Annotated in this window: 31 protein-coding genes, 1 other RNA gene and 3 pseudogenes; 8 read left to right on the top strand and 27 right to left on the bottom strand. The window is 66.5% G+C overall.

Going from position 1 to position 42,471, the window contains the following annotated elements; all coding sequences use genetic code 11:
- Window positions 1-84, top strand: a pseudogene (locus XarbCFBP7408_RS18780) (IS5/IS1182 family transposase); the annotation flags it as partial.
- A 7-nt stretch (window positions 85-91) separates the two neighbouring features.
- Here the strand turns inward: XarbCFBP7408_RS18780 and XarbCFBP7408_RS18775 are convergent.
- The 7 genes and pseudogenes from XarbCFBP7408_RS18775 to XarbCFBP7408_RS18745 all read right to left on the bottom strand — a co-directional run.
- Window positions 92-1,228: pseudogene (locus XarbCFBP7408_RS18775) on the bottom strand (type IV secretory system conjugative DNA transfer family protein); the annotation flags it as partial.
- A 300-nt stretch (window positions 1,229-1,528) separates the two neighbouring features.
- Window positions 1,529-2,647 (bottom strand): rod shape-determining protein RodA, encoded by a 1,119-nt coding sequence (gene rodA, locus XarbCFBP7408_RS18770; protein WP_104564247.1) that lies wholly within the window; start codon window positions 2,645-2,647, stop codon window positions 1,529-1,531.
- Window positions 2,644-4,704, bottom strand: coding sequence for a penicillin-binding protein 2 (gene mrdA, locus XarbCFBP7408_RS18765; protein WP_104564246.1), 2,061 nt, complete (start codon window positions 4,702-4,704; stop codon window positions 2,644-2,646). The genes rodA and mrdA overlap by 4 nt, the downstream gene beginning before the upstream one ends.
- 3 nt (window positions 4,705-4,707) lie before the next feature.
- Window positions 4,708-5,193 carry a rod shape-determining protein MreD gene (gene mreD, locus XarbCFBP7408_RS18760; RefSeq protein ID WP_104564245.1) on the bottom strand — a complete coding sequence of 162 codons (486 nt, stop codon included), beginning with the start codon at window positions 5,191-5,193 and terminating at the stop codon, window positions 4,708-4,710.
- Window positions 5,190-6,638, bottom strand: a complete 1,449-nt coding sequence (gene mreC, locus XarbCFBP7408_RS18755; protein WP_104564244.1) for a rod shape-determining protein MreC — start codon at window positions 6,636-6,638, stop codon at window positions 5,190-5,192. Before mreC ends, mreD begins: the two co-directional genes overlap by 4 nt.
- 80 nt (window positions 6,639-6,718) lie before the next feature.
- Window positions 6,719-6,794: non-coding RNA, sX9 sRNA (locus XarbCFBP7408_RS18750), on the bottom strand.
- 160 nt (window positions 6,795-6,954) lie between these two features.
- Window positions 6,955-8,001 carry a rod shape-determining protein gene (locus tag XarbCFBP7408_RS18745; protein ID WP_006452025.1) on the bottom strand — a complete coding sequence of 349 codons (1,047 nt, stop codon included), beginning with the start codon at window positions 7,999-8,001 and terminating at the stop codon, window positions 6,955-6,957.
- 276 nt (window positions 8,002-8,277) lie between these two features.
- Between XarbCFBP7408_RS18745 and XarbCFBP7408_RS18740 the strand changes: the two genes are divergently transcribed.
- Both XarbCFBP7408_RS18740 and XarbCFBP7408_RS18730 read left to right on the top strand, forming a co-directional pair.
- A complete protein-coding gene (locus XarbCFBP7408_RS18740) occupies window positions 8,278-9,210 on the top strand; it encodes a carbohydrate kinase family protein (RefSeq protein WP_003482735.1) in 933 nt (310 codons plus the stop codon).
- A 272-nt stretch (window positions 9,211-9,482) separates the two neighbouring features.
- Window positions 9,483-11,456, top strand: a complete 1,974-nt coding sequence (locus tag XarbCFBP7408_RS18730; protein WP_104564243.1) for a sigma-54-dependent Fis family transcriptional regulator — start codon at window positions 9,483-9,485, stop codon at window positions 11,454-11,456.
- 798 nt (window positions 11,457-12,254) lie between these two features.
- Here XarbCFBP7408_RS18730 and XarbCFBP7408_RS18715 read toward each other — a convergent pair.
- The 11 genes from XarbCFBP7408_RS18715 to ubiE form a co-directional block, all read right to left on the bottom strand.
- On the bottom strand, window positions 12,255-14,639 hold the full coding sequence (locus XarbCFBP7408_RS18715) for a TonB-dependent receptor (protein ID WP_104564241.1): 2,385 nt from the start codon (window positions 14,637-14,639) through the stop codon (window positions 12,255-12,257).
- An 11-nt stretch (window positions 14,640-14,650) separates the two neighbouring features.
- Complete coding sequence (locus XarbCFBP7408_RS18710; RefSeq protein ID WP_104564240.1) at window positions 14,651-15,757, bottom strand: S-(hydroxymethyl)glutathione dehydrogenase/class III alcohol dehydrogenase; 1,107 nt, start codon at window positions 15,755-15,757, stop codon at window positions 14,651-14,653.
- A 35-nt stretch (window positions 15,758-15,792) separates the two neighbouring features.
- Entirely contained in the window at window positions 15,793-16,854 is a 1,062-nt protein-coding gene (locus tag XarbCFBP7408_RS18705; RefSeq protein WP_104564239.1) for a beta-propeller fold lactonase family protein, read from the bottom strand.
- Window positions 16,851-17,540 (bottom strand): c-type cytochrome, encoded by a 690-nt coding sequence (locus XarbCFBP7408_RS18700; RefSeq protein WP_181106906.1) that lies wholly within the window; start codon window positions 17,538-17,540, stop codon window positions 16,851-16,853. The genes XarbCFBP7408_RS18705 and XarbCFBP7408_RS18700 overlap by 4 nt, the downstream gene beginning before the upstream one ends.
- Before the next feature lie 25 nt (window positions 17,541-17,565).
- Entirely contained in the window at window positions 17,566-19,341 is a 1,776-nt protein-coding gene (locus XarbCFBP7408_RS18695) for a quinoprotein dehydrogenase-associated putative ABC transporter substrate-binding protein (RefSeq protein WP_104564237.1), read from the bottom strand.
- Window positions 19,338-21,356 (bottom strand): methanol/ethanol family PQQ-dependent dehydrogenase, encoded by a 2,019-nt coding sequence (locus tag XarbCFBP7408_RS18690; protein WP_343125364.1) that lies wholly within the window; start codon window positions 21,354-21,356, stop codon window positions 19,338-19,340. Before XarbCFBP7408_RS18690 ends, XarbCFBP7408_RS18695 begins: the two co-directional genes overlap by 4 nt.
- Before the next feature lie 621 nt (window positions 21,357-21,977).
- Complete coding sequence (locus tag XarbCFBP7408_RS18685) at window positions 21,978-22,601, bottom strand: HAD family hydrolase (protein ID WP_181106910.1); 624 nt, start codon at window positions 22,599-22,601, stop codon at window positions 21,978-21,980.
- A 142-nt stretch (window positions 22,602-22,743) separates the two neighbouring features.
- Entirely contained in the window at window positions 22,744-23,463 is a 720-nt protein-coding gene (locus XarbCFBP7408_RS18680; RefSeq protein ID WP_104564235.1) for a hypothetical protein, read from the bottom strand.
- Between the two features lie 803 nt (window positions 23,464-24,266).
- A complete protein-coding gene (locus XarbCFBP7408_RS18675) occupies window positions 24,267-26,222 on the bottom strand; it encodes a M1 family metallopeptidase (RefSeq protein ID WP_181106912.1) in 1,956 nt (651 codons plus the stop codon).
- A gap of 236 nt (window positions 26,223-26,458) precedes the next feature.
- Window positions 26,459-27,349: a GGDEF domain-containing protein gene (locus XarbCFBP7408_RS18670; protein ID WP_181106914.1), complete on the bottom strand. Its 891-nt coding sequence runs from the start codon at window positions 27,347-27,349 to the stop codon at window positions 26,459-26,461.
- A 217-nt stretch (window positions 27,350-27,566) separates the two neighbouring features.
- On the bottom strand, window positions 27,567-28,328 hold the full coding sequence (gene ubiE, locus XarbCFBP7408_RS18665; RefSeq protein ID WP_104564232.1) for a bifunctional demethylmenaquinone methyltransferase/2-methoxy-6-polyprenyl-1,4-benzoquinol methylase UbiE: 762 nt from the start codon (window positions 28,326-28,328) through the stop codon (window positions 27,567-27,569).
- An 87-nt stretch (window positions 28,329-28,415) separates the two neighbouring features.
- Here ubiE and XarbCFBP7408_RS18660 point away from each other — a divergent pair, with 87 nt between their 5' ends.
- The 4 genes from XarbCFBP7408_RS18660 to XarbCFBP7408_RS18645 are packed head-to-tail and all read left to right on the top strand — an operon-like array spanning window position 28,416 to window position 32,129.
- The gene (locus tag XarbCFBP7408_RS18660; RefSeq protein ID WP_104564231.1) at window positions 28,416-30,065 is read left to right on the top strand and encodes an MFS transporter; all 1,650 of its coding nucleotides are present in this window, start codon (window positions 28,416-28,418) and stop codon (window positions 30,063-30,065) included.
- A complete protein-coding gene (locus tag XarbCFBP7408_RS18655; protein ID WP_104564230.1) occupies window positions 30,062-31,150 on the top strand; it encodes an HlyD family secretion protein in 1,089 nt (362 codons plus the stop codon). The genes XarbCFBP7408_RS18660 and XarbCFBP7408_RS18655 overlap by 4 nt, the downstream gene beginning before the upstream one ends.
- 26 nt (window positions 31,151-31,176) lie before the next feature.
- Complete coding sequence (locus XarbCFBP7408_RS18650; RefSeq protein WP_104564229.1) at window positions 31,177-31,677, top strand: GNAT family N-acetyltransferase; 501 nt, start codon at window positions 31,177-31,179, stop codon at window positions 31,675-31,677.
- Complete coding sequence (locus XarbCFBP7408_RS18645) at window positions 31,674-32,129, top strand: nucleoside deaminase (RefSeq protein WP_016903626.1); 456 nt, start codon at window positions 31,674-31,676, stop codon at window positions 32,127-32,129. The genes XarbCFBP7408_RS18650 and XarbCFBP7408_RS18645 overlap by 4 nt, the downstream gene beginning before the upstream one ends.
- Window positions 32,130-32,433: 304 nt before the next feature.
- Here the strand turns inward: XarbCFBP7408_RS18645 and hslU are convergent, their stop codons facing one another.
- From hslU to XarbCFBP7408_RS18605, 8 genes and pseudogenes are all read right to left on the bottom strand, one after another.
- The gene (gene hslU, locus XarbCFBP7408_RS18640; protein ID WP_104564228.1) at window positions 32,434-33,801 is read right to left on the bottom strand and encodes an ATP-dependent protease ATPase subunit HslU; all 1,368 of its coding nucleotides are present in this window, start codon (window positions 33,799-33,801) and stop codon (window positions 32,434-32,436) included.
- Between the two features lie 109 nt (window positions 33,802-33,910).
- The gene (gene hslV, locus XarbCFBP7408_RS18635; RefSeq protein WP_005997221.1) at window positions 33,911-34,462 is read right to left on the bottom strand and encodes an ATP-dependent protease subunit HslV; all 552 of its coding nucleotides are present in this window, start codon (window positions 34,460-34,462) and stop codon (window positions 33,911-33,913) included.
- A gap of 446 nt (window positions 34,463-34,908) precedes the next feature.
- A complete protein-coding gene (gene xerC, locus XarbCFBP7408_RS18630; RefSeq protein ID WP_104564227.1) occupies window positions 34,909-35,796 on the bottom strand; it encodes a tyrosine recombinase XerC in 888 nt (295 codons plus the stop codon).
- 78 nt (window positions 35,797-35,874) lie between these two features.
- On the bottom strand, window positions 35,875-36,546 hold the full coding sequence (locus XarbCFBP7408_RS18625) for a DUF484 family protein (RefSeq protein WP_181106916.1): 672 nt from the start codon (window positions 36,544-36,546) through the stop codon (window positions 35,875-35,877).
- Complete coding sequence (gene dapF, locus XarbCFBP7408_RS18620; RefSeq protein WP_104564225.1) at window positions 36,546-37,397, bottom strand: diaminopimelate epimerase; 852 nt, start codon at window positions 37,395-37,397, stop codon at window positions 36,546-36,548. The genes XarbCFBP7408_RS18625 and dapF overlap by 1 nt, the downstream gene beginning before the upstream one ends.
- Entirely contained in the window at window positions 37,387-37,641 is a 255-nt protein-coding gene (gene lptM, locus XarbCFBP7408_RS18615; RefSeq protein ID WP_104564224.1) for an LPS translocon maturation chaperone LptM, read from the bottom strand. The genes dapF and lptM overlap by 11 nt, the downstream gene beginning before the upstream one ends.
- A 47-nt stretch (window positions 37,642-37,688) precedes the next feature.
- Entirely contained in the window at window positions 37,689-38,087 is a 399-nt protein-coding gene (locus tag XarbCFBP7408_RS18610) for a YbaN family protein (protein ID WP_104564223.1), read from the bottom strand.
- A 163-nt stretch (window positions 38,088-38,250) separates the two neighbouring features.
- A pseudogene (locus XarbCFBP7408_RS18605) lies at window positions 38,251-40,393 on the bottom strand (S9 family peptidase).
- Between the two features lie 109 nt (window positions 40,394-40,502).
- Between XarbCFBP7408_RS18605 and XarbCFBP7408_RS18595 the strand changes: the two are divergent.
- Window positions 40,503-41,687, top strand: a complete 1,185-nt coding sequence (locus tag XarbCFBP7408_RS18595) for a pyridoxal phosphate-dependent aminotransferase (RefSeq protein ID WP_104564222.1) — start codon at window positions 40,503-40,505, stop codon at window positions 41,685-41,687.
- Window positions 41,688-41,882: 195 nt separating this feature from the next.
- On the opposite strand, the gene XarbCFBP7408_RS23255 is transcribed toward XarbCFBP7408_RS18595, so the two are convergent.
- Entirely contained in the window at window positions 41,883-42,365 is a 483-nt protein-coding gene (locus XarbCFBP7408_RS23255; protein WP_258072210.1) for a hypothetical protein, read from the bottom strand.
- Window positions 42,366-42,471 lie beyond the last annotated feature (106 nt).

The following is a 42,471-nucleotide window of genomic DNA, read 5'->3' as shown; positions in this document are numbered from 1 at the left end:
GAACGTCGCATCGATCTCCACTTGGCGTTGCTTTCGCTCGCATCCTCCATCATCTGCTTACGCCTTCTTCCTGGGTTTTGTTAGCCGCTCTAAACAGCAAGTTGATCAACAAGCGGCTTTCGGCAAGCTTGTTCGGCTGGATGCCGATGTAGATGCTCATCTTCTTCTTGCGCACATCGGTCAGCAAAAAGTCGTTGTCGCTGGTCGATGCATCCAGGATCGGATTGATGAACTGGTTGAGCGGCTCTTTGAACGTGCCCATGATCGAGGCGAAGGTCTCTTCGGCTTGCGAGAGCAAATTGTCAAACGCCATCTTGGCATCGCGACCCAGGAAGTCGCGCTGCGAAAGCTTCTTGAGGTAGCCCTTCAAGTCGCTCCCGTCGCCAGAGGACACGCGATAGAGCATCCCAAGCGTTGGGAACATCCACATCTCTTTTGGATGCTTGCGCTTGATCTGGTCGTCCAGGCTATCGAACAGATAGAGCGTAAATGCCATGAAGGCATTGCGGGCCTGGCTCACCCAGAACTTCTGGGCGTCCGAGCCATCCGGATAGAGCATGGCCGCGACACTCATCAAGTCCGACACGCGAAACGCCGGATCTGGTGAGATGTAGCTCAGTGGATTCCAGCGATGCGTGCGCCCGTCTTCAGCAAACGGGTTGAATAAAAAGACCTCTTGGCCTTGGCTCTTGCGCCAACCGGAAGTCAGGTCGAAGTTTTCTTGCTTGATGTCCAGGACCACCACCGAGCCTTGGTAGTCGAGCAGGTTGGGAATGACGATGCCCACCCCCTTGCCCGAGCGCGTGGGCGCGGCCAGGATCACAAACTGCTGGCCGGGCAAGCGCACCAACTTGCCACCGTGTTTGCCAACCACGATGCCGGTTGGCGACGGTTTGAGCATGTCCTTCTTGGCCAGATCACTGCCGGAGGCAAAGCGTGCGTCGCCATGCAAGGCGGCGGCCTTTGGCTTGAACAGCGGAATCAGCAGTGCGAACCAGGCCACAAGCGGCACGCCGAAGCCCATTGCGCCGGCCAGCTTGATCTTGCTGGCATAGGGAGCGAACTGCGGAAGATCGAGCGCCTTGACGTAAGACCAGTAGGTGCCGGCGTTCAGCGGCCCTGCCACCTTCAAGAGCATCAAGATCAACTGACCGGAGAAAAAAAGCCCTCCCACCAACGCGAACAGCAATAGTCCGATGGCGACGCCGATTTTGATCTTTCCGCTCATAACGCGATGCCTTCCATGCTCGGATCCTTGGCTTGTTTTCAGAATATCTCCGCCTGCCAGATTACAGGATCAAGCCATGACGTCGAATTGACCGGTATCGCCGCGAATGCAGATTTGTTTGATCTGCTCCCTATCGAATAACACGCATACCAAGGCGGTAAATTAGACAAGGAGTTACAACGCTCGACGATCCGTCCAAATTGGCTCGCTCGCCCTTGGCTCCCCAAATTAGAGCGGGCAACCAGTTCTAGTTGCTCATCTCCGTACGGCCTTGTGTCTTGCCCCATGCAATCGGCCGCGTCAGTACCCGTGCACCGGGCGGTGCGCCTTGACCGCCATCACCAGGCCCAGGCCGGCCAGCAGCGAGACCGCCGAGGTGCCGCCGTAACTCATCAGCGGCATCGGCACGCCCACCACCGGCAGCAGGCCGGAAATCATGCCGCCGTTGACCAGCACGTAGACGAAGAACGCCAGGCCGGTAGCGCCGGCGACCAGGCGCGAATAGGTGTCGCGCGCCTGCGCGGCGATCCACAGGCAGCGCGCGATCACGATCAGGTACAGGCTGAGTACGGTCGCCACGCCGATCCAGCCGAACTCCTCGCTGAGCACCGAGAACGCAAAATCGGTGGTCTGTTCGGGAATGAAGTTCAGATGCGACTGCGAACCCAGTCCCCAGCCCTTGCCGTCGAAACCACCCGAGCCGATCGCGATCTTGGACTGGATGATGTTCCAGCCGGCACCGAGCGCGTCGTTTTCGGGGTTGAGGAACATCATGATGCGGTCCTTCTGGTATGGCCGCAGCAGCCAGAACCAGGCCACCGGCGCGGCCGCCGAGACGCCGCCCACGCCCACCGCCACCCACCACCAGGGCAAGCCCGCCAGCAGCAGCACGAATACGCCGCTGGCAGCGATCAACACGCCGGTGCCGAAGTCCGGCTGCAGCATGATCAGCGCGGTCGGCACGCCGATGATCATGCAGGTGACCAGTACGGTGGAAATGCGTGGCGGCAACGGCATGCGATGCAGATACCAGGCCGCCATCATCGGCAGGCTGATCTTGAGCAGTTCGGCCGGCTGCAGGTAGAACAGTTTCAGGTCCAGCCACTGGCGGCCGTATTTACCGGTGCCCAGCGCGAACACCGCCAGCAACGGCAGCATCGACAGGCCGTACACCCACGGCGTCCAGGCGCGCAGGCGCAGCACCGACATGCGCGAAATGCCCCACATCGCGGCCAGGCCGATGACGAAGCGCACGGCCTGCGCCATCACCAGGTGATCGCCGTTGGCGGCGCCGCCCGCACTCTTGAGCACCGACAGGCCGATCACCATCAGCGCACCCAGCGCCAGGCACAGCACCCAGTCCAGGCTGCGCGTGAAACGCGCCACCATGTCCACCAGCCAGCGCAGGATGTCACTCAATGGTCGGTCTCCTGGACCGTATCGGGCACATCCGGCACCACCGGCTGCGCCGGCGTGTTGGGGTCCAACGCCACCGCGGTCTGGCCGATCACCACCGGCAGCTCGTCCAGCGTGGCCGCGGCCGCATCGCCGGCCTGGCGCGCATCGGTGGCGCCGGCTTCGAACTGGTTGACGCCCACCGCGGTCATGCCGAGCTCGCTGTCCAGCGGCTCCAGGCCGGCGGGCAGCTTGCCGAGCAACCAGGCATCGAAGATCTTGCGTGCGATCGGCGCCGCCGAGCTGGTACCGAAGCCACCGCCTTCCACTGCCACCGCCACCGCGATGACCGGATTGTCGGCCGGCGCAAAACCGACGAACAGGCCGCGGTGACGCAGATGCATCGGCAGGCTGCGCGGGTCCACCGCCGCCACGCCCTTGCGGCTGACCACCTGCGCGGTACCGGTCTTGCCGGCCATCTGATACGGCGCGCCCGGCGTGATCGCATAGCCGGTGCCGCCCGGGCGCATGGTGTCCATCATGCCTTCGCGCACTACCTGCAGGTGCGCCGCGCTCGGGCTGATCGGCTTGCCCGGCGGCTGGATCATCGGCTGCCAGGGGTGATCGAAGCCGGTGCGCTGCTCCAGCACCAGGTGCGGGCGCAGCAGCAGCCCGCTGGCGATCGCCGACACCCCGCGCACCAGCTGCAGCGGGGTCACCTTCCAGTCGCCCTGGCCGATGGCGATGTTGACGGTGTCGCCGGGATACCAGCGCTCCTTGCGGGTTTTGTACTTGTAGGCCGGCGACGGCAGGATGCCGCCGATCTCGCCGAGCAGGTCCACCCCGGTCGGCTGGCCGAAGCCGTACTCGCCCAGGTAGTGGTCGAAGCGCTCGATGCCCATGTCCACCGCCAGCCGGTAGTAATAGGTATTGACCGACTGGGCGATGGACTTGCGCAGATCGGTCCAGCCATGCCCGCCGCGGTGCGAGTCGCCCCAGCCGCGGCTGACCCCGGGCAGGTAGAACATGCCGGTGGACAGCACCCGGTCTTCCGGCCGGCGCAGGCCGCTGTCCAGGCCGGCCAGCGCGATCAGCGGCTTGAGCGTGGAGCCCGGCGCCACCCCACCGAGCACCAGCCGGTTGAACTGCGGCCGCGACGGGTTGTCGTTGAGCATCTTGAAATCGGTATGCGAGATGCCGTTGACGAACAGATTGGGGTCGTAGCTGGGCAGGCTGACCATGCCCAGGATCTCGCCGGTACGCGGGTCCATCGCAATGGCCGCGCCTTCATGCTCGCCGAACGCGGCCACCATCGCGCGCTGCAGGTCGGCATCCACCGACAGCCGCAGGTCCGCGCCCGACTGCGGCGCGACCCGGCCGACGGTGCGGATCGCCCGCCCCTGCACGTTGGTTTCGACCTGCTCGTAACCGACCTGGCCGCGCAGGTCCTGCTCGTAATAGCGCTCCAGCCCGGACTTGCCCATGTGGGTGAGCGCGGCATTGCCCTCGCCCAGCACCGCCAGGTCCTTCTCGTCGATGCGGCCGACGTAGCCGATGATGTGCGCGAACAGCGGCCCGTACGGGTAGCGCCGGGTCAGGTACGGCTCCAGCTCCACGCCGGGGAAGCGCCAGCGCTCCACCGCAAAGCGCGCCATTTCCTCATCGCTCATGCGCAACTTGAGGGTGACCGGCAGGAAGCTGCGGCGCGCGCGGCGCTCGCGGTTGAAGCGCTCCAGATCCTCCGGCGCGATCGGGATCACCTTGCCCAGCGCGGCCAGCATGGCGTCCATGTCGGCGACCTTGTCCGGGGTCACGTCCAGCCGGAAGGCCGGCACGTTCTCGGCCAGCAGCCGGCCGGTGCGGTCGTAGATCATGCCGCGCCCGGGCACCACCGGCCTGGGCTTGATGCGGTTGGCTTCCGAGCGCGTGGCATAGACCTCGTGGTCGAGCACCTGCAGCTTGAAATACCAGCCGCCCAGCCCGACCAGGCAGATCACCACCATCACAAAGCCCAGCACCGCACGCCGGCGGAACTGCTCGGCCTCCGCATGCGGGTTCTTGGGATGACGACGCCCGTGCATGGCCTACTTCTTGCTCCGCTTGCCCAGCCGCACCGCATCCAGTACCACGAACAGCGGCGGCCACAGCGCCATGCCCAGCAGCGGCGCCCACCAGTAGCTCCACGGCAGGGTCGGCTCGCCCACCGCCAGATGCACCGCCGAGGAGACGATGCGGTCGTTGAGCAGCAGCCCGCCGATCGCCAGCGCCTGCTGCGACACCGGGAAGAAGCGCATCCGCGCGCGAAAGCGCTGCAGGATGAAGGTCATGATCACCAGCCGCAGCGCCTGCTCGCCGAGCAGCCCGCCATACAGCAGGTCGGCCAGCACGCCGGCCACGAAGGCGATGCCCAGCCCGACCCGGTCCGGCTCCTCGATCACCCAGTACGCCAGCACCAGCGCCAGCCAGTACGGACGCAGCGGCTGCACCACCACCGGCAGCGGCAGCAGGCCCAGCACCAGCGCGATGACGATGCTCGCCGGCAGGATCCAGGTGTTGCGCATGCGGGTCATTGGTCCGTCTCCTGCGGAGCCGGACGGGAATTGGGAGTCGGGAATGGGGAATCGGTAGGAGCGGCGCTCTGCGTTGGCGAGGTGTTGCGGTTGCTTGCTCCCGATTGTCCAGTCGCTGCCGCCCGCGTGCCCTGCGGTGAAGCCGGGCGGGCATCGGGATTCTGGTTTTCGTTCACGTCCGATATGGATGGACGGGCGGACACGTTGGCCTGGCGGATGGATGCCGCCGCGCCAGACGGCTGCACACCGCCGGGCGTGGCAGATGCCGGCGCGGGCTGCGCGCGCGGTGCGGCGCCGGCTGCGGTAGCGGCGCCCGATGACGCAGCCGGCGGGGGGGCCGCATCGATCGCAGTACTGGAAGCACCGCCCGTCGGAGTGCCCGGCGTTCTGCTCACCGGCGCGTTCGCCGGCGCAGCAGCAGGCGCGGCATTGCCGTTGCTGTTGCTGTTGCTGTTGCTGTTGCTGTTGCTGTTGCTGTTGCTGTTGCCGTTGCCGTTGCTGTTGCTGTTGCTGTTGCTGTTGCCGTTGCCGTTGCCGTTGCCGTTGCCGTTGCCGTTGCCATTCCCGATTCCCAACTCCCCATTCCCCATTCCCGGCACTACGCGCAACGGCTTGCCCGCGCGCAGCAGCAGCACATCGCGGCCGCGATCGAGCTTGGCGGCCGGGGTGAGTTCGCCGACCAGGAAGGCGTGGGTGTCGTCCGGATGCAATTCGGACACCTTGCCGACCGGGAAGCCGGCCGGGAAGCGGCCACCGAGGCCGGAGGTGACGATTTCGTCGCCCACCTGCACGCCGGCACTGAGCGGGATGTCGCGCAGTTCCAGTCGGTCGCCGCGGCCGTAGACGATCAGGCGCACGCCGTTGCGCGCCACGCTGACCGGCACCGCGTGGTCGGGGTCGGTCAGCAACAGCACGGTCGAATGCAGTGGGGTCACTTCGATCACCTGGCCCATCAGCCCGCCGGCGTCGATCACCGCCTGACCCATCAGCACGCCATCGCGGCTGCCGGCGTCCAGCAGCAGGCGCTGCCGGGTCGGGTCCAGGTCGATATCCAGGATCGGCGCCAGCTGCACGTCCAGCCCGCGGCGCTCGGCCACGTTGAGCAGTTCGCGCAGCTGCGCGTTGTCCAGCGCAGCGGTCTGCAGCCGGGTCAGCCGCGCATTGGCCACCAGCAGCTGATTGCGCAGGTCGCGGGTTTCTTCCACCAGCTGCGCATGGGTGGCGGCGTTGTCGCGCACCTGCGAGCCGATCCGCCCCGGCAGCCCGGCCACCGCCCAGATCGGCTGGATCAGCAGGTTGGCCTGCAGACGCACCTGGCTCAGCCAGCCACCCCGGCTATCGAGCGCGATCAGCACGATCGCCAGCACCAGATAGACCAGCAGCCGCAGCGTGGAGGTGACTTCGCCCGGACGGGAGGCGACGGGAGGACCGGCGTAGGAGGGCACTGTCAGGGCCGGGAATAGGGAATCGGGAATGGGGAATCGGAGAGCGCTGTGCTGCCCTTGGTGCGGCTCAGGCTAGGAGCGGCTAACAAAACGTAGCGAGCAATCGTCAGGTGGGTGCGGGCAGCGCGCAGGAACCGGAGTGTACGGGCGGTGCATGAGGATTCCGAGCACCTGCCACGCCCGCCAGGCGGCTGCGCAGTAGTTTCGATGGCTGCCCTGGAACTCAAATCGGCGGGACCGCGTCGTAACCGCAAAGGGCCGCAGGCAGGGAATGTTTTTACGATTCCCCAATCCCGATTCCCGATTCCCGAACCCATCACTCCGGCGCGAAGAACTCGTTGCCGTGCATGTCCACCAGCTCCAGCGCACGCCCGCCGCCGCGGGCCACGCAGGTGAGCGGGTCGTCGGCGACCTGCACGTGCAGGCCGGTTTCTTCGGAGATCAGGCGGTCCAGGTCGCGCAGCAGTGCGCCGCCGCCGGTGAGCACGATGCCGCGCTCGGCCACGTCGGCACACAGTTCCGGCGGGGTCTGTTCCAGCGCCAGCTTGACCGCCGAGATGATGCCCGACAGCGGCTCGTGCAATGCCTCCAGCACTTCGTTGGAGTTGATCTTGATCATCTTCGGCACGCCTTCGGCAAGATTGCGGCCGGAGATTTCCATCTCCTGCACCTCGTCCTGCGGGTAGGCGCAGCCGATCTGCAGCTTGATGCGCTCGGCGGTGGCTTCGCCGATCAGCATGCCGTGGTTGCGGCGCACGTAGTTGGTGATCGACTCGTCGAAGCGGTCGCCGCCCACGCGCACCGACTGCGAGTAGACGATGCCGTTGAGCGAGATCACCGCCACTTCGGTGGTGCCGCCGCCGATGTCGATGACCATCGAACCGCGCGCCTCGGTCACCGGCATGCCGGCACCGATCGCCGCGGCCATCGGTTCCTCGATCAGATACACATCGCGCGCACCGGCTTCTTCGGCCGATTCCTTGATGGCGCGGCGCTCGACCTGGGTGGAACCGGCCGGCACGCACACCAGCACGCGCGGGCTCGGGCGCAGGAAGCGCGACTTGTGCACCTTCTTGATGAAGTGCTTCAGCATTGCCTCGGTGTAGGTGAAGTCGGCGATGACGCCGTCCTTCATCGGGCGGATCGTGGTGATGTGGCCCGGGGTGCGGCCGAGCATCTGCTTGGCCTCGGCGCCGACCGCGGCCACCGAGCGCGTGCCGCCGATTGCGCGGTCCTGACGCACCGCCACCACCGACGGTTCGTTCAGTACGATGCCCTGCCCGCGTACGTAGATCAGCGTATTGGCCGTGCCCAGGTCGATGGACAGGTCGTTGGAGAACATGCCGCGGAGTTTCTTGAACATCGAGGGAGTTGTTCCTGGGTAAGTCGCGTGCCCGCCGCCAGACTGGCGAAATTTTGGGCAGAAAACGAAGTCCACTAGCCTAGCAATCCCCCCCGGTGCGGGCAAGGAAAAATCGGCCGTTGCGGCGTCGTTTTCATGTGCCGGTCACGCCGGGCATGGCATGCGGTTGTGGCCCTGATCGGTCGCAGCCGTTACCCTTTGCGCCGCGGCGCGCGCGCCGTCCCGCTGCCATGCCCGGCAACTGGCGGGTATTTCCCAACGCAAAGGCCTGACTCGATGTCCGCACTGATCTGTGGTTCCCTCGCCTACGACACCATCATGGTGTTTCCGGACCAGTTCAAGAACCACATCCTGCCGGACAAGGTGCACATCCTGAATGTGTCGTTCCTGGTCCCGCGCATGCGCCGCGAGTTCGGCGGTTGCGCCGGCAACATCGCCTACAACCTGCATCTGCTCGGCGGCGCGCCGATCCCGATGGGCACCGTGGGCCAGGACTTCGGCCCGTATCGCGAACATTTCGAAACGCTGGGGATCGACCTGTCGCGGGTGAAGATCATCGACGACCTGTTCACCCCGCAGGCCTTCATCACCACCGACCACGACAACAACCAGATCACCGCCTTCCATCCGGGCGCGATGATGCGCAGCTACGAGAACCATGTGAAGGATGTGCCGGGCGTGACCCTGGGCCTGGTCGGCCCGGACGGGCGCGAGGGCATGATCCAGAATGCGGAAGAGTTCGCTGCCGCCGGCATCCCCTTCATCTTCGACCCCGGCCAGGCGATGCCCTTGTTCAACGGCCCGGAGCTGCGCCAGTTCATCGAGCAGGCCCAGTACGTGGTGGTCAACGACTACGAATCCAACCTGCTGCAGGAACGCACCGGCTGGGACGAGAAGGACATCGTCTCGCGCGTGCAGGCCTACATCACCACGCAGGGCCCCAAGGGCGCGCTGGTGCATACGCCGGAAAAGACCTACGACATCCCGCCGGCGCACGAGCGCCGCGTGGTCGACCCGACCGGCTGCGGCGACGCCTTCCGCGCCGGCCTGATCTACGGCATCCAGGGCGGCTACGACTGGCTGACGATCGGGCGGATGGGCAACCTGATGGGCGCGCTGAAGGTGGAGCACCCCGGCACGCAGAACCAGCGGTTCGACTTTGCCGAGTTCAACGACCAGTTCAAGCAGCAATTCGGCTACGCGCTCTGACGCGGCATAGCCACTGATCAGCGCTGTGCCCTTCTCCCCTCGGGACATTGTCCCCCTTCATGGGGGAGAAGGTGCCCCGCAGGGGCGGATGAGGGGACGGGCGAAGCCTGGTGCAGCTTGAACAGCACCGGGCTTCGCACCGTCCCCTCATCCCACCCCCTCTCCCGCAGGAAAGCGGCGCGTCTGCAACGCACTTTGCTGCAATGCAGTTTGAGCATCAGCCCGATCTGTGCCTCTACTGACACCTCGCGCCCACTGAGGAACGCTGGCCCATGTCCGAGCCAAGCGTTGTCGCCGCCACGTCCATCGCCCTGCCGGACATCGAACCGGATGCGCTCCGGCAGATCCGCCGGCTGCGCGACATTGCGCCGCTTGCCGCACCGCTGTCGCGCTCGTGGCGGCGCTGCCTGGACGATTACGCATTGCTGCCGGAGGCAGTCCCCGAGCCGCTGGTGCATGATGCGCTGCACGTGCGCGAGCGCCAGCAACGTCTCGGCGATGTGCTGCGCATTGCCAAGGTGGAAATGGAAAACCTCTACGAGCAGATCGCCGGCAGCGGCTACGCGGTGATCTTTGCCGATGCCGAGGCGACCGTGCTGCACAGCGTGCACGACCCCACCCTGCTGCGCGAATTCCGCCAGGCCGGTCTGTTCAGCGGTGCCAGCTGGGCCGAATGTCATCAGGGCACCAACGGCCTGGGCACCTGCGCGGCCGAGCGCACCGCAGTGAGCGTGCACCGCGGCGAACATTACCTGACCCGCCATCTGCCGCTGTCGTGCAGCGGCGCGCCGATCCTGGACCCGCATGGCGGGCTGCTGGCGGTGCTGGATGCGTCCACTCCCAATGCGCAGGACGGCAAGCAGATCCAGCGCCACACCGTGGCCCTGGTGAGCATGTCGGCGGCGCAGATCTCGCGCTCGCATTTCCTCAACCAGTTCGGCCATGCGTTCATCCTGCGCTTCCATAGCCGGCCCGAGTTCGCCGGCCTGCTGCACGAGGCGCTGATCGCGATCGATACCGATGGCCGCGTGCTGGCAGTCAACGAGGCGGTACTGGAGCAACTGGGCAAGATCGATCGCAGCCAGCTGGTGGGCCGCAACATCGCGCAGGTGATGCAGCTGGATTTCGACACCCTCGAGCACCGCGCCGGCAGCGATGCCGGCACCTTGTGGTCGATCCGCTGCGCCTGCCATGGGCGGCGGTTCTACGCACTGGTGCGCCCGCCGCGCGCACGCGCTGCGCTGCCGGCGGTGGGTGGGCCGGCGCAGCTGGCACCGGATACCGAGCTGCAACCCGGCGAGCATGTCGGCTCGGATTCGCGCATGCGCCACAACCTGGCCAATGCCTTGAAGCTGGCCGCGCATCGCGTGTCGATTCTGCTGCGCGGCGACACCGGTACCGGCAAGGAGGAATTTGCCAAGGCGGTGCACCGCGGCTCGCCGTGGGCCGGCGGCGCGTTCGTGGCGATCAACTGCGCGGCGATTCCCGAGGCATTGATCGAGAGCGAATTGTTCGGGTATGCGCGCGGCGCATTCACCGATGCCGCGCGCGAAGGCCGCCATGGCAAGTTGCTGCAGGCCAGCGGCGGCACCCTGTTCCTGGATGAAATCGGCGACATGCCGCTGCCCTTGCAGAGCCGCCTGCTGCGCGTGCTGGAAGAACAATGCGTCACCCCGCTGGGCAGCGAACGCGCGGTACCGCTGGAGCTGCACGTGATCAGCGCCAGCCATCGCGACCTGGCCCAGCGGGTGGCGGCCGGCGAGTTTCGCGAGGACCTGTACTACCGGCTCAATGGCGTGGTGCTGCACCTGCCGCCGCTGCGCGAGCGCAGCGACAAGGCCGAGCTGATCCGCACCCTGCTGCGCGAGGAAACCAGCGAGCACAGCGTGCGCATCAGCGAGGAAGCGATGCACAAGCTGCTGAGCTACGCATGGCCGGGCAACCTGCGCCAGTTGCGCAATGTGCTGCGCACGGCGGCGGTATTGTGCAGCGACGGGGTGATCCGCCTGCCCAACCTGCCGCAGGAAATCGTCGATGCCGGCAGCGCACCGTGCCTGGTCGATGGCCGCGCGGTGGCCGCCGACGACATGCCCGGCCGCGTCGCACTCGACCAGGCCGAACGCCTGGTGCTGCAGCAACAACTCGAACGCCACCGCTGGAATGTCAGCCGCACCGCCGATGCCCTGGGCATCAGCCGTAACACGCTGTATCGCAAGCTGCGCAAGCACGGCCTGGAGACCGGGTGATTGAGGGGGCGGGGATTTGGGATTGGGGAACTGAGAGGCAGGGATTCGGGATTCGGAATTGGGGGATTCGTCAGAGCCCATGCTGGTTCTTGGCGCTGGTATTTGGAGCGATTTATCAAGAGCACTTCTTGACCATCAGGTGGGTGCCGCTGTTGTTTGGTGCGGCATGCACCACTTGTCGATGCCGCGATTGTGGAGCGGATGATTTGGAGCTTGGCTGCAGGGCCCTTGCCCGCCCACCATCGCAGGACACGCTGCAAGTACGTCCCTGTAAGCTCTTACGCGGCATCCATGCCGCGTAAGGTCCCGCGACGGTGAGCGGGCAAGGACCTGTCGAGATGGTCGGTGTGCATGGTTTTAAACAAGGCAACCAATCAACTGTCTGGTGCGGTGTCCTCACCGCTTGCGAGACCGTGTGGCGGCATGGATGCCGCCACCGAGCCCCCAGGGACGGGTTTACGGCGTGTCCCGCGCGCGGTGAGGGCGCCGCGCGCTCGACCGACTCGGCTCTTGATCTAAGCTTCCGAGTAACCATCAACTGTCTGCTGCAGTGTCTTCGTTCTTCAATGACGTCACCAACCAACTCTCTGGTGCGGTGGCCTCACCGATTGCGGGACCGTGTGGCGGCATGGATGCCGCCACCGAGCCCCCAGGGATGGGTTTACGGCGTGTCCCGCGAGCGGTGAGGACACCGCGCCCTCCACCAGCGCAGCTCGGCACCATCCAGATGACGCTGCCGGCAACTGGAGCCTGCACCGTACGAATCCCCAATCCCCAATCCCCAATCCCGCCCCAGACTCACAACGCCCAACGCAACCCGATCAGATACTGCCGCGGCACGCCCGGCGCGAGGAACCTTGCCGGGCCGGTTTCCACCGGCGCTTCCTGCGGGCGCGCGAGTTCGCCATCGGGGAACACGTCTTCGGCCACGGCCGCGTAGGTCGCGTAGCGGCGGTTGAAGACGTTGTCGATGCGGGCGAACAACGACAGCCGTGCGCCCAGTTGCCAACGCGCCTGCAGATCCACCAGCGCATAGCCGGCGGTGCCGATGTCGATGCGCTCGGGTGCCGGCTCGCCGTCGTCGGCGTTGTCGACCTGGCCATCCTCGTTGCCGCTGGCCACGCGCCCGGCCACCGCACGCACCCCGGCGCCCAGGGTCAGCGCATCGCGCTGCCATTCCACGCCGAGCTTGAGGTTGTGGCGCGGCAACGCGGCGATGCGCAGGCCTGGCCGCAAGGCGATCACGCGCTCGCCGGACAGCAGCTCGCCATCGCTGCGGTAGGTCGCATCCAGGAAGCTGTAGCCGGCCGACCAGTGCCAGTCGCCGCTGCGCAGGTGCAGCGCCAGATCCGCGCCCTGGTAGCGGGTGCGGCCGACATTGTCGAAGTAACCCAGCTGGGTGTCCGGGGCGCGCAGGAACAGGATGTCGTCGCGATTGTCGGCGCGGTACACCGACAGGCTGGCGTTGCTGTTGGCCGACGGCGCCCAGCGCGCGCCGAGCTCGTACGTGCGCGAGACGATCTGCTCCAGGCGCGGGTCGGCCTGCAGGCCGGTCGGCAATCGACACGGTTGGGTCGGATCGGCGCAGCCCAGTTCGATCGCGGTCGGTGCGCGGCTGTTTTGCGCCACCGAGCCGTACAGCGTCAGCCCCGCATCGAGCCGATGGGTCAACCCCAACGATGGATTGGCCTTGGCATAGACGAAGCGCTCGCGGGGGCGGTCGCCGTCCTCGGCGGTGGAGAGAATGTTGTCCACCACCACGCGATTCCAGCGCACTGCGGCGCTGAGATGGGTGGCAGCGTCCAGCGCCCAGGTGTCGGCGACGAACACGCCCAGCGTCTTGGTGCTGCCGCGCACGCCGGAAAAGAACGCGCGCTCGGCATCCGGATCGGCAGCCACCGAGCGGTCCGCCTGCACCCAGCCGTCGCGCGCGAATTGCCGATAGCGCACATGGCCACGATCGAAGGTCACGCCGGTGCTGAGCGCATGCGCACCCCATTGCCTGCTCAGGTTGACTGCCAGGCCTTGCGCCTCCTGGCGCATCTGGGTGGTGTTGAGCGCGCCGGTGGGCAATGCATCGGCATCGGCGCGCGCGACATCGCAATCGGCATCCAGCGCGCTGCCGTCGGCGGCGTAACCGGAGGCGCATTCTTCGACGAATTCCTCGTAGTCCTCGCCGATATCGCCATTGACGGTGTCGCGGCGGCCCACGCGCGCGTAGGCCAGTGCATGCAATGCGGTGTCCGCGTCGAAACGATGGTCCAGTTGCGCGGTGAACAGCGTATTACGATTGCGGGTGAGATCGGGCGAGGTGTACACCGCGCGGCGGTCGGCGCGATACGGGCCGGGCTCGGGGCCATCGTCGGTGTAGCGCGTATCCGGCAGCAGGCCATTGCCGATCAGGCGGCTGCGCCCGTGCAGCAGCGACAGGCTCCAGTCGGTCTGCTCGCCCTGCTTGCCGAGCTTGCCGAACACGGTTCCCAGGCGGCCCTCGGAGGCATCGCGCCAGCCGTTTTCGTCGAAGCCGGTGACCGCGACGAAGCCATGCCAGCCGTCCTGGCCGGCGAGACCGTAACTGGCATCCAGCCGCTTGCGCGCACCGCTGCCGATGCTCAGCTCGCCCTGCACTCCCGGCGATGTGAGGCCCGATGCGGTGGACAGCACCACCGCGCCGCCGAGCGTGTTCGGCCCGAACAGGGGATTGGAGCCGGGCATCAGGGTCACCGCGTCGATTGCCGACTCGGGCAGCATGTCCCAGCTGACGATATCGGCGAACGGTTCGTTGAAACGCACGCCATCCAGATACACCGACACGCCCTGCGAGGCGCCGGGCAAGGCGGAGGCACGAAACCCATGGAAGGTGAGATCGTTCTGGAACGCACTGCCCTGCACGTCGTTGCCATCCACGCCGACGAAGCGCCGCTGCAGCAGATCGCCGAGGTTGTTGCTGCGCGCGCGCGACAGCGCGCTGTTGGTGGCCGATTGCACCATGTACGGCAGTTGCGCCGCGTCGATGGTGGTGCCGGGAATCGGCGTGGCGGTGACCTCGATGCGGTCCAGCCAGGTCACCTGCGGCGCCTCGGCCGCCACGGCCAGCGCGCTGCTCGCGAGCAAGACGCTGGCACAGGCGCCTGCCCGTGCGTGATGGTGCAATCTCGCTGTGCTGCGTGTGCCTGCTGCCATCGGCGTCTCCCTCAGTAGAGCACGATCGATTTGATGCCGCGCGCCGCACGCAAATCCGCCAGCGCCTGATTGATGTCGTCCAGCGCCAGCGTGCGGGTGATCAACGGCGCCAGCCGGATGTCGCCATGCAGATAGCGCGCGACGTAACCGGGCAATTCGCTGCGCCCTTTCACGCCGCCGAAGGCGCTGCCGCGCCACACCCGCCCGGTCACCAGTTGAAACGGGCGCGTGCTGATTTCCTGCGCGTCGTTGGCCACGCCAAGGATGACGCTCTCGCCCCAGCCCTTGTGGCAGCACTCCAGTGCCGCGCGCATCGCGCCGACATCGCCCACGCATTCGAAGCTGTGGTCGGCGCCGCCATCGGTGAGGTCCACGATCACCTGCTGGATCGGCGCGCCGTAGTCGCGCGGATCCAGGCAATCGGTGGCGCCCAAGGCGCGCGCCAGCGCGAACTTGGCCGGGTCGATATCCACCGCGATGATGCGCCCGGCCTGCGCCAGCACCGCACCCTGCACCACCGACAGGCCGATGCCGCCCAGGCCGAACACCGCCACGCCGTCGCCGGGCCGCACATGGGTGCTGTTGAGCACCGCACCGACGCCGGTGGTGACCGTGCAGCCGAGCAGGCAGACCTGATCCAGCGCTGCCTCCGGCTGGATTCGCGCGACCGCGATCTCCGGCACCACGGTGTATTCGGAAAACGTACTGGTGCCCATGTGGTGCAGGATCGGCCGCCCATGCAACGAGAAGCGGCTGCTGCCATCGGGCATCAGCCCGCGCTCCTGGCTGCTGCGGATCGCCTGGCACAGGTTGGTGCGGCCGGAGCGGCAGAACTTGCACACGCCGCATTCGGGCATGTACAGCGGGATGACGTGATCGCCGGGCTGCACGCTGGTGACGCCGATGCCGACCGCTTCGACGACGCCGGCACCCTCCTGCCCCAGGATCACCGGAAAGCTGCCCGCCTGCCCGTGTGCCAGTACATGCGCATCGCCATGGCAGATGCCGGTGGCGACCAGGCGCACCAGCACCTCGCCGGGCCGCGGCGGCTGCAGGTCCACCTCTTCGATGGTCAGCGGCTGGCGCGGACCCCATGCCACCGCAGCGCGTGTCTTCATCCGGCCTCCCTGGCGCTGAGCGGCATGGTCGCCGCTCAGCGCGCGATGACCACGCCCCACGGCAATTCGCCGACGGGGATCTGTTTGATCTCGCGCAACGCGACGGTGTCGATCACGCTCACCGTGTTCGAGCGCCCGTTGGCGACATACAGTTTGTCGCCGGCCGGGGTCAGCGCCGGGTTCCACGGCCGCAGCCCCACCGCGATCTCGGCGAGACTGCGCGCAGTGTTGGTATCGATCACGCTGAGCGTGCCGGCACCGCCGTTGGACGCATACAGCCGCGTGCCATCGGCCGACAACGCCACGCCCGCCGTGCGCACGCCGGCAGGCAGGCTGGCGCGGCGTTGGCGCGTCTGCAGGTCGATCACGTCGACCACGTTGGCGGTTTCCTGCGCGATGTAGACGCTGTGCCCGTCGGGTGCAAACGCCATGCCGCGCGGATGGCCGCTGGTGGCGACCACGCCACGCGAGCGACCGGTGGCCAGCTCGATCATGTCCATGTCGTTGGAGCCCTCGTTGCTGGTGAGCAGCCACTGCCCGTCCGGCGTGTAGGCGCAGTGCTCGGGCGCCTGTCCGCGCGTGGCGATCACCTGCTGCACGCGGAACTGCGCCGCATCGATCAACATCACCTGGTTCTGGCCTTCCACGCACACCGCAAACTGCTTGCCGTCCGGCGCCAGCGCGATGCCTTCGGCGTTCTCGCCGATCTCCACGCTGCGCAGCACCGCGTCCTTGTCGGTATCCAGTTCGATCAGGCGGTGATGCTCGGCATCGATCAGGTACAGGCGCCCGTGCGCGCCCGGCAATACCTGCTGCAGGCGCTTGCCCAGCTGCCCCTGCGCACCGAGCGTACGCACCACCGTGTCGGTGTGCGTATCAATCACCGATACCGTGCCGCTGCGCTGGTTGGGCACATAGGCAAATACCGGCGGCGTTGCGGGCAGCGGTGCTGCAGCGGGCGTTGCAGGCGTCGCTGTCGCCGGCGCCTCGCTGGACGCCGGCGGCTCGGCATCGCGCCGGCAACCGGCCAAGGCCAGCAACACGCCCAGCGTCGTTGCCGCAAGGATGCACCGCCAACCGGATGGCGCTGGCCTCATTGCGCCTTGCCCGCGGTCTTGTTGATCGAGTGGATGAAGGCGAGCAACTTCTCGGTATCGCCCGGCTTGAGCACCGGCGCGAACGGCGGCATCTGCCCGACCACCTTTTCATGCCCGATCCGGGTCTTGCCGTGGGTGATCATCGCGGCGGTGCCTTCGTTGATCAGCGTGCGCAAGCTGTCATCGTCGCTGCCATAGACCCAGATGTCGTTGGTCAACGGCGGGCACATGCCGCCGCCACCGGTGCCGCCATGGCAGGCATTGCAGCCGGCCGAGAAATAGATCTTCTTGCCCTCGGCGATCAGCTCGGGAGTGACCTTGACCTCCGGCCCCTTCGGGATCGGCACCACAGTGGCAGGTGCAACAGGCGGGGTAGCCGGATCCGGCGCAGGCCCGGCGGCCGGGTTGGGCACCGCGGCGCTCGCCGCTGCAGGCGCGGGCGCGGCAGTACCGGTGGCCGGCGCCGGCGGGCGGGCAGCCGGTGCGGTGGCCGGCGCCGGCGGGCGGGCAGCCGGTGCGGTGGCCGCCTCGGGCGCGGGCGCAGGCGGCGGTGCGCCCTTGCCGCAGGCGGCCAGCACGACGCTGAGCATCACCGCGCACAGCGGTGCGCGCATGGAACGATCGAAACAACCCACGGTGGACTTGCGCATGCACGAACCTTTCTGATCGGAGGGAGCACCGCGCACCCCGTGCGCGCGGCGGGTGACACGGTCATTGCCGGGAGGGGCGCTGGGCCGCGGTGAGCAGCGTGGCCAGTGCGGCGTCGCCACGTGCCTGCGCCAGGTCTGCGGCCGTCTTGCCGTCGCGGTTGCGCGCAGCCGGGTCGGCGCCTGCGGCCAGCAACCGTTTGGCGACCGCTTCGCGCCCGGCCGCTGCGGCCAGCATCAGCGCAGTGACACCAGCCTGGTTGGCGTGGCCGACCTCCGCGCCGCGTGCGAGCACCGCATCGAGAATGGCCGAGTCGTCGCGTGCCACGGCAAACATCACCGGGGTGAATCCGGTGGGATTGGCGCGCCGCACATTCGCGCCCTTGTCCAGCAGCGCCTGCACCACCGCGACATCGGCATACGACACCGCAAGCTCCAGTGCGCTCCAGCCATCGCTGGAGACGGTATCCACCGGCGCGCGCCGGGCCAGCAGCCTGCCGACGCTGTCCGCATCATTGGCCCATGCAGCTTTCATCAGCGCGGTCCAGCCGCCGGTATCGTGGGCATCCAGGCGTGCGCCGGCATCCAGCAGCAGGCCGACCAGATCCGGCTCCTGATTGCGGATGGCCTGATGCAGCGGCGGCTCGCCGAGCAGGTTGGGACGATTGGCGTCGGCGCCATGCCGCAGCAGCCATGCCGCACGCACCGCGTCGCCGGCATCCAGCGCATGCGCCAGCTCCTGGTTCGGGTTGGCACCGTCGGCGATGCGTAATTGCAGCTGCGCCAACTCCTGCGATGAGGCCGCCGGGCTGGGCGCAGTGGAGGCAGGTGTGGGCATGACATACGGCCCATGCGATGCCAGCTCGCCGGCCACCACGCAGTCGCCACAGCGCACCAGCGGCACGTGATAACTGCGCAGGATTTCCGCGATCTTGGCCGCGCTCTGCTGCAACGCCGTGTTCAACGCATCGCGCAGGTCGGCATTCTTGCGCGACACCGCCCACGCCATCGAATACTCCAGCACCGCATCGTCGATGGTGTTCAAGGGCACCAGACCCAGACCGCTGCGCTGCGCGTAATACCCGGCCACCGGCCCCCAGGATTCGGCCGCATCCAGCTCGTTGGCGGCGACCCGTTCGACCAGCTTGCCGGGATGTTCTTCCGGCGCAGTGGCCGAGTCGTAGAACAGGTATTGCACCTCGCCGCTGATGCCGTGCTCGTACAGGGCCTGGCGTGCAGGCGAGCTTTGGAACACGCCCAGCCGCAGTTTTTTCAGCGCCGGATCGTCCAGCGATGTCGGCACCAGGTCCAGGCCCTTGCGCGTCACCAGCACATAGGCCGAGCGATACAGCGGGCGCGTGGTCAGGCCCTGCTCGAAATCGCTGTTGAGGTCCATCAGCACATCGCAGCGGCCGGCAGTAATGGTGCTGCGTGCCAGCCCGCGCTGGTAATAGGTGCGCCACTCGTATTGCAGGCGCCGGCCCATGGCATCGGCAACCACTTGCGCGATCTTGTTCTGGAAGCCTTCGCCGGCCTTGTTGGACAACGGCATGTTGCCCGGGTCTGCGCACACGCGCAGGACGTGCGGATCTGGCGCAGGTGGCGGCGCGGATGCCGCCGAAGGCGTGGTTGCCGGCGCGGCGGTGGATGCAGGCGACGCAGTGGGCGCCGCATCGAAATGAGAAGCGCGAGCCGCCGGTGAAGACGGCTCGCGGATGCAGCCTGCGGCGACGAGTCCGAGGCTGCAAAGCACCAGCAGCCGACACAGCTGCCGGTGCATGCCACGCGCACCGGCAGCGAACTGCCGGTACGCGCGTCCAACGCCTTGCGTGGATGTCATCGTGCCGTCTTCGCTGCTGCATTGGCGGTGCCGCCGCCGGCGGCCGCCGTGGCGGTGGCACTGGCGGTCACGGTCTTGCCGGCGCCGTCGATACGGAAGCTGTGGACCATGCCGCCGAGCGGGATCTTGTCGAAGCCCGCACCGAATGCCAGCCCGGCCGCACCCAGCGCGCCATACGGATCGGACGGATCCAGGCCTGCGGCCACCGGCAGGCCGATCCAGCCACCGATACCGGAGAACACCGCCACGTACTGGTGCCCATTGGCCTTGTAGGCGATCGGGTTGCCGATGATGCCGGAGGGCAGTTTCATCTCCCACAGCTTCTTGCCGGTGTCCTTGTCCACCGCGCGGAACCAGCCATCCAGCGTGCCGTAGAACACCAGCCCGCCGTCGGTGACCAGGGTGCCGCTCCACACCGGGAACTTCTCCTTGATCTCCCACTTGGACTTGCCTTCCACCACGTCGAAGGCCTTGACGATGCCCAGCGCGCCGGGCTCGTTGGGCTTCATCATCACGTTGGCGAACACGTACGGCAGACCCATCATGGTGTTGCCGCGTTCCTGCGGTTCCAGCTCCATGTGCCAGTTGTTGGTGCCGCAGAAGAACACCGCCGCATTGGCCGGATCCACCGAGCACGGCTGCTGGTCCTTGCCACCCATCGCCGACGGGAATGCCTGCACCTTCTTGCCGCGCTCCAGCGGCGAATGCGCTGCCACCTTGACCGGGCGGCCGGTCTTCATGTCGATGCGTTCGGCCCAGTTGGCCGGCACGAACTTGTGCGCGCGCAGCAGCGTGCCATCGCGACGATCGAGCACGTAGGCAAACCCATTGCGGTCGAACTGCACCACCGACGGAACCTGCTTGCCATCGATGGTCAGGTCGACCAGGATCGGCTCGTTGATGCCGTCGTAATCCCACTGGTCGAACGGGGTCTTCTGGTAGCCCCACACCGCTTCGCCGGTATCGATCTTGCGGGCGAACAGGGTCATCGACCACTTGTTGTCATGCTCGCCGTTGTTGCATTCCTCCTGCGAGGTCTTGCCGCAGCGATACGACGGGCTCCACAGGCCGGGATTGCCGGTGCCGTAGTACACCAGCTTCAACTTCGGGTCGTAGCTGTACCAGCCCCAGGCCGCGCCGCCACCGCGCTTCCATTCCTCGTTGGGGAAGGTCTTGACGCCCAGGTCGCCGAGCTGGCCATGCTGCGGATTGGCCTTGTTGAAATCCGGGCCCAGGCAGATCGCCTTGTCGGTGCCGGCCGCATCGCAGGACCAGGCCTGCTTGCCATCGGACAGGTTGTAGGCCGCCACGCGACCGAGCACGCCGAACTCGTTGCCGCTGATGCCGGCGACAACCTTGCCGTCGGCGATGATCGGCGCCATGGTGATTGTTTCGCCCTTGTCCGGGTGCGCGAGTTTCTGCTTCCACACTTCCTTGCCGGTCTTGGCATCGAGCGCGATCACATCGCCGCTGAGGCTGCCGAACACCAGCTTGCCGTCGGCATACGAGGCGCCGCGGTTCACCGTATCGCAGCACGCCACCGCCACCGAGCGTTCGTCCTGCTGCGGGGTGTACTTCCACAACACCTTGCCGCCGTCGTCCTGCGCTGCCAGGTCGATGGCGAACACGTTGTTCGGATACGCGCTGACCATGTACATCACGGTGCCGATCACCAGCGGCTGGCCCTCGTGGCCGCGCGTGGCATCGGTCTTCATTTCCCATGACATCTTCAGGTTCTTGACGTTGTCGCGATTGATCTCGGCCAATGGGCTATGCCGGGTGAGTGCGAAGTCGCGCCCCACGCCGCCCCAGTTGTCCGGGTTGCTGGCATTGGTAGTGAACTCGCTGTCGGTATCGACCACGGCGGCGGCCGCCGGCGCGGCGGGTTTGGCGGCCGGTGCGGGCGTTGTCGTCGTTTCCGTGGCGGCGTCTTTCTTGCAGCCGGCCAACGCGGCGCTCAGCGCAAGCATGAGCAGCACACTGCTGCGCAGGCTGCGACAGGAAGATTGGTGCATATGCGTCTACCCCTCTCGATTGAACAACCAGTCGGTTGAAACATCCCGCAGCGCAGGCGTTGCACCCGCCAGTTGCACCGCGGACGTCGGAAACGTCGAGGGGAGGAGAGCAAACGCCATGCCAGCGCGCTGATGCGATGCACCATGCTGGAGCAGCAGGGTTTGTCGCGACGGCAGTGACTTGCGCAAGGCGCACTGTCACGGTTCTGGCACAGTTTGCGCCGGGCGTGCTGTGACATGGATGGTGCAGCGGGTGTGGGCCTGCCTGTCGGTCAGTGCTGCGCACCTTGCAGGCTCGAGGCGACATCGCTTGCTGTGGCTCGCGCAAGGCAACACCTCACCGAAGGCCAGCTACGTCGTCGAACGGGGTGCTGCCGCGTTTCCCTTCTCCCATCGGGAGAAGGTGCCCGAAGGGCGGATGAGGGTACGGCGCAGCCAGCCGTGTGATGTCTGGCTTGCTGATGGCGCGTTGCAGGATTCAGCAGCGTCCACGCCCTTTCGAGCACATGTCACTTCCAAGGCGATGACGGTGTCCTGATCGTCATCGTCATCCAACGATACGCGCCAGCCACGCATCGCACTCCATGCTTCGCATGCCTGGCCTACTCGCCAAACCTCACGCTAGCGGTTCCAGTGCGCCAGCAACTGCGTGCAATCCTGCAACCGCCAGTCGGCAAGGCCGGGCCATGGATCGCCGGGTGTGTTGACCAGCACGGTGCAGGCACTGGCTGCACGACCGCAGGCCAGGTCGTTATGGTGATCGCCGACCATGACCAGTGCTGCGCCGTCCACCGCCCAGCGTTGCGCAAAATACTGCAGGCCATCGGGTGCGGGTTTGGGGGCGGCTTCATCGCGGCCGACGATGTCGTCCCAGGCGAATGCATCGTGCAGGCCGATCGCCTGCAATGTCACCTGCGCCAATGCGCGCGCATTGCGGGTGAGCATGCCGAGCCGGCATCCGGCTGCCTGCAATGCACGCACCAGGGCCACTGCACCGGGTGCAGGCTGTGCGGCCTGTGCGAGTTCACGCTCGTGCGCGAGCAACCAGGCGTGCTTGGCTGCGGCCTGCTCGGCCGGCAGCGATGCCAGGTGGTGCAGGATGTCCGCCTCGGGCGGGATCTCCAACGCGCGTCGGATCAAGGCGAAATCATGCACCGCTTCGGTCAGCGTGCCGTCCATGTCGAACACCCAATGGCGGTAACCGGACAACGCGGGAGAAAGCTGTGTAATGGCCATGGCGTCCATCCGTGAGGAGACTCCAGAGATGGTTGAGGCAACGCCGCAAGCCGCCAGGGAACGCACATCGCGCACTCACCCGAATGGACCGGCACCTCATGCCGATGCCGTACGCCGGCTGCGCAGCTGGTGCCGTGCAAGGGCGGTGCGCCTACTTCCAGCCGGGCATCTGGGTGGTGTCCAGGCCGCCCACGTCGAACTCTGCGGTGCGCGTGCCGCCGGCTTTCACCGGGAACGCGATGCTGATGCGCTTGGCGTTGCGCACCAGCTTCCACAGCGCCTTGTCGTCGTCGATGAACATCGCGATCGCTTCATCGGTGTCGGGGCGGTGCGCGGCCATCGGGCGTGGTGCGCCACCATCGGCCGAGACCTGCACCTTGCAGCCGCCATAGCAATTGAAGTCGCCGGCCTTGAGCACGAGATAGCTGTGACGCTTCCACTGCGGGTGATCGCGGAACACCAGGCTCACCGGCTTGGGGCCGCTGCCGTCGACATCCACGCGGCTCCTGGCATCGATCATCGCCGAGCGCTGCGTGCCGCCCTTGGCCGGCACCTGCGAGTACTGCCACAACGCCTGCATGCGGCGCAGTTCGCGCGCCTGGTCGCCCTTGGCCTTGATGTCGGCATAACCGGATTCGATGCGTGTGGCCGCCGCGGTGCCGGCGTAGCCTTCCAGCAGTGCGGCGCCATGCGCGCGTGCCATGTCCCAGTTACCATCCTTCACCGCCTCGTCGTAGTGCTTGGCGAGTGCATCGGCCTGTTGTTGCTTGGCCTGCGCCTGCGCGCTTGCCTGCGCCTGACGCTGCGCCTCGCGATCGGTACAGCCACTCACTGCAGCCACGCACAAGGCCGCGCTCAGCAGATACTTCATCGTCGACTCCGGGGCGAATTCAACGGCAACGATACCAGCCCGCCCACGACAGCCGCGATCAGAAGGCCGCACACCGTAGGAGCGCACCCGGGCGCGATGGAGCATTCCCGGTAAAGCCACGTCGCGCCCAGGTACGCTCCTACGGCAATGATTGCGGAGGCACGATGCGGCGATGGAAGTGGCGGGCGAGCATGCACCACGGCGGGACTGCATCGTCGCGTCCGGAAGGCATGGACGGCAACGGCAACGGCACCAGCCTGCCCGCATGACCCGCGATCAACCGCCGCACACCGTAGGAGCGCACCCGGGCGCGACGGGGGGTTCACCGGGAAAGCCCTGTCGCGCCCGGGTGCGCTCCTACGATGGTGGTTGCAGGCACGATGCGGCGATGGAAGCGACGGAGGGCGTCTGCGACGCCCTCCCCTGCCATTACGGCTGCGGCTGCGCCAGCGGTGCCGCCTTGGCCTTGGCGATCATCTCGGCCACCGATACCAGCCCGCCCACGACAGCCGCGATCAGAAGGCCACACAGCGTAGGAGCGCACCCGGGCGCGACGGGGGGTTCACCGGGAAAGCCCTGTCGCGCCCGGGTGCGCTCCTACGATGGTGGTTGCAGGCACGATGCGGCGATGGAAGCGACNACAGCCGCGATCAGAAGGCCACACAGCGTAGGAGCGCACCCGGGCGCGACGGGGGTTCACCGGGAAAGCCCTGTCGCGCCCGGGTGCGCTCCTACGATGGTGGTTGCAGGCACGATGCGGCGATGGAAGCGACGGAGGGCGTCTGCGACGCCCTCCCCTGCCATTACGGCTGCGGCTGCACCGGCGGTGCCGCCTTGGCCTTGGCGATCATCTCGGCCACCGAGGCGGTGGTGATCGGGTGGTAGCTGGGCCTGGCCTTTTCGAAGGCCTGCTCGGCGAACGCGATGCCGTCCGGGGTCTTCAACAACTCGGCGTAGATTGGCAGCACCAGCTTGCGGCGGCCGACGCGTTCGATGAACTCGCCTGCAGCGGGGCGCGCATCGGTGTAGCCGCTGCGGATCGCCAGCGGATACCAGCGCATGGCGATTTCGCCGTTCGGGGTGCCGGTGAAGTGGTAGGCCTCATCCAGCTGCTTGAGCTGCTCGGGCTTGAGCGTGGCGCCCATGCCGCTGAGGAAGTGCACCCATTCCTGCGTGCCCCATTCGCCGGTGACCTGCTTGCTCGGCAGCGTGCCGCTGCCGCTCCAGGCAATGCGCGCGGTGTCCACGATCGAAAAGCTGCGCGAGCGTGCCTTGGCGGCGAAGGCCGGGATGCCCGGCTGCTTCAGCCACGCATCCACCTCGGCCGCGCTGACCGTGTTGGGATGCTTGTCCAGCAGGTTCTTGCTGAGGTAATCGACGAACTGGTCGGTGGTGGCGCTCTGGAAGGCGTGATCGTCGAACCAGCCGCGCAGGAACGGGTCGAACACCTCGCGGCCGAAGCGCTGCTCCAGGAACTGCAGGAACCACGCGCCCTTGACATAGGCCACCTGGCTCAGGGCCTCGTCGGGGTCTCGCTCGGCCAGCGGCGGCAGCGCCAGCGACTGGTCGGCCGGCGCCATGCCCTTCACTTCGGCCAGCAGGTCGCCCTGGTCGATCTCGCGCTCCATCTCGGCCATCTCCGCGCCATACAGCGCCTCGGTGATGCGGGCCTGCACGTAGGTGGTGAAGCCTTCGTTGAGCCAGATGTCCTTCCAGCTGGCATTGGTCACCAGATTGCCCGACCAGCTATGCGCCAGTTCGTGCGCGACCAGCGAGACCAGCGACTTGTCGCCGACGATCACGGTGGGCGTGGCGAAGGTCAGGCGCGGATTCTCCATGCCGCCGAACGGGAACGACGGCGGCAGCACCAGCATGTCGTAACGGCCCCAGCGATACGGGCCATACAGTTTTTCGGCCGCACCGATCATCTTTTCGGTGTCTTCGAATTCCCTGGCGGCCTTGTCGGCCATGGCCGGCTCGGCCCACACGCCCGAGCGCGCGGAAATCGGCTTGAACACCACATCGCCTGCAGCAATCGCCAGCAGATACGAGGGAATCGGTTCGGGCATCTTGAAGCTGTAGTCGCCGTCGCGCGCGGCCTTGGGGTCGTTGTCGGCGCTCATCAGCACCATCACGTCCGGGCGCGAGGTCACATGCGCGCTGTAGGTGAAGCGCACGCTCGGGGTGTCCTGCAACGGCACCCAGCTGCGCGCGTGGATCGCCTGCGACTGGCTGAACATGAAAGGCAGCTGCTTGCCTTCGGTCATCGACGGCTCCAGCCACTGCAGGCCCGAGGCGGTCGGCGCGGTGTGATAGGTGATCACGAGCTTGGCCGGCTGATTCGGCGCTTCGATGGTGAGCTTGCTGCCGAAGGTCTTGTCGGCCGGCGCCAGCGCGAACTGCAGCGGCGCCAGCGTGCCCTTGCCATCGTCGGCCTGCACCTGCGCGATGCTCAGCTCGCGCGTGTCCAGCACCAGCTGCCTGGCGGCCTTGTCCTTCCACTCCAGCGTGTAGGTGGCGGTGCCGCCGATCTGCTTGGCGTCGAAATCCAGCTTCAGGTCCAGCGCCAGATCCTTGATGACCACCAGCTGCGGCTGGGCGTAGGAGCTTTCGTCGTGGTTGCGGGCATCTGCTTTCACGGGGGCCTTGGCAGTGGTGGCCGGCGCGGCGGTGCTGGCGGCCGGCGGCGTGGACTCGTTGGAACAGCCGGCCAGCGCGATGGACACGGCCAGGGACAGCGACAGGAACGGGAAGCGCATCGACGGCACCGCAGCGAGGGAATTGGGTATTTTACTGCCCCGGGCGGTTGCCTGCCCGTGCGGCCGATGGCGAGCGCTTGCCGGCCGCTCAACCCACGCCAGCAGAGGACGCCGTGCATGTCGCTGGCCGGATCGGCGCGAACCTTACGCAGCACCCGCAGTGATGGTCTGACGCATGCCGCCATGCGCAGCGTGCACCCGACGATGGTCCGGCCACAAGGTGATTGCCGGATCGCCTAGAGCACCGGATGGCTGCGCGGGCTGTCATGCCCGTCGCGCACCAGCCGCCGGCCGCCGGAGAACTTGGCGCGATACATCGCCGCATCGGCGCGGCGATACAGCTCGGTGGCATCCAGGCCACGCTCGCATACCGCGCTGCCGGCGCTCACATGCAGCGGCGCCTCGTCGGCATCCTCGCGTTCGAGCATCGACAGCCATTGATTGAGCTTGAGCGTGGCGTCGTCCTCGCTGGCATACACGCCGATCAGGAATTCGTCGCCGCCCCAGCGCCCGATCCAGTCCTGCGCGCCCAGCCAGCCGTAGGCCGATTCCACCAGCCGCACCAGCACGCGATCGCCGGCCAGATGGCCGAAGCGGTCGTTGATCGGCTTGAGGTTGTCCATGTCCAGCACGAACAGCACGAACGGCCAGCCTTCGCGCTGCGCGGCGCTGACCGAATCGCGCATCGCCTGTTCGCAGCCGCGCCGGTTCAAGGCCTCGGTCAGCGGGTCGAACAAGGCGTGCTTCTTCAGATCGCGCATGCCGGCATCGATGCCGCGCAGGCTGCGATTGATGCCACGCAGCAACCGCCCCAGTTCGTCGTCGCCCTGTTCGGGCAGGCTGGGCAGACGTTGATCGGCGTAATACGCATCCAGTGCGTCGGCGGCGATGCGCAGCGGTGCGACCAGGCGATACAGCGCCGACAGGGTCGCCGCGGTGCCAGCCAGCGTGGCCAGCAGCGCCACGATCACCACTGACCACAGCGGGCGCCCGCTCAACTCGCTCTGCGCGGCCAGCCAGGCGATCAACAACAGCAACGGCAGGTGGATGCCGACAAAGGTCACCGCCAGCAGCTTGGCGCTGAAGGAGCGGGGAAACACGCGCGACAACCCTGCGTACAAGCGCATCCACGTCTCCGGCAAAAGAGCGGTTAGTGTCGCCGACCGTTTGGGGGAGCCGACGCGACGGGAGTCTCAAAAGTTTGTCGGCAAATGCACCTGCGCACAATGCAATCGTGCGGCAAGCGGACACGAGCATGGCGTGCTCGCGCGATGCCGACGCGCGATGGCCGGCGCATGCTGCGCGCCGGAGCGGACGCTCAGATCACGCCGCGTCGGATCCGGGTCAGATCTTGTAGCCGGAGTGGATCGCCACGATGCCGCCGGTCAGGTTCTTGTAGTGGCAACGCGCAAACCCGGCTTCGCCCATCATGCCCTTGAGCGATTCCTGCGGCGGGTGCTTGCGGATGCTTTCGGCCAGGTACTGGTAGCTGTCGGCATCGCGCGCGAACAACTGGCCCAGCCTGGGCAGGATCTTGAACGAGTGGAAGTCGTAGATCGGCTTGAACCAGTCGGCGGTGACTTCGGAAAACTCCAGCACGCGCGCCTGGCCGCCCACCTTCAACACGCGATACATCTCGCGCAGCGCGGCGTCCTTGTCGGTGACATTGCGCAGGCCGAAGGAAATGGTCACCAGATCGAAGCTCTGGTCCGGGAACGGCAGCGCCTCGGCGTTGCATTGCACGTAATCGAAGCCGGCCACCAGGCCGCGGTTGGTCAGCCGGTCGCGGCCCACCGAGAGCATGCCGGCGTTGATGTCGCCCAGCACCACCGTGCCCTCGTTGCCGACGCGCTCCTTGAGCAGCACGGCAATGTCTCCGGTACCGCCGGCCAGGTCCAGCACACGGTCGCCCGGCTTCACCTGCGCGGTCGCCACGAAGTAGCGTTTCCATGCGCGGTGCACGCCCAGACTCATCAGATCGTTCATCAGGTCGTAGTTGCGCGCGACCGAGGTGAACACTTCGCCGACCAGCTTCTGCTTGTCCTTGGCAGCGACGTCGCGGAAGCCGAAATGGGTGGTACCGGAGGTATAGGGGGATTCGCTCATGGGCGGATTATCGCACTGCTGACGCCGCCATGACCGCAACCGGACCACAATCGCCGCCTTCCCTGCGACCGGCCCTGCGAGCCTTGCGTGCACGACAAGTACGTCCAGCGCGACTGGCAGCCCCACGAGAAGCCGACCCTGCCCGGGTCGGCCTCCACCCCCCTGCACTCCACCCGGCGCCGCGTCCAGTACGGGCTGGTGGGCGTGGTGGTGGCGCTGACCGGCGGGCTGAGCAATGCGCTGGTCACCGCCAACCTGACCTATCTGCAGGGCACGCTGGGCGCCTACGCCACCGAAATGGCCTGGCTGCCGGCCGCCTACGTGATGACCAACATGTCGGCCAACCTGCTGCTGGTGAAGTTCCGCCAGCAGTTCGGGCTGCGCCGCTTCGCCGAGATCTTCCTGGCGCTGTATGCGGTCATCGCCTTCGCGCATCTGTTCGTGCACAGCCTGAGCTCGGCGATCAGCGTGCGTGCCGCGCACGGATTGGTGGGCGCCGCGCTCAGCTCGCTGGGGCTGTATTACGTGATCCAGGCGTTTCCGGCCAGGTACCGGCTCAAGGCGGTGGTGCTGGGCCTGGGCATGACCCAGCTGGCGTTGCCACTGGCGCGGGTGTTCTCCACCGACCTGCTGGAATTTGCGCAGTGGCAGGGCCTGTACCTGTTCGAACTCGGCCTGGCGGTGTTCGCGCTGGCCTGCGTGCTGGCGCTCAAGCTGCCGCCCAGCGACCGCTATCGCGTGTTCGAGCCGCTGGATTTCCTCACCTTCAGCCTGTTCGCGGCCGGTTCGGCCGGGCTGGCGGCGGTGCTGTCGCTGGGGCGGCTGCTGTGGTGGACCAGCACGCCGTGGCTGGGCGTGGTGCTGGCAGCCGCCATCGTGCTGCTGTGCACGGCGACGTGGATCGAGCACAACCGCCGCAACCCGATGATCAACACGCGCTGGCTGGCCAGCGGCGACATGCTGCGGCTGGGCCTGGCGATCCTGCTGATCCGGCTGGTGCTGTCCGAGCAGAGCACCGGCGCGATCGGCTTCTTCCAGACCCTGGGGCTGGCCAACACGCAGTTGCAGACCCTGTTCGCGCTGATGTTGCTGGGTGCAGTGGTCGGCGTGGCCGCCAGCGCGTGGCTGATCAATCCGGCGCGGGTGGCCGAGCATCTGATCATTGCGGTGGCGGCGATCTGCATCGGCTGTTTCATGGATGCCGATGCCACCAGCCTCACCCGCCCGGAGCAGATGTACGTCAGCCAGTTCCTGCTCGCCTTTGGCAGCACCTTCTTCATCGGCCCGGCGATGGTGGCCGGGCTGGGTCGGGTCATCGCACAGCCGGGCAACCTGATCAGCTTCATCGTGCTGTTCGGCATGGCACAGAACATGGGCGGCCTGCTCGGCAGCGCGCTGCTCGGCAGCGTGCAGGTCGTGCGCGAGAAATACCATTCCAGCCAGCTGGTCGAACATCTGGCATTGACCGACCCGCAAGTGGCCGCGCGCGTGCAGGCCGATGCCGCGCTGTACGGCCGCAGCATCGGCGACCCTGCCCTGCGCCAGGCCCAGGGCGTGCGCGCCCTGGGCAGCGTGGCCACGCGCGAAGCCAATGTGCTCGCCTACAACGACGTGTTCCTGTTGATCGGCTGCATCGCCATCGCCACCGGGCTATGGATCCTGTCCGTACTGGTGTGGCGGCGTTATCTGCGCCCACCTGCGTCGTCCCCCTCTCCTGCTTCCACCGCGCGCCCATGAATACACCTGCAGCTTCAACCTCTCCTGCCGATCTGCAACGTCGCAGGCGGCGCCGCATCGGTGGCGTGATCGGCTTCGGCGGGCTGGCCCTGCTCGGCGTGGCACTGGTGCTGTATGCATGGCGGTTGCCACCGTTCGTCAGCGCCGTCGAGCGCACCGAGAACGCGATGGTGCATGGCCAGATCACGGTGATCGCGCCGCAGGTCAGCGGCTATGTGACCGACGTGCCGGTGCAGGACTTCGCCCACGTCAAACGCGGCCAGTTGCTGGCCAGGATCGACGACCGCATCTATGCCCAGCAGCTCGAACAGGCCAGGGCGCAGCTGCAGACCGCGCAGGCCAACCTGTCCAACTGGGAACAGCAGCGGCATAGCGCCGATGCCACCATCGCCGAACAGCGCGCCGCACTGAGCAGCAATCAGGCCCAGCGCGACCGCACCCGCTCGGCGTATGCGCGCGCACAGCAGCTGGCCGAGCAGAAACTGGTGTCCGAACAGGATCGCGACACCGCCTTCGCCGCACGTGCGCAGGCCGATGCCGGTGTGGCACAGGCGCGTGCCGCCGTGCAGGCCGCCGAGGAGAACGCACGCAGTGTCACCGTCAATCGCGCCGCCCTGGAAGCGGCGGTGGCCAACGCGCAGGCAACCGTGCAACTGGCGCAGATCAATCTGGACAACACGCGCATCCTGGCCCCGCGCGATGGCCAGCTCGGCCAGCTCGGCGTACGCCAGGGCGCCTACGTCACCAATGGTACGCAGCTGATGTCGCTGGTGCCGGACACGCTATGGATCGTGGCCAATTTCAAGGAAACCCAGATGGCCAAGATCCGCATCGGGCAGCGCGCCAGCTTTACCGTGGATGCGCTGGACAATGCGCGTCTGCACGGCCGCGTGCAGGAAATTTCCCCGGCCGCCGGCTCGGAATTCAGCGTATTGCCGGCCGACAACGCCACCGGCAACTTCGTCAAGATCGCCCAGCGCATTCCTTTGCGCATCAGCGTCGATCCGGACCAGGCGCTGGCACCGCGGCTGCGCCCGGGCATGTCGGTAGTGGTGGCGATCGACACCGACAGCGCAGTCGACTGACGCGACACAGCCGCTATCATGCGCTGATGTCGTCCCTGTCCCCACCCTCGCTGCACTGGCAGTGCCTGCGCTTCGACCAACTGAGCACCACGCAGCTGTACGCGCTGCTGCGGCTGCGCTCGGATGTATTCGTGGTGGAGCAGCAGTGCGCGTATCCGGAGCTGGATGGCAAGGACAGCCTGCCGGGTGTGCTGCATCTGCTCGGCCGCACCGACGACGGTGCATTGGCCGCCTATCTGCGCGTGCTACCGCCCGGTGTGAGGTACCCCGAGCCGAGCATCGGCCGGGTGGTCATTGCCGCCACGCAGCGCGGCCACGGCTTCGCACACGCATTACTGCAGGAAGGGGTGCGGCTGGTGCACCGGCAGTGGCCCGCCAGCGCCGTGCAACTGGGCGCGCAGGCGCACCTGCAGGCGTTCTACGCCGCACACGGTTTCACGCCCTCGTCCGCACCGTATCTGGAAGACGGCATTCCCCACATCGACATGCTGCGTCGCGCCGACGCCGCCACCCAGGAGCCTGCATGATCACCACCCCCGACTACCGCGCACTGCTCGACACCGCCATTGCCGAAGCCCGCCAGGGCCTGGCCGAAGGCGGCATTCCGATCGGCGCGGCGCTGTACCACAACGACGGACGCCTGCTCGGTTGCGGTCACAACCGGCGCGTGCAGGAAAACGATCCCTCCGTGCATGGCGAGACCGATGCCTTCCGCAAGGCCGGCCGGCAGCGCCGCTACAAGGACACCATCATGGTCACCACGCTGGCGCCGTGCTGGTACTGCAGCGGGCTGGTGCGCCAGTTCAATATCGGCACCGTGGTGGTCGGCGAGTCGGTCACCTTCCAGGGCGGCGTGTCCTGGCTGCGCGAGCACGGCGTCACTGTCATCGACCTGCAGAGCCAGGAATGCATCGACCTGCTGGGCGGCTATATCTCGGCCAACCCCGACGTGTGGAACGAGGATATCGGCGAGGACTGAGCGGTTTGGCTGCAGATCGCTTGATCTGCGGCTTGGCTGCAAGGTCCTTGCCCGCCCACCATCGCAGGACACGCCGCAAGTACGTCCATGTAGGCGCTTACGCGGCATCCATGCCGCGTAAGGTCCCGCGACGTTGGGCGGGCAAGGACCAAGTCGAGATGGTCGGTGTGCTTGCTTAAGAGCAGTAAGGGCAGTGCGTGATGCACGCCGTGACCCTGATGCGCCGTCTCGAAGTCCGACACACGTTCGGCAAACAGCTTTTCACGCGGCCACCGACCAACTCTCTAGTGCGGTGCCCTCGCCGTCAGAGGATATAGCGGCTCAGGTCCGGGTCCTGCACCAGCTCGCCGAGCTGCGCATCGACATAGGCCGCATCGACGGTGACGCTCTGGCCGTCGCGATCCGGCGCCTCATAACTCAACACATCGAGCAGGCGCTCCAGCACCGTGTGCAGGCGGCGCGCGCCGATGTTTTCCTGCCGCTCGTTGACCTGCGCGGCGATCTCGGCCAGGCGCTCGACCGCATCGGCGCCGAAGCTCAGGCGCACGCCCTCGGTCTGCAGCAGGGCTTCGTACTGCTTGATCAACGCCGCCTTGGGCTCGGTGAGGATGCGCACGAAATCGGCCTTGGTCAGCGCGGTCAATTCCACGCGGATCGGGAAGCGGCCCTGCAATTCCGGGATCAGATCGCTGGGCTTGGCCAAGTGAAACGCGCCCGACGCAATGAACAGGATATGGTCGGTCTTGACCGTGCCGTACTTGGTCGACACGTTGGAACCTTCCACCAGCGGCAGCAGATCGCGCTGCACGCCTTCGCGACTGACATCGCCGCCATTGGAGCCGGCTTCGCCGCGCTTGGCGACCTTGTCGATCTCATCGATGAACACGATGCCGTGCTGCTCACAGGCTTCGATCGCCGCCGCACGCACGTCGTCCTCGTTGACCAGCTTGCCGGCTTCTTCTTCGATCAGCAGCGGGCGCGCCGCCTTGATGGTGAGCTTGCGCTTCTGCGACTTGCCGCTGCCCAGGTTGGAGAACATCTGGCGCAATTGCTGACCCATTTCTTCCATGCCCGGCGGGGTCATGATGTCCATGCTGGCATTGACCGCCACTTCCAGTTCGATCTCGCGCTCGTCCAGCTCGCCGTTGCGCAGCATGCGGCGGAACTTGATACGGGTGTCGTTGTCCTGCGACGAGGGCTCGTTGCGCGCCGCTTCCGGATCGAACCCGATCCCGGCCGCACGGCGCGGCAGCAGCGCATCCAGGATGCGGTCTTCGGCGCGTTCTTCGGCCTGGTTGCGCACGCGCACCTTGGCCTGTTCGCGATACAGCTTGACCGAGGTGTCGGCCAGGTCGCGAATGATCTGTTCCACATCCTTGCCGACATAGCCGACCTCGGTAAAGCGCGTGGCTTCGACCTTGACGAACGGCGCATTGGCCAAGGTGGCCAGGCGCCGCGCGATCTCGGTCTTGCCCACGCCGGTCGGGCCGATCATCAGGATGTTCTTGGGCATCACCTCGTTGCGCAGCTCTTCGGGCAGCTGCATGCGGCGCCAGCGATTACGCAGCGCGATGGCAACCGCACGCTTGGCATCGTGCTGGCCAACGATATGACGGTCGAGCTCCTGCACGATTTCGCGCGGAGTCATGGTTGAAGTATCGGAATTTGGCATTGGGGAATCGAGAATGGGGAAAGGGGAATCGCAAGCGCGAAATCAAGAGCCTATGTCGTCGGGGTGGAACCGAAACCGCTGTTGCGATTCCCGATTCCCCACTCCCGATTCACAGCTCTTCGACCACCACATTGCGATTGGTATAAATGCAGATATCGCCGGCGATGTTGATCGCTTCGGTGGCGATGGTCTTGGCATCGAGTTCGGTGTGCGCCAGCAGCGCGCGGGCGGCCGACAGGGCGTACGAACCGCCCGAACCGATCGCGATGATGCCGTCTTCCGGCTCGATCACATCGCCGGTACCGCTGATGATCAACGAGGTTTCCTTGTCGGCCACCGCAAGCAGCGCTTCGAGCTTGCCCAGGCGGCGCTCGGTGCGCCAATCCTTGGCCAGCTCCACGGCGGCACGGGTCAGTTGCCCATGCTTGTCGAGCTTGGCTTCGAACAGTTCGAACAGGGTGAACGCATCGGCGGCGGCACCGGCAAAACCGGCCAGCACCTGACCTTCGCGGCCGAGCCGGCGCACCTTGCGCGCATTGCCCTTCATGACGGTGTGGCCGAGGGTGACCTGGCCATCGCCGGCAACGGCGACATGCCCACCACGCCGAACCGAAATGATGGTGGTGGCGTGAACGATGTTGGGGTTCTGGCTGGGGTCCATGGGTCCTCCGGGGGTTTCCAATGAGGTGGGGACGCCCCTGCCGGGTTCAAGCATGCTGCGCGCAGGTGGCGCGGACGGCCGATGCAGCGCGCTCAGACGGCAGACAGCATGCGTGTGGGCTACCGGCACGCAGGGATTGAGCAGCCGCACACGACAACGATTGGGAGCGTGGTATGCGCTTCGGGATGAACCGGATGATCGTCGCCGGCGCGGGGGAGCTGCTGCGCAAACCTGTCGCCGCAGTCCGCGGCCGTCATATGCGCATCACTGCAGGGAACGCTACGGCCTGAATAACCACGCAGGCCCGCGCATGGATCCGCTTACAAGCGCCGATGCCTGCGCTCTGGCCGCTCTCCCAATGGGAGAGCGGCTCAAAAGCGGCGATTCGCACGCGGCGGTACTTCAGAGAAGTGGTTAACCGCTACGCGCAACACACGCCGCACCACTCACTCAGCAGCTTTCTTGCGCCTGGCCCGCGGATGCGCGGCGTCGTAGACCTTGGCCAGGTGCTGGAAATCCAGATGCGTATAGATCTGGGTGGTGGCGATATCCGAATGGCCGAGCAATTCCTGCACGCCGCGCAGGTCGCCGGAGGATTCGAGGATGTGGCTGGCAAAGCTGTGCCGCAGCATATGCGGATGCACGTCCTTGAACATGCCCTGGCGCACCGCCAGTTGCTTGATGCGGATCTGCACTGCGCGCTGCGAAATCGCACCGCCGGCGCGGCCGGGGAATACATGCGTGTCGGCACGCCCGCCGCTGTCGCGCAGCCAGTCGCGGAGCGCGCCGATCGCATGCGAGCCCACCGGCACCAGGCGCTGCTTGCCGCCCTTGCCGAGCACCATCACCAAGCCGCTGTCCAGATCCAGGTCGCGCCAGCGCAGCGCGCAGAGCTCGCTCAGGCGCAGCCCGGACGAATAGAACAGCTCCAGCAAGGCGCGATCGCGCAGGCCCAGCGGCGCGTCGGTCGGCACCTCGACCAGACGCACCGCTTCATCGGCATCGAGCACCTGCGGCAATTTACGCGGCGCCTTGGGTGCACGCAGCGCCGCCGCCGGACTCGCGGCAATGCGGCCATGCTTGAGCAACCAGGCGTAGTAACTGCGGCATGCCGACAGGCGACGCTGCAGGCTCTTGGGCGACAACCCGCGCCGGTGCTCGGCCGCGACGAATTGCCGCAACTGTGCGCTATCGAGCTGCGCCACATCGTCGATGGCGTGTTCGCCGGCCCAGCCCACCAACGCGGCAAGATCGCGCTGGTAGGCATCCAGCGTATGCGCCGACACCTGCCGCTCGATCTGCAGATATCCCAGGAAATCGTCGACCGACGCCACCTCAGATTCCTCGCTGCCGCACCATCGGCGCGGCCATCCAGCGCAGGCTGCACGCATCGGCGCACCCTGCACTGCCCATCATGGGTCGAAGCGCTGCAAGGCCACGCCCAGGGACTCGCCCATCATGCGCAGGAACAAGGTACCCATGCCGGGATAGAAACGGTTGGCGTCGCTGCTGCCCACCGCAATCAGGCCGATGCCGGGCAAGGGCAGCAGCGCGGTGGATTGCACGCTGGCAGCCTGGTCGGCGTACAGCAGCGCGTGTTTTTCCGCCTGCAGGCGGCCGCAGATCGGCTCGCCGTCGCTCAGGCAATCGCGGAACGGGGCAAGCCGCGCATCGTCGGCGGCGATGACCCGCAGCCAGTCGGCCTCCAGGCCGGCGACCGGCTTGAGCAACACCAGCCGCACCAGTTCGCCATTGAAATCTTCCGCCAGCGAGGCGGCCATCGCCTTGAGCGTGTCGGCCGCGCTGGTCTGGCGCATCAGCGCCAGGGTCAGTTGATGCGTGCGTACCGCCAGGCGCTCGTTGTCCTGCGCATTGTGGCCAAGCTCGTGCAGGCGCCGCGCCAGCTCGCGGTTCTTGTCGCGCAGCACTTCCAGCTGATAGGTGGCCAGCGAGGCGGTGGGGCCGTCGTCGCGCGGCACCAGCAGACTCACCGCCAGATCCGGGAACTGCTTGAGGAAGGTCGGGTGGCGCCGCAACCAGGTTGCCACTTCGTGCGCGCTGAATGTGTCCGTGTTCTCGCTCATCAGTTCCACTCTCCATCGAAGACGAACACGGCCGGGCCTGACATGACGACTTCCTGTTGTTCGCCGGCCCAACGGATGCGCAGCTCGCCGCCGGGCAAGGACACCTGCACGTCGCGCTCGACACGACCGCGCTGCATCAGCACCACCGCCGCCGCGCATGCACCGCTGCCGCAGGCCAGGGTTTCGCCGACGCCGCGCTCGAACACGCGCAGGCGCACATGGGTCGGGTCGACCACCTGCACGAAGCCGACGTTGACCGAATCGGGGAACGCGGCGTTCTGCTGCAACAGGCCGCCGACGCGCTCCACCGGCGCCGCGTCCACCCGCCCCACTTCCACCACGGCATGCGGGTTGCCCATCGACACCGCGCCAAAACGCACGGTTTCGCCATGCACCGGCAGCGCGTATTCCTCGCGCGCATGCGCAAAGCCGGCCAGTGGGATCTGCGTGGGCTCGAACTGCGGCACGCCCATCGCCACCGCATAGGTGCCGGCATCCAGACGCTGCACGCGGTGGGAGGTGAACGGGCTATCGATGACGAAGTCATCGCCCTGCGCGGTGCCGTCGCGCACCAGCCAGGCCGCCACACAGCGCGCGCCGTTGCCGCATTGGCGCGCGGCCGAGCCGTCGGAATTCCAGATGCCATACGCCGCCACCGCCGCGCTGCTGCGCGGGTTCTCGATGGTCAGGATCTGGTCGCAGCCCACCCCGAAATGGCGGTCGGCCAGGCGTGCGGCCAGCGCGGCATCCGGCGGCGGCGTGCCGTGGCGCAGGTCCAGCACCACGAAATCGTTGCCGGCGCCATGCATTTTGGTGAAACGCAGACGCCCGCTGCGGCCGTCAGCGCTCATTGCCGCTGCTAGCGGGCTGGTCGGTGGTGGGCGCGGGCTGCGTCTCGGTATTCACCGGCGCAGGCGCGGGCGAGGACTCATCCAGCGGTTGCGGCGCGTCCGGCGGCTGCAGCACGGGCTGGGCTTCCACCGGCACCGGCTTCTGCGGCATTACCAGCGGGCCCTTGTTGCCGCAGGCGGCAAGCAGGACAAAGGTCGCACCAACCAGTGCGAGACGAACAGACGGTCGGGACATGATGCTCATGCCCGAAGTATAGCCAGAACACCCTGACTGCCGTGCGCTCAGTGCGCTCAGTGCGGGCTGGGCAGCGCGCGCGGGGGCGGCTCGGGGCGCAGCCATAGCCAGATCGCCACCACCGCCATGCTGCCGATCGACAGGCATTTGACCCAGAACACCGGCACGCACCACAGCATGATGCCGGCGCAGACGGTCATGGTGAGCGTGGCCATCCACTTGGCCTTGCGGCTGACCGCGCGATAGGTCTGCCACTCGACGATCGCCGGGCCGAAGCGCGGGTGCGAGAGCAGCCAGTTGTGCAGGCGCTCGGAGCCGTGCGAGGCAGCCCAGGCGGAAATGAGGATGAACACGGTCGTCGGCAGGCCGGGCACGAAGATACCGACGATGCCGGTCGCCAGGCTGGCGTAGGCCAGCAACCACCAGGCCCAGCGGAATCGAGTCGGTCGCGTCATGGGTAAATGATACGGCCAGCGGGCGCCGAGATGGTCCGGGCATCCCCCTTCTCGCACCGGGAGAAGGGGCCCGAAGGGCGGATGAGGGGACGTCTGCACGCAGGGATGGGAGATCTTGCCTTTACCCATCCCCAATCCCGCCTCCCCAATCCCCGCCCCTCAACTACTTGACCCCGAGCTGATCCAGCACAAACGCATACGACTCGGCGAGTTCGCGGTAGCGGCGGAAGCGGCCGGACTTTCCGCCGTGGCCGGCTTCCATGTTGGTGCGGAACACGATCGGCCGGGTGCCGGTGTTGTCGTCGCGCAGCTTGGCCACCCACTTGGCCGGCTCCCAGTACTGCACCTGCGAATCCCACAGGCCGGTACCGACGAACAGGGCCGGATAGGCCTGCCTGGTCACGTTGTCGTACGGGGAGTAGGACAGCATGTAGTCGTAATAGGCCTTCTTTTCCGGGTTGCCCCACTCGTCGTATTCGTTGGTGGTGAGCGGGATGCTGGCATCGAGCATGGTGGTGACCACGTCGACGAAGGGCACCTGCGCGACCATCACGCGATAGTCCTGCGGGGCCATGTTGGCCACCGCACCCATCAGCAACCCACCGGCGCTGCCGCCGGAAGCGGCGACGCGGTCCTTGGCGGCATAGCCCTGTTCCACCAGGCCGCGGGTGACGTCGATGAAGTCGGTAAAGGTGTTCTTCTTGTGCAGCAGCTTGCCGTCGTCGTACCACTGGCGGCCCATTTCCTGGCCGCCGCGGATGTGCGCGATGGCATACACCACGCCGCGGTCCAGCAGGCTGATCGCCGGCAGGTTGAACGCCGGGTCCATCGACATGCCGTAGCTGCCGTAGGCGTACTGGAACAATGCCGCAGTGCCGTCCTTCTTGAAGCCGCGCTTGTACACCAGCGACACCGGCACCTTGACGCCGTCGCGCGCGCTCACCCAGACGCGCTCGGTCACGTACTTGCCGGCGTCGTAACCGATCACCGGCTGCTGCTTGAGCAGCTTGCGCTCGCCGGTCCGCGTATTGAGTTCGTAGGTGGTCGCCGGCATGGTCAGCGAGGTGTAGCTGTAGCGCAACCACTCGGTGTCCGGCTCGGAATTGACTGCCAGGCCCATCGAATACGCAGGCTCGTCGGCCTTGACGTAGTGCGGCTCCCCCGCATGAGCTCCCACATCCATGTGCGGGCTGTTGAATTGAAGACGCACGCGTTCCAGCCCGCCGGAGCGCTCTTCGATCGCAGTAAACCCGTCGAACAGCTCGAAGTTTTCGATATAGACCTTGTCATCGTGCGCCACCCAGTCGCTCCACTGCTTGCGCGTGGTCGCATCGGTGGGTGCGGTCACCAGCTTGAAATTCTTGGCGCCATCGGCATTGGTGCGGATCACCCAACGGCCATCGAAATGCTCGGGGTGATATTCGACATCGCGCTCGCGCTTGGCCAGCAAGGTGAACCGCTCGGGATTGTCGGCCGGCGCATAACGCGTCTCCGACGACACCGTGCTTTCCACGCAGATGGTGATGTACTTGTCGTCGCGGGTACGGCCGATGCCCATGTAGAAGCTGTCGTCCTTCTCCTCATACACCAGCACGTCGTCCTTGGAGGGCGTGCCCAGCACATGCTTCTTCACCCGCACGGTGAGCAGCGTTTCCGGATCGTTCTCGACATAGAACAGGGTCTTGTTGTCGTCGGCCCAGACCACGTTGGCCGACACGCCTTCCACCGTATCGGGGTAGATCTCGCCGGTGTCCAGGTTCTTGAAGCGGATCGTGTACTGGCGACGTCCCACCGCATCGTCGGCCCAGGCCAGGATGCGATTGTCCTGGCTCACTTCCGCATCGCCGACGCTGAAGTAGCCCTTGCCCTGCGCCATCTGGTTGACGTCGAGCAGGATCTGTTCCGGCGCATCCATGCTGCCCTTGCGGCGCGCCTGGATCGGGTAGTCCTTGCCGGCCTCGAAGCGCGTGTAATACCAGTAGCCGCGCTCGCGATACGGCACGCTGGCGTCGTCCTGCTTGATGCGCCCGACGATCTCGGTATACAGCGTGTCTTCCAGCGGCTTGAGCGGCGCCATCACCGTGTCGGTGTAGGCGTTCTCGGCGTTGAGATAGGCCAGCATCGCCTTGTCTTCGCGCTTGTCGTCGCGCAGCCAGTAGTAGTCGTCGTTGCGGGTCGCGCCGAACGGCGCCTTGACCACATGCGGATGCTTGGCCACGTCCGGCGGCGATGGGAGAGCTGCGAAGGCGGAGGGAACAGATGTGGTCATCAGGCTGGCGATCAGAAGAGTAAAGGACAGGCTTCATCAGATTGGGGTCCGTTGGATGAACGCAATGCCATCCCAGCGCCCGAGTGTGGAAGAGCCCGTCGCCGGGCTTCATGTGCCCTAGGTCATGCTGGTCTATCATCGAAGCGATGGATTCCAGACTTCCGCATGCAGCCGGCTACAGCCGCCGCAGCCAGGACATCGCCCCGTTCCATGTGATGTCGCTGCTGGCCCGCGCCAATGCGCTCGAACAGGCCGGCCACGATGTGATCCACCTGGAAATCGGCGAGCCCGATTTCAGCACTGCCGCACCGATCGTCGCTGCCGGCCAGGCCGCTTTGGCGGCCGGCCACACCCGCTACACCGCCGCACGCGGACTGCCGGCGCTGCGCGAGGCGATTGCCGGTTTCTATGCGCAGCGCTATGCATGCAACGTCGATCCGGAGCGGATCCTGGTCACACCGGGCGGTTCGGGCGCATTGCTGCTGGCCAGCAGCCTGCTGGTGGATCCAGGCAGGCACTGGCTGCTCGCCGACCCGGGCTACCCCTGCAACCGGCACTTTCTGCGCCTGGTCGAAGGCGCCGCGCAACTGGTGCCGGTCGGCCCGGGCACCGACTATCAGTTGACTCCTGCGCTGGTGGAAACCTGTTGGAAGGCCGATAGCGTGGGCGCCTTGGTGGCTTCGCCGGCGAACCCCACCGGCGGCGTGTTGTCGCGCGTACAACTGGCCGCGCTCGCGCAGACATTGCATGCGCGCGGCGGCCACCTGGTGGTGGACGAGATCTACCACGGCCTGACCTATGGCATGGACGCGCACAGCGTGCTGGAAGTGGACGACAGCGCGTTCGTGCTGAACAGTTTTTCCAAGTACTTCGGCATGACCGGCTGGCGCCTGGGCTGGCTGATCGCACCGCCCGAGGCGGTGCCGGAGCTGGAGAAACTCGCGCAGAATCTTTACATCAGCGCCTCCACGATCGCCCAGCACGCCGCGCTGGCCTGCTTTACGCCCGAGAGCATCGCCATTTTCGAAGCACGCCGCGCCGAGTTTCAGCAACGCCGCGATTACCTGCTGCCCGCGCTGCGCGCACTGGGCTTGAACATCGCCGTCGAACCGCAGGGTGCGTTCTACCTGTACGCGGAGATCAGCGCATTCTCGGACGATGCCCAGGCCTTCTGCGCGCATTTCCTGGAAACCGAGCATGTCGCCTTCACCCCCGGCATCGACTTCGGCCACCACCGCGCCAACCAGCACGTCCGCATCGCCTATACGCAAAGCCTGCCGCGTCTTGAGCAGGCGGTAGAACGGATTGCACGGGGTTTGCAACGTCTTTGATCGAACCAGCGCCAATGCGCACGGCGCATCTCGTCGATCAGCGCCTCGCTGTGGCCGTAGGTTCACTGCATAAGGAATGCATCTCTTCTACGTGCGCACGTACCCTCATCCGCCCTTCGGGCACCTTCTCCCGATGGGAGAAGGAAACGGCCAGGTGCCGCAGCGCTCCTGATCAACCGCAACGCGCGTCACCACTCACCTCTGCGCGGCGCAGCCATTCAGATCGAAGAATTGCCGTGCAATGTCCAACCGCTGCTCGGACCCGGCCCGGTACCACACCGCTTCGCGCAAGTCGGGCAACAGAAATTGCGCTGGTGCTGGTGCGCCAAGGCGCGGCACCTCGCTGAAGACACGATAGTCCACATCTGTACCGATATAGCTGACATCGCCCAACGGTCGCGGCCCGCCGTCGGGGTCTGGCGCATGCCACCCCGGCGCAGTGACGTCGCTCGTCGAGGCCATATGCTGACTTCCGTCGCTGCCACCATTCCATGGCAGAAACCACGCATCCCGGCCCGAGCTTGTGGAGTGCAACCGCAACGCCAAATGTGATGGCCACTGCGGGCCGCTGGCGACCTGATGGAATTCGGCACGCACGTCGGGGTGATCACGCAGCACGTAGTGCGCATCCTGAGCAGCACAGCCGCTCAATGCCAAAGCAACCATCAGCGCCAGCATCGACCACTCTCCGACTAGGTCCTGTTAACGCTAGTGGCTGGGGAGGTTAAACTATTGGACATGGAGATCACGCCAGCACAATTTGCCCTCATCGAACATTGCTTAC

The organism is Xanthomonas arboricola pv. guizotiae, assembly GCF_002940205.1.
Taxonomy (GTDB): Bacteria; Pseudomonadota; Gammaproteobacteria; order Xanthomonadales; family Xanthomonadaceae; genus Xanthomonas; species Xanthomonas arboricola_C.
This window is presented reverse-complemented; position numbering and strand designations above follow the sequence as displayed.

Excerpts from the sequence above, each read along its gene's own strand:
- mrdA (WP_104564246.1), bottom strand. The coding sequence starts at position 4,704 with ATGCACGGGCGTCGTCATCCCAAGAACCCGCATGCGGAGGCCGAGCAG.
- mreD (WP_104564245.1), bottom strand. The coding sequence starts at position 5,193 with ATGACCCGCATGCGCAACACCTGGATCCTGCCGGCGAGCATCGTCATC.
- XarbCFBP7408_RS18745 (WP_006452025.1), bottom strand. The coding sequence starts at position 8,001 with ATGTTCAAGAAACTCCGCGGCATGTTCTCCAACGACCTGTCCATCGAC.
- XarbCFBP7408_RS18740 (WP_003482735.1), top strand. The coding sequence starts at position 8,278 with ATGTCCGCACTGATCTGTGGTTCCCTCGCCTACGACACCATCATGGTG.
- XarbCFBP7408_RS18730 (WP_104564243.1), top strand. The coding sequence starts at position 9,483 with ATGTCCGAGCCAAGCGTTGTCGCCGCCACGTCCATCGCCCTGCCGGAC.
- XarbCFBP7408_RS18715 (WP_104564241.1), bottom strand. The coding sequence starts at position 14,639 with ATGGCAGCAGGCACACGCAGCACAGCGAGATTGCACCATCACGCACGG.
- XarbCFBP7408_RS18710 (WP_104564240.1), bottom strand. The coding sequence starts at position 15,757 with ATGAAGACACGCGCTGCGGTGGCATGGGGTCCGCGCCAGCCGCTGACC.
- XarbCFBP7408_RS18705 (WP_104564239.1), bottom strand. The coding sequence starts at position 16,854 with ATGAGGCCAGCGCCATCCGGTTGGCGGTGCATCCTTGCGGCAACGACG.
- XarbCFBP7408_RS18695 (WP_104564237.1), bottom strand. The coding sequence starts at position 19,341 with ATGACATCCACGCAAGGCGTTGGACGCGCGTACCGGCAGTTCGCTGCC.
- XarbCFBP7408_RS18690 (WP_343125364.1), bottom strand. The coding sequence starts at position 21,356 with ATGCACCAATCTTCCTGTCGCAGCCTGCGCAGCAGTGTGCTGCTCATG.
- XarbCFBP7408_RS18685 (WP_181106910.1), bottom strand. The coding sequence starts at position 22,601 with ATGGACGCCATGGCCATTACACAGCTTTCTCCCGCGTTGTCCGGTTAC.
- XarbCFBP7408_RS18680 (WP_104564235.1), bottom strand. The coding sequence starts at position 23,463 with ATGAAGTATCTGCTGAGCGCGGCCTTGTGCGTGGCTGCAGTGAGTGGC.
- XarbCFBP7408_RS18675 (WP_181106912.1), bottom strand. The coding sequence starts at position 26,222 with ATGCGCTTCCCGTTCCTGTCGCTGTCCCTGGCCGTGTCCATCGCGCTG.
- XarbCFBP7408_RS18670 (WP_181106914.1), bottom strand. The coding sequence starts at position 27,349 with ATGCGCTTGTACGCAGGGTTGTCGCGCGTGTTTCCCCGCTCCTTCAGC.
- ubiE (WP_104564232.1), bottom strand. The coding sequence starts at position 28,328 with ATGAGCGAATCCCCCTATACCTCCGGTACCACCCATTTCGGCTTCCGC.
- XarbCFBP7408_RS18655 (WP_104564230.1), top strand. The coding sequence starts at position 30,062 with ATGAATACACCTGCAGCTTCAACCTCTCCTGCCGATCTGCAACGTCGC.
- XarbCFBP7408_RS18650 (WP_104564229.1), top strand. The coding sequence starts at position 31,177 with ATGTCGTCCCTGTCCCCACCCTCGCTGCACTGGCAGTGCCTGCGCTTC.
- XarbCFBP7408_RS18645 (WP_016903626.1), top strand. The coding sequence starts at position 31,674 with ATGATCACCACCCCCGACTACCGCGCACTGCTCGACACCGCCATTGCC.
- hslU (WP_104564228.1), bottom strand. The coding sequence starts at position 33,801 with ATGCCAAATTCCGATACTTCAACCATGACTCCGCGCGAAATCGTGCAG.
- hslV (WP_005997221.1), bottom strand. The coding sequence starts at position 34,462 with ATGGACCCCAGCCAGAACCCCAACATCGTTCACGCCACCACCATCATT.
- XarbCFBP7408_RS18625 (WP_181106916.1), bottom strand. The coding sequence starts at position 36,546 with ATGAGCGAGAACACGGACACATTCAGCGCGCACGAAGTGGCAACCTGG.
- dapF (WP_104564225.1), bottom strand. The coding sequence starts at position 37,397 with ATGAGCGCTGACGGCCGCAGCGGGCGTCTGCGTTTCACCAAAATGCAT.
- lptM (WP_104564224.1), bottom strand. The coding sequence starts at position 37,641 with ATGAGCATCATGTCCCGACCGTCTGTTCGTCTCGCACTGGTTGGTGCG.
- XarbCFBP7408_RS18610 (WP_104564223.1), bottom strand. The coding sequence starts at position 38,087 with ATGACGCGACCGACTCGATTCCGCTGGGCCTGGTGGTTGCTGGCCTAC.
- XarbCFBP7408_RS18595 (WP_104564222.1), top strand. The coding sequence starts at position 40,503 with ATGGATTCCAGACTTCCGCATGCAGCCGGCTACAGCCGCCGCAGCCAG.
- XarbCFBP7408_RS23255 (WP_258072210.1), bottom strand. The coding sequence starts at position 42,365 with ATGCTGGCGCTGATGGTTGCTTTGGCATTGAGCGGCTGTGCTGCTCAG.